Annotated in this window: 43 protein-coding genes and 1 tRNA gene (1 of these 44 only partly in view); 24 read left to right on the plus strand and 20 right to left on the minus strand. The window is 48.9% G+C overall.

All coding sequences use genetic code 11. The features are described from left to right. A protein-coding gene (locus tag ACO0K4_RS09475; protein WP_422956381.1) for an alpha/beta hydrolase family protein crosses the window boundary here: on the minus strand, positions 1–228 show its 5' portion. The gene continues 1,098 nt to the left of window position 1, outside the view; only the first 228 of its 1,326 coding nucleotides appear in the window; it begins with the start codon at positions 226–228; its stop codon lies beyond the left edge, outside the window. 384 nt (positions 229–612) lie between these two features. On the opposite strand from ACO0K4_RS09475, the gene hemN reads away from it, so the two are divergent. The 6 genes from hemN to ACO0K4_RS09505 all read left to right on the plus strand — a co-directional run bounded on the left by hemN (position 613) and on the right by ACO0K4_RS09505 (position 6,444). Beyond that, the gene (gene hemN, locus ACO0K4_RS09480; protein WP_422956382.1) at positions 613–2,010 is read left to right on the plus strand and encodes an oxygen-independent coproporphyrinogen III oxidase; all 1,398 of its coding nucleotides are present in this window, start codon (positions 613–615) and stop codon (positions 2,008–2,010) included. Positions 2,011–2,290: 280 nt separating this feature from the next. Continuing rightward, positions 2,291–2,794, plus strand: coding sequence for a TlpA family protein disulfide reductase (locus ACO0K4_RS09485; protein ID WP_422956383.1), 504 nt, complete (start codon positions 2,291–2,293; stop codon positions 2,792–2,794). Beyond that, positions 2,791–3,045, plus strand: coding sequence for a DUF4266 domain-containing protein (locus ACO0K4_RS09490; protein ID WP_422956384.1), 255 nt, complete (start codon positions 2,791–2,793; stop codon positions 3,043–3,045). The genes ACO0K4_RS09485 and ACO0K4_RS09490 overlap by 4 nt, the downstream gene beginning before the upstream one ends. A 26-nt stretch (positions 3,046–3,071) precedes the next feature. Continuing rightward, the gene (locus tag ACO0K4_RS09495) at positions 3,072–4,226 is read left to right on the plus strand and encodes a DUF3570 domain-containing protein (protein ID WP_422956385.1); all 1,155 of its coding nucleotides are present in this window, start codon (positions 3,072–3,074) and stop codon (positions 4,224–4,226) included. A 38-nt stretch (positions 4,227–4,264) separates the two neighbouring features. After that, positions 4,265–5,158: an FAD:protein FMN transferase gene (locus ACO0K4_RS09500; RefSeq protein ID WP_422956386.1), complete on the plus strand. Its 894-nt coding sequence runs from the start codon at positions 4,265–4,267 to the stop codon at positions 5,156–5,158. Positions 5,159–5,211: 53 nt separating this feature from the next. After that, positions 5,212–6,444, plus strand: coding sequence for a DUF4214 domain-containing protein (locus ACO0K4_RS09505; protein WP_422956387.1), 1,233 nt, complete (start codon positions 5,212–5,214; stop codon positions 6,442–6,444). Positions 6,445–6,550: 106 nt separating this feature from the next. On the opposite strand, the gene ACO0K4_RS09510 is transcribed toward ACO0K4_RS09505, so the two are convergent. From ACO0K4_RS09510 to ACO0K4_RS09530, 5 genes are all read right to left on the minus strand, one after another. Continuing rightward, positions 6,551–7,540, minus strand: coding sequence for an LLM class flavin-dependent oxidoreductase (locus ACO0K4_RS09510; RefSeq protein WP_422956388.1), 990 nt, complete (start codon positions 7,538–7,540; stop codon positions 6,551–6,553). 113 nt (positions 7,541–7,653) lie between these two features. Further along, on the minus strand, positions 7,654–8,265 hold the full coding sequence (gene gstA / locus ACO0K4_RS09515) for a glutathione transferase GstA (protein WP_422956389.1): 612 nt from the start codon (positions 8,263–8,265) through the stop codon (positions 7,654–7,656). Between the two features lie 160 nt (positions 8,266–8,425). Continuing rightward, positions 8,426–9,298 carry a glutamate racemase gene (gene murI, locus ACO0K4_RS09520; RefSeq protein ID WP_422956390.1) on the minus strand — a complete coding sequence of 291 codons (873 nt, stop codon included), beginning with the start codon at positions 9,296–9,298 and terminating at the stop codon, positions 8,426–8,428. 53 nt (positions 9,299–9,351) lie between these two features. Continuing rightward, positions 9,352–10,872, minus strand: coding sequence for a fumarate hydratase (locus ACO0K4_RS09525; RefSeq protein WP_422956391.1), 1,521 nt, complete (start codon positions 10,870–10,872; stop codon positions 9,352–9,354). A gap of 39 nt (positions 10,873–10,911) precedes the next feature. Continuing rightward, a complete protein-coding gene (locus ACO0K4_RS09530) occupies positions 10,912–11,511 on the minus strand; it encodes a TIGR00645 family protein (RefSeq protein WP_422956392.1) in 600 nt (199 codons plus the stop codon). A gap of 331 nt (positions 11,512–11,842) precedes the next feature. Here ACO0K4_RS09530 and acs point away from each other — a divergent pair, with 331 nt between their 5' ends. Further along, positions 11,843–13,825, plus strand: a complete 1,983-nt coding sequence (gene acs, locus ACO0K4_RS09535) for an acetate--CoA ligase (protein ID WP_422956393.1) — start codon at positions 11,843–11,845, stop codon at positions 13,823–13,825. A gap of 247 nt (positions 13,826–14,072) precedes the next feature. Continuing rightward, positions 14,073–15,251 (plus strand): hypothetical protein, encoded by a 1,179-nt coding sequence (locus tag ACO0K4_RS09540; RefSeq protein WP_422956394.1) that lies wholly within the window; start codon positions 14,073–14,075, stop codon positions 15,249–15,251. 104 nt (positions 15,252–15,355) lie between these two features. Here the strand turns inward: ACO0K4_RS09540 and ACO0K4_RS09545 are convergent, their stop codons facing one another. After that, positions 15,356–15,670 carry a protease inhibitor I42 family protein gene (locus tag ACO0K4_RS09545; RefSeq protein ID WP_422956395.1) on the minus strand — a complete coding sequence of 105 codons (315 nt, stop codon included), beginning with the start codon at positions 15,668–15,670 and terminating at the stop codon, positions 15,356–15,358. 17 nt (positions 15,671–15,687) lie between these two features. Next, positions 15,688–17,748: a C1 family peptidase gene (locus ACO0K4_RS09550; RefSeq protein WP_422956396.1), complete on the minus strand. Its 2,061-nt coding sequence runs from the start codon at positions 17,746–17,748 to the stop codon at positions 15,688–15,690. 501 nt (positions 17,749–18,249) lie between these two features. Here ACO0K4_RS09550 and ACO0K4_RS09555 point away from each other — a divergent pair. Continuing rightward, positions 18,250–20,712 carry an EAL domain-containing protein gene (locus ACO0K4_RS09555; protein WP_422956397.1) on the plus strand — a complete coding sequence of 821 codons (2,463 nt, stop codon included), beginning with the start codon at positions 18,250–18,252 and terminating at the stop codon, positions 20,710–20,712. Positions 20,713–20,806: 94 nt separating this feature from the next. Here ACO0K4_RS09555 and dbpA read toward each other — a convergent pair whose 3' ends face one another. The 3 genes from dbpA to ACO0K4_RS09570 form a co-directional block, all read right to left on the minus strand. Beyond that, positions 20,807–22,237: an ATP-dependent RNA helicase DbpA gene (gene dbpA, locus ACO0K4_RS09560; RefSeq protein WP_422956398.1), complete on the minus strand. Its 1,431-nt coding sequence runs from the start codon at positions 22,235–22,237 to the stop codon at positions 20,807–20,809. Between the two features lie 134 nt (positions 22,238–22,371). Then, on the minus strand, positions 22,372–22,608 hold the full coding sequence (locus ACO0K4_RS09565) for a hypothetical protein (protein ID WP_422956399.1): 237 nt from the start codon (positions 22,606–22,608) through the stop codon (positions 22,372–22,374). A 121-nt stretch (positions 22,609–22,729) separates the two neighbouring features. Continuing rightward, positions 22,730–22,806: transfer RNA gene (locus tag ACO0K4_RS09570), tRNA-Met, on the minus strand. 225 nt (positions 22,807–23,031) lie between these two features. Here ACO0K4_RS09570 and ACO0K4_RS09575 point away from each other — a divergent pair. The 3 genes from ACO0K4_RS09575 to ACO0K4_RS09585 all read left to right on the plus strand — a co-directional run bounded on the left by ACO0K4_RS09575 (position 23,032) and on the right by ACO0K4_RS09585 (position 28,327). Beyond that, a complete protein-coding gene (locus tag ACO0K4_RS09575; RefSeq protein WP_422956400.1) occupies positions 23,032–25,824 on the plus strand; it encodes a diguanylate cyclase domain-containing protein in 2,793 nt (930 codons plus the stop codon). A gap of 75 nt (positions 25,825–25,899) precedes the next feature. Further along, the gene (gene ppnN, locus ACO0K4_RS09580) at positions 25,900–27,270 is read left to right on the plus strand and encodes a nucleotide 5'-monophosphate nucleosidase PpnN (RefSeq protein WP_422956401.1); all 1,371 of its coding nucleotides are present in this window, start codon (positions 25,900–25,902) and stop codon (positions 27,268–27,270) included. A gap of 103 nt (positions 27,271–27,373) precedes the next feature. Beyond that, positions 27,374–28,327 (plus strand): chemotaxis protein, encoded by a 954-nt coding sequence (locus tag ACO0K4_RS09585; RefSeq protein ID WP_422956634.1) that lies wholly within the window; start codon positions 27,374–27,376, stop codon positions 28,325–28,327. A gap of 174 nt (positions 28,328–28,501) precedes the next feature. Here ACO0K4_RS09585 and ACO0K4_RS09590 read toward each other — a convergent pair whose 3' ends face one another. After that, positions 28,502–28,948 (minus strand): hypothetical protein, encoded by a 447-nt coding sequence (locus ACO0K4_RS09590; RefSeq protein WP_422956402.1) that lies wholly within the window; start codon positions 28,946–28,948, stop codon positions 28,502–28,504. A 289-nt stretch (positions 28,949–29,237) separates the two neighbouring features. On the opposite strand from ACO0K4_RS09590, the gene ACO0K4_RS09595 reads away from it, so the two are divergent. From ACO0K4_RS09595 to ACO0K4_RS09605, 3 genes are all read left to right on the plus strand, one after another. Continuing rightward, positions 29,238–29,462: a hypothetical protein gene (locus ACO0K4_RS09595; RefSeq protein WP_422956403.1), complete on the plus strand. Its 225-nt coding sequence runs from the start codon at positions 29,238–29,240 to the stop codon at positions 29,460–29,462. A 1-nt stretch (position 29,463) separates the two neighbouring features. Next, positions 29,464–30,105: a CatA-like O-acetyltransferase gene (locus ACO0K4_RS09600; protein WP_422956404.1), complete on the plus strand. Its 642-nt coding sequence runs from the start codon at positions 29,464–29,466 to the stop codon at positions 30,103–30,105. Positions 30,106–30,260: 155 nt separating this feature from the next. Next, on the plus strand, positions 30,261–31,541 hold the full coding sequence (locus ACO0K4_RS09605) for a DEAD/DEAH box helicase (protein ID WP_422956405.1): 1,281 nt from the start codon (positions 30,261–30,263) through the stop codon (positions 31,539–31,541). 46 nt (positions 31,542–31,587) lie between these two features. Here the strand turns inward: ACO0K4_RS09605 and ACO0K4_RS09610 are convergent, their stop codons facing one another. Together ACO0K4_RS09610 and ACO0K4_RS09615 are read right to left on the minus strand one after the other, a co-directional pair. After that, positions 31,588–32,112 (minus strand): hypothetical protein, encoded by a 525-nt coding sequence (locus tag ACO0K4_RS09610; RefSeq protein ID WP_422956406.1) that lies wholly within the window; start codon positions 32,110–32,112, stop codon positions 31,588–31,590. Between the two features lie 362 nt (positions 32,113–32,474). Next, positions 32,475–33,182, minus strand: coding sequence for a TetR/AcrR family transcriptional regulator (locus tag ACO0K4_RS09615; RefSeq protein WP_422956407.1), 708 nt, complete (start codon positions 33,180–33,182; stop codon positions 32,475–32,477). A 682-nt stretch (positions 33,183–33,864) separates the two neighbouring features. Between ACO0K4_RS09615 and ACO0K4_RS09620 the strand changes: the two genes are divergently transcribed. The 5 genes from ACO0K4_RS09620 (at position 33,865) to ACO0K4_RS09640 (ending at position 42,446) form a co-directional block, all read left to right on the plus strand. Continuing rightward, positions 33,865–34,533 carry a TetR/AcrR family transcriptional regulator gene (locus ACO0K4_RS09620; RefSeq protein WP_422956408.1) on the plus strand — a complete coding sequence of 223 codons (669 nt, stop codon included), beginning with the start codon at positions 33,865–33,867 and terminating at the stop codon, positions 34,531–34,533. A 383-nt stretch (positions 34,534–34,916) separates the two neighbouring features. Next, positions 34,917–36,029, plus strand: coding sequence for an efflux RND transporter periplasmic adaptor subunit (locus ACO0K4_RS09625; protein ID WP_422956409.1), 1,113 nt, complete (start codon positions 34,917–34,919; stop codon positions 36,027–36,029). Further along, positions 36,026–39,079: an efflux RND transporter permease subunit gene (locus ACO0K4_RS09630; RefSeq protein WP_422956410.1), complete on the plus strand. Its 3,054-nt coding sequence runs from the start codon at positions 36,026–36,028 to the stop codon at positions 39,077–39,079. The genes ACO0K4_RS09625 and ACO0K4_RS09630 overlap by 4 nt, the downstream gene beginning before the upstream one ends. Positions 39,080–39,106: 27 nt before the next feature. Next, positions 39,107–40,471 carry a TolC family outer membrane protein gene (locus ACO0K4_RS09635; protein ID WP_422956411.1) on the plus strand — a complete coding sequence of 455 codons (1,365 nt, stop codon included), beginning with the start codon at positions 39,107–39,109 and terminating at the stop codon, positions 40,469–40,471. A gap of 70 nt (positions 40,472–40,541) precedes the next feature. Next, positions 40,542–42,446 (plus strand): AI-2E family transporter, encoded by a 1,905-nt coding sequence (locus ACO0K4_RS09640; protein ID WP_422956412.1) that lies wholly within the window; start codon positions 40,542–40,544, stop codon positions 42,444–42,446. Between the two features lie 96 nt (positions 42,447–42,542). Here the strand turns inward: ACO0K4_RS09640 and ACO0K4_RS09645 are convergent, their stop codons facing one another. Together ACO0K4_RS09645 and pssA are read right to left on the minus strand one after the other, a co-directional pair. Then, a complete protein-coding gene (locus tag ACO0K4_RS09645; RefSeq protein ID WP_422956413.1) occupies positions 42,543–43,076 on the minus strand; it encodes a sugar O-acetyltransferase in 534 nt (177 codons plus the stop codon). Continuing rightward, positions 43,076–44,437: a CDP-diacylglycerol--serine O-phosphatidyltransferase gene (gene pssA, locus ACO0K4_RS09650; protein WP_422956414.1), complete on the minus strand. Its 1,362-nt coding sequence runs from the start codon at positions 44,435–44,437 to the stop codon at positions 43,076–43,078. Before pssA ends, ACO0K4_RS09645 begins: the two co-directional genes overlap by 1 nt. A 161-nt stretch (positions 44,438–44,598) precedes the next feature. Here pssA and ACO0K4_RS09655 point away from each other — a divergent pair, with 161 nt between their 5' ends. The 4 genes from ACO0K4_RS09655 to ACO0K4_RS09670 all read left to right on the plus strand — a co-directional run bounded on the left by ACO0K4_RS09655 (position 44,599) and on the right by ACO0K4_RS09670 (position 50,784). After that, positions 44,599–45,114, plus strand: coding sequence for an FKBP-type peptidyl-prolyl cis-trans isomerase (locus ACO0K4_RS09655; RefSeq protein ID WP_422956415.1), 516 nt, complete (start codon positions 44,599–44,601; stop codon positions 45,112–45,114). 398 nt (positions 45,115–45,512) lie between these two features. Continuing rightward, positions 45,513–46,121 (plus strand): hypothetical protein, encoded by a 609-nt coding sequence (locus ACO0K4_RS09660; RefSeq protein WP_422956416.1) that lies wholly within the window; start codon positions 45,513–45,515, stop codon positions 46,119–46,121. A gap of 523 nt (positions 46,122–46,644) precedes the next feature. After that, the gene (locus tag ACO0K4_RS09665) at positions 46,645–48,642 is read left to right on the plus strand and encodes a CocE/NonD family hydrolase (RefSeq protein ID WP_422956417.1); all 1,998 of its coding nucleotides are present in this window, start codon (positions 46,645–46,647) and stop codon (positions 48,640–48,642) included. A 54-nt stretch (positions 48,643–48,696) separates the two neighbouring features. After that, on the plus strand, positions 48,697–50,784 hold the full coding sequence (locus ACO0K4_RS09670; protein WP_422956418.1) for a M13 family metallopeptidase: 2,088 nt from the start codon (positions 48,697–48,699) through the stop codon (positions 50,782–50,784). Positions 50,785–51,003: 219 nt separating this feature from the next. Here ACO0K4_RS09670 and ACO0K4_RS09675 read toward each other — a convergent pair whose 3' ends face one another. From ACO0K4_RS09675 to cphA (ACO0K4_RS09690), 4 genes are all read right to left on the minus strand, one after another. Further along, positions 51,004–51,726, minus strand: a complete 723-nt coding sequence (locus tag ACO0K4_RS09675; RefSeq protein WP_422956419.1) for a sterol desaturase family protein — start codon at positions 51,724–51,726, stop codon at positions 51,004–51,006. Between the two features lie 183 nt (positions 51,727–51,909). Further along, on the minus strand, positions 51,910–52,176 hold the full coding sequence (locus ACO0K4_RS09680; RefSeq protein ID WP_422956420.1) for a hypothetical protein: 267 nt from the start codon (positions 52,174–52,176) through the stop codon (positions 51,910–51,912). A gap of 263 nt (positions 52,177–52,439) precedes the next feature. Beyond that, a complete protein-coding gene (gene cphA, locus ACO0K4_RS09685; RefSeq protein WP_422956421.1) occupies positions 52,440–55,010 on the minus strand; it encodes a cyanophycin synthetase in 2,571 nt (856 codons plus the stop codon). 247 nt (positions 55,011–55,257) lie between these two features. Then, positions 55,258–57,444 (minus strand): cyanophycin synthetase, encoded by a 2,187-nt coding sequence (cphA, locus tag ACO0K4_RS09690; RefSeq protein ID WP_422956422.1) that lies wholly within the window; start codon positions 57,442–57,444, stop codon positions 55,258–55,260. Between the last annotated feature and the right edge of the window lie 227 nt (positions 57,445–57,671).

Genomic DNA, 57,671 nt, shown 5'->3' on the forward strand with positions numbered 1-57,671 from the left:
TCTATCGTACACCGGCGTTGTTTCTCCAGCCTTGGATTTAATAATATCAAGTTGCTGGGGATGAACGAGCTGTACCGTCTTCACGCCGATCGCAAGCTTGCCGTATTGTGCCAGCTCCGGTGCATCTGGACGTATCGTGTCGATATGGTTGTCCTGGGCAGACGCAAATTGTGCGATTGTCAGACTGCAGCAGACTAGCAGACAAATAGAGAAAAGCTTTTTTTTCATGACACTCCTTGATCGTTTTTGTGTTTAAAAAATAATCATGCACCATAGGATATCAGTATTGAGAACGATATCAGTACATCCATTTTATGCGGCTTCATTTAATATACTCCCCCTATTTATTTATAAATATGCCCTTATCCGCATTGATTTAAAGGTGTTTTAAATAATACTAAGAGGGAGTATATTTCACTCATCGATTATAAGTGAGTTGTTATATATGTTTTTAGCGGCTTCACGTGGAGTCATGCAAGTCCTTCGACACTCAGGATGCGCTTGCTGATGTGCTCATTCCTTGATCCATATCCATATTTGATTTCAGCATGACAAATAAAATGGTGGCAACCCACCCAATAAATCCACTCAACCGTGCATTGAAAGAAGAAGATGACCACTGTCCACACCACTGACGAGATTGAGTTGTCCGAAGAGTTAATACGCAAATTCGACAAATCAGGCCCGCGCTATACCTCATACCCGACAGCAGATCGCTTCCATGAGAGGTTTGACGAACAATGTTATATCTCCTATTTAGAACAACGAGCGATCAACACCAATAAGCCACCGTTGTCACTTTACTTGCACCTGCCGTTTTGCGAATCGCTTTGTTATTTTTGTGCCTGCAATAAAATCGTTACGCAAGATCATGGCCGGACAACGGAATATCTGCGTTATCTGGAAAAAGAAATTGAATTAGTTGTCGCCAGAATTGGCCCTGATCGTCAGACCTCGCAATTACATCTGGGAGGGGGTACGCCAACTTTTTTTAGCTCTGACGAGTTGCGTCAATTGATGGCGATGCTGCGCAGGCACTTTAGCTTTACTGATGACGCGGAGCTGGGTGTGGAGATTGATCCACGTACCCTGAAATCGGAGACTCTGACGGTGTTAGCTGAGCTAGGCTTTAACCGGAATAGTTTTGGTGTGCAGGACTTTGATCCGGCGGTACAACAGGCGGTTAACCGGATACAGCCTTATGAAATGGTTGAAGCTGCGGTGATTCAAAGCCGGCAACAACATTTTCGGTCAATCAACGCCGATTTGATTTACGGCTTGCCAAAGCAAAACAAAGAGAGTTTTAGTCGTACGCTAGATCACCTGATTGCATTAGCGCCAGACCGCATCGCACTCTATAACTATGCACATTTGCCGAGCCGTTTTAAAGCGCAAAGACAGATTGTCGAAACCGACTTGCCATCGGCGGAAGACCGGTTACAAATATTTATGATGTCAACCTGGCGCCTGCTCGATGCTGGTTATGTTTATATCGGACTTGATCATTTTGCCAAACCCGACGATGAACTGAATAAAGCGCGTCAGGATCGGACGCTACACCGTAATTTTCAGGGATACACCACCCGTGCCGACTGCGATCTGATTGGTCTTGGCGTATCCGCTATCGGTAAAATCGGTCATTCATATAGTCAATCGGTACGTAGCATCAAAGCCTATTATCAGTTACTTGATGAAGGACATTTACCTGTTGAAAAAGGGATTGTCTTACATCCGGATGACTTATTGCGCCGTGAAGTTATCATGACCTTGATGTGCAGCATGCCTCTGGATATTGCGACGATCAACCGGGATTATCATATCGATTTCGCAGAGTATTTTGCTGAAGAGCTAGTGCTGCTAAAGCAATATGAAGAGACTGGCTTTATACAGGTCAGCGAGGAGCACGTGCGCGTAACGGCAAAAGGTCGCTTGTTTGTGCGGGCGATTGCGATGGTGTTTGATCGATATCTGAAGAGGCTGACTACGGCAACTTACTCTAGATTGATTTGATTGCATTGATTGCAAGTTCCATGAGCCATATCGACTGTTATCCAGTCAGGAGCCCGATTGATAAGTGTAATTTTCTCCGTATTTGCGTTAGCGAATGTAATAGCCTGTCTCTTTGATAAGACGAGTGCCTATACTTTTCTGAAATAGTTAACTTTGCAAAATCAAATTCGTTTATCTTAGGCCGTTAAGAGATTGAAAAAAGAAGGTCATTTTTTTAGACCGTCTAATTTAAAAAAATTGTAAGCGACGATATCTGACAATTTTTAAGATAGAGGTGTAAATGTCAAAATTATTAACCCCCGTGACGATATTATTTGCGTTTTTTTTGCTATGTACTCATCTGACACTCCATGCTGCTGAAATAGGGAAAACGGCTCCAGAGGCTGCACTTCAAGGTGTCTCGACGTCATCCAAGCTTAGTGACTTTAAAGGTAAGCTCGTTTATCTTGATTTTTGGGCCTCATGGTGCGGCCCTTGTAAAAAATCCTTCCCCTGGATGAATGCGATGCAATCCAAATATGAATCACAAGGATTTAAGATAATTGCTGTTAACGTCGATACGGATATTGGCGATTGGAAGAATTTTTTAGCGACAGTACCTGCAAATTTTGATATTGCCTTAGACCCTAAAGGCATAACAGCAAAACTATTCGACATAAAAGGGATGCCTACCAGTATCTTGATCGGTCGTGATGGTAAGGTGATTGCGCAGCACTCGGGATTTAATGATGAGACTCGTAACCGAATCGAAAAAGAAATCCAATTACAGTTAGAGGTGAAATGATGTCTAGTCCATTTTTATGCCGTAGAACACACTATTTGAATGTTGGCTTGCTGTTGTTATTGATGCAGTCTTTATCTGCATGCAGTTCTCTGCCCTCTGTTCAAGCCTGGGAAAAAGGGAAATTGGCGAAGCAAGAAATGAAATTTGAAGGCGATCCTTTAGAAACAAAATTTGTTGAACATGTCTACTTTAGTAAAGAGGCGGCTTCTGGTGGCGCCGGTGTCGGTGGCGGTGGATGTGGTTGTAACTGAATTTTAATTTTTCTGGACGAATAACGATGACGAGTAATCTGCAAATGAACGACGCCTCCCCTGAATCAGGCACTTTCAAATCTGTCGGGTCTGCGTTAATTTCTGCGGCACTATCTTTACCTTTTACTGGTCAGGCACTTGCCGAGAATGCACCGGATAAGGGGACGATCAGTGTGAAGTATCTAGACTATCTGGATAGTCAGCCCGGTGAAGACCGGATCAAAGTCAAAGCAACTGCCGTAAAAATCATTGCGCCAGTTTCTGGTGAATGGTCTTTAGGCGGTTCGGTAACGACAGACGGTATTTCGGGTGCCTCGCCGTCTTATCATAACGCTGGTTTAAAAAAAATGGAGGATAGACGTAATGCCGCTGATGTTGAAGTGACGCGTTATTTTCAGACGTCTGCTATTACCTTGGGGCTCAATGTTTCCAACGAATCTGATTATGTCTCAAAAGGTTTGTCGGCGCAGGCGAGTTTTTCCAGCGAAGATAGAAATACGACATGGGCAGCGGGTATCGGCATGAACAGGGATACGATTAATCCTAATAATAAGATTGTTACCGATGAAAAGAAGCGGGTGCTTGATTTGTTATTTAGTGTGACTCAAGTTTTGACGAGTAAAGATATTACTCAGTTGAGTGTTGGTATTTCCCATGGTAGCGGATATTTTTCAGATCCTTACAAGGTTTTTGATAATCGGCCAAGAGAGAGGACAAACCGTACTTTGTTGGCTCGCTGGAACCACTTTATTGACCTTACTCAAGGCACCGCCAGGTTAAGTTACAGGTACTATTCAGATACATGGTCGATCAAAGCACACACGATTGGTCTGGAATATGTTCAACCATTGATAAACGGTTGGACGATCACGCCACAACTGAGAATATATAGTCAAAGTGCTGCCAATTTTTATGTCAACGCGGATACTAGCGGATCGCCTTTTCCACCGAATCCTCCTGAGGACGTAATATATTTTTCAGAAGATCAGCGAGTATCGGCCTTTGGTGCCCGTACTTTAGGTTTAAAAGTGGCAAAGCAATTAGGGGATGACTGGCTGGTGGATATTAAAGTTGAACAATACACGCAACGTTCTGACTGGCGCTTATTTGGTAGCGGTAGCCCGGGAATGTTGCCGTTTTATGCGAGAAGTATTCAGCTAGGATTATCGAAGCAGTTTTGAGATAGTCAATTAACAGATCACGGGTACTTTTGATTTGTATGCAAATTTTTAGAATACCTTTTAAAGCAATGGCATGTAGTTGTGAGCTTGTCATTGCGGCGGCGGATGCGCAGCAGGCAGAAAGCTATTCAAAGGTAGCGATTAACGAAGTTATCCGCATTGAGCATAAGTTTTCCCGCTACCGAGCAGACAGTATCGTGTCGAAAATTAATCATTCGGCCGGACAGAATCCTGTTGAATGTGATGATGAAACCTGGGCTTTGCTGAATTATGCGGATAGCTTGTATTTGTCGAGTGACACCTTGTTTGATATTACCGCGGGCGTTCTAAGGCGTGCATGGGATTTCAGGTCTGCGAGAGTACCATCCGATGAGGAGTTATCTGAACTGTCGCCTTTAATAGGATGGCAATTTGTCGAGCGTGCAAATCATTGCATACGCCTTGAAAAACATGGAATGGAAATTGATTTCGGTGGTTTTGGCAAAGAATATGCTGCAGACAGAGCGGGTGCAAAATTGATTGAGGCTGGCGCGGTGTCTGGCTATGTGAACCTGGGTGGGGATATGCGTGTGATCGGACCTAAACCTGATCATAGTCCATGGAAAATCGGCATTCAGCATCCTCGGTTAAAAAGAGAATTGCTTGCTACCATTCCCATTGAACGAGGGGGGCTGGCAACCAGTGGCGACTATGAACGGTTTTTTGAGTTGAATGGACGACGTTACTGTCATGTGATCGATCCGCGAACGGGGCAGCCAGTTTCACACTGGCAGACTGTTAGTGTAGTTGCGCCGTATGCGGTTGTTGCGGGTAACTGTACTACTATTGCTATGCTGAAGCAATCTGAGGGAATTCGCTACCTGGAATCCTCCGGAATGAGTTTTCTGGCAATGGATCATCTGGGTATGGTCCATATGAGCCAAGCCATTTAATAATCTGGTGATGTGTTCTTATATTCATAGTTAATGAGATTTGGAGATTTGGTATGGCGACAATAAACGGAACTGCCGGAAATGATTCCTGGACGGTAGTCAACCCCGGTACGGTTGTTATTGATGGTCTGGGCGGTATAGATACTCTATATCTCGGCACATCTTTGCGATCCAGTTATACCATTACTAAAACAGGTGACGGAGCCGTGCATGTCGACTCTATCTCAAGCGCAAGTGGGGGCGAACCTTTTCATGCGACCTTATATAATTTTGAAAAATTGGTCTTTGCCAATAAAACAGATACGCTAGATATTGCGACTTATTTTGCGGATACGATCGCTCCGACTGTCAGTAGTTTTAGTCCTGCCGCGCAGGCAACGAATGTGGCGACCGATAGTAATATTGTCTTAACATTCAGCGAGGCGATTGCCAGAGGTAACGGCTTAGTTACGCTGACTACTGCAGATGGTACACAAATCGCCAGTTATGACGCCGGTACCAGTTCCAATCTGTCAATTTCTGGCAATACGTTAACCTTGAATCCCTCTGCAGATCTAAGCTACGGAATTACTTATAAAGTTGTTGTCGCAAGTGGCAGCGTGAAAGATCTTGCCGGCAATGCTTATGCAGGTATCAGCAGCTATTCTTTTACCACCGCGGTTGGCATAGTGAAGCAGGGAACTGCTGGAAAAGATACTTTCATTACTACTTCCGGTAACGATATTTTTACCGGAGGGGATGGCGTTGATACCGTAATTTATGCGGGTAAAAAAAGTGACTATGGTATCTCCGGAACAAATCCTGATTTCGTCGTAAAAGACAATGTTGGTCATGACGGCACTGATACGATTCATCAGGTGGAAAGATTGCAGTTTTCTGATACTTCGCTTGCTTTTGATATTAGTGGTATCGCTGGTCAGGCTTATCGAATTTATCAGGCAGCGTTTGACCGTAAGCCCGATATTACCGGGTTAGGGTATTGGATTAATGCGATGGATAGTGGAGCAAGTTTGACCAGTGTTGCAACGGGCTTCATGCAGTCGGCTGAATTTAAGACTATCTATGGCGCTAACCCAAGCAATACGGTTCTCGTCACTAATTTTTACCATAATGTTTTGCATAGAGAGCCGGATCAGGGAGGGTTGAATTTCTGGGTAAATGATCTTAATCTTGGGAATATCAGCCCCGCTAGTACTCTGGCGAGTTTTAGTGAAAGCCCAGAAAATCAGGCCTTAGTTTTAGGGGCGATACAAAACGGGATTGATTACAAGCTATGGATTGGTTAACGCTCACTTCGACAATATTGAGATCCTAGTCACTTCAGTGAGTCACATTTGAATGTGAATCGGTTGGAGCGTAACACTCAATTAGGCCTTAATTAAACATAGCGGGTTATTGTCGCTGTAGTTTGATGCTGGCAGTAATTTCGTATGATCTCAGCCGTGCTGCGTGATCAAAAATCTGTGACGTAATCATCAGCTCATCTGCACCGGTGCGATGAATAAATGCCTGCATTGCTTCAGTTACGCTTTCTGGTGAGCCGATCGCTGAGCATGACAAAATCTGATCGAGTAAAGCTTTTTCACCAGGATGGATTTGATCGAGAAAATTATCTACCGGAGGCGGCAGGCGTTTTGGTCTTCCGCTGCGCAAATTGATAAATGCCTGTTGAGCAGAGCTGGCGAGGTAATGTGCTTCTTTGTCGGTGTCCGCTGCAAATACGTTGAATCCCAACATGACATGAGGTTTTTGCAGTTGTGCCGAGGCTTGAAAACGTTCGCGATAAATAGCGATGGCTTGCATCATCTGTGATGGAGCGAAGTGGGAGGCAAACGCATATGGCAGCCCCAGACTGGCAGCCAGTTGTGCGCCAAAAAGGCTAGAACCCAGTATCCACACTGGCACTTGTAGACCCGTACCTGGGATGGCACGAACGGATTGTCTGGGTTCTGCTGAAAAATAATCGATGAGCTCAACCACATCCTGCGGAAATTCATCTGCATCTGAATCCAGATTTCTTCGCAATGCTCTTGCGGTTGCCTGATCGGAACCCGGTGCCCTGCCCAGACCTAAATCGATACGACCCGGAAATAATGATTCCAAGGTGCCAAATTGCTCCGCAATGACTAAGGGGGAGTGATTCGGCAGCATGATGCCTCCAGCACCAACCCTGATCCTCGAAGTGCCTGCGGCAACGTGCCCGATGAGAACAGCGGTGGCGGCGCTCGCAATGCCGGGCATACCGTGATGCTCTGCCAACCAATAACGTTGATAACCCCACTGTTCTCCGTGCTGTGCCAGGTTCAGCGTATTGCGAAATGATTGCGAGGCGTCGCTGCCTTCGGCAATGGGAGCAAGGTCGAGAATAGAAAATGGGATCATGCAATCCATATGGGCTTATTTAGCCGAAACACAAGTGTGCTGATGTATCAAGACCTGCCGATGTCTGCCCGTAATTCGACAGAGCGACTCCCGGCAGGCATCACATCTCCGTTTTAACGTATCAGCAAACCTTCAGCTTTCATTGCTGTAATGACTGCGGGACGAGCGGCAATACGCGCTCTGAATGCGAGCAGATTTGCAAAACCTGAAATATCCAAACCGACCAGATGTGCCCAGTTCGTTACATTGAACAGATAGCCATCGGCGACGGAGAAGTGATCGCCCAACAGATAATCTTTACCGGCTAATTCGCCATCGACCCAAGCCAGGCGGGATTTCAGTTGATCAGAGGCGGCTGATTTCGTTTCGGCAGGAGTTCCTGGTTTGAATAGCGGGGCAAAATTTTTGTGCAATTCTGTTCCGATAAACGTCAACCATTCCTGCAATTTATAGCGTTCAAATGTGCCGTTAGCTGGAGCTAGATTTTTCTCGGGAACCTGGTCGGCAATATATTGAACAATCGCTGGTCCTTCGTGCAGACGGCGTCCATCATCGAGTTCTAATAAGGGTACATAGCCAAGCGGATTGATGGTGTAAAAATCTGTGCCATCAGGTAACTTGTGCGTTTTTGTCGGCGCTGGAATTGCTTCGAACGTCAATCCGGCTTCGTACAATGCAATATGGGCGGAGAGCGAGCAGGCACCTTGAGAATAATAGAGTTTCATATTGTCTTTACCTTTTTTTGATTTGTGAATGTATATGTTGGCAGCTTAGGAGTAATCCGACTTGCTGCAAGCAGGCTAAAAAATACACTGGCGAGTTTAACATTGCCCAGAAAAATTGTTTTATCCAAGCAGTGTTAAGCCGCATTGTTGAGTCGCAGTATTACGCCGATATCTGTGGAGTTACTTCACCGGCGAAAAAAATCTGATAGTCCTCAGGCGCCAGTTTTAACAAGCCTTGTAGTGCCCGTTCAGCGCCTAACAGTTGTCCTGTGGTGTACATACTGAAAAAAGGCTGGTGCGCTGTAGCTTGATATGACTGTGCCGCTTTCTCAGCGGCAGATGCCGCACCCAGTAATTTCTCCAATTGACGTGCAACAGCTTCACCGGTATCGATGATCTGGACAGGCGCTGCGCCGCTATCAGTAATGATCCGCTTGATGGCATCAGTCACAAAAGGATAGTGAGTACAACCCAGAACAAGTGTGTCAATCCCTTGTGCTAGCAATGGTGTTATGTAGCGATGCAGTAGCGCTAATGTGGTCTCTGTATGCAGTTCATTTTTTTCAATTTGATCTACGAGACCTATGCAGGCTTGGGATAGAAAGCGCACATCCGTGTCAACGCTGAGCTGATTTTTTAAAGTTTGAAACTTTGTGCTTTGTAGTGTGGACTGAGTTGCCAGTACACCGATAGTATGATTTTTGCTGAGTTGTGTCGCAGGCTTTAGACCCGGCTCTACACCGACAATGATCAGGTCGGGATAGGTATCGCGCAGCGTTTTGATGGCTGCTGCTGTTGCGGTATTACAGGCGACGACGATCGCTTTGCAGTGTTTTTTGTGCAGATAATCAGCGATCAGCAGACTGCGTTCAATAATGAATGATTCTGGCTTGTCACCATAAGGCGCAAAGCCAGAATCCGCAAAATAAATCAATGATTCATCAGGAAGTCGCTGACGTATATGCTGAAGAACCGACAGGCCGCCAATACCCGAATCAAACACGCCGACTGCACCATATTCAGTTACTTGCATAGCGTGTTTGTTCTCGTCAATATTTTATTGATGTGTGCAGATATCTTGCGAACTTAGTTTGTCACGGGAATGATGCCGATCTTGGCTTGCCATTCTTTTGGACCGGTGTTGTGGACGGAAGTGCCGTTCGAATCGACTGCCACGGTGACTGGCATATCCACTACGTCAAACTCATAAATGGCTTCCATACCGAGATCCGCAAATCCAACAACTTTCGCCGTTTTAATCGCCTTAGACACCAGGTATGCGGCACCGCCGACAGCCATCAGATAAGCTGACTTATGATTCTTGATGGATTCGATCGCAGCTGGTCCACGCTCGGCTTTGCCGATCATGGAAATCAAACCGGTTTTTTCCAGCATCATGTCAGTGAATTTATCCATACGTGTTGCTGTTGTCGGTCCTGCTGGGCCAACCGCTTCATCACGTACCGGATCAACCGGGCCAACATAGTAGATAACGCGATTAGTAAAATCGATGGGTAAGCTCTCGCCTTTAGCTAACATGTCTTGAATGCGTTTATGTGCAGCATCGCGACCTGTTAGCATTTTGCCGTTTAATAGCAGCGTCTGACCTGGTGTCCATGAGGCGACTTCCTCCTTCGTCAGGGTATTCAGATCGATACGTTTGGATTTTTCTGTGTCGGCAGTCCAGTGCACATCAGGCCAGGTGGACAGCGCTGGCGGATCCATATAGACCGGCCCTGAGCCGTCCATAATGAAATGTGCGTGACGCGTTGCCGCACAGTTAGGGATCATGGCGACTGGTTTGGATGCCGCATGCGTCGGGTACATATTGATCTTCACGTCCAGTACGGTGGTCAAACCGCCCAGGCCTTGTGCACCAATACCGAGAGCATTGATCTTGTCGCACAATTCAATACGAAGTTCTTCGGTTTTGTTTTGCGGACCGCGTTGTTTGAGCTCGTACATATCGATGTCTTGCATCAGCGATTCTTTTGCCATCAGCATGGCTTTTTCTGCGGTACCGCCGATGCCGATACCCAGCATGCCAGGCGGACACCAGCCTGCGCCCATGGTCGGCACGGTTTTCATGACCCAGTCAATCAGTGAGTCGGATGGATTGAGCATCACGAATTTCGATTTGTTTTCTGAGCCGCCACCTTTTGCTGCGACCTGGATATCAATCGTATTGCCGGGTACCAATTCCATATGAATGACGGCAGGGGTGTTGTCTTTGGTATTTTTACGATCGAACAAGGGATCGGCAACGATAGAGGCGCGTAATACGTTGTCTGCATTTGCATAACCCTGACGCACACCTTCGTTGACGGCATCAGTGATCGAGCTGGTGAATCCTTCGAGCCGGACGCCCATACCGATTTTCATGAATACATTGACGATCCCGGTGTCTTGACAGATCGGTCGATGTCCTTCGGCGCACATGCGGGAATTGGTCAAAATCTGGGCGATGGCATCTTTTGCTGCCGGGCTTTGTTCGGCCTCGTATGCGCGTCCCAGATGGGCAATATAATCTGCCGGATGGTAATAACTAATGTACTGCAATGCGGCGGCGACGGATTCGATCAGGTCGTCTTGTTTAATGACTGTCATGATATGGCTCTTGGCTAAGTAATAAATCGATGGAAAAGATTAATGTTTTTGTGCTTCATTTTGCGTGCGGGTAACCAGGTTGTCACAATACGCAATCGCTAATGCTGAAAGTAAAAAAGTAATATGAATTGCAGTTTGCGCGATGAGTTCTTTCGGTTCATAGGCGGCTGCATTGATGAAGGTTTTAAGCAAATGAATAGAAGAGATACCGATGATCGCCATCGCCAGTTTGACCTTGAGTACGGTGGCGTTGACGTGCGATAGCCACTCAGGCTGATCAGGGTGTCCTTCGATACCAAGACGTGACACAAACGTTTCATAACCACCGATGATCACCATGATCAGCAGATTGGAAATCATGACGACGTCAATAAGACCCAGGACGACCAGCATGATCGTCGTTTCATTTAATCGAGTAGGGCGCGGAGCATTCGCTACTGTGACAGCGTCCAGAATGTGGTTAAGAGCAGATTCATTACCCATCGCCGCACCGATCAAATCACTCAGTTCGACCCAGAAATGGAATACATAAACTGCTTGTGCAAGTATTAAACCCAGATACAACGGTAATTGTAGCCAGCGGCTAAAGAAGATAACGCTCGCCAGTGGCGATAGTTTATGTGGGGAATTTTTTGACATGAGGCAAGTTTATCCATTGAAAAATGCTGTGACAGCCGCTATTTTACACGGGCAACGCGGGGACGGTGCAGCTCCAGTGTCGTCTAAATTGTTGTAGCGTAAGGCTTGAGTAAGTCTGCGCGCCTATGTTATTGGCTGTCGTATTTGCACTCAGTGAGATCAGCTTTTGTGGCATCATTGATAATGTTATGGACGTCATGCATGCCTGCTAAAACCTAAGTGCGGGATCGCTGCATTGGTCGTCGCGACCTGAGTGGCCATGAATTGAATCACAAGCATTGAGTCTTAAGTACTGAACACAAGCCAATTACAATAAGCCGGAGATAAAAACATGTCTGACCTCGACACTACGAAAGCAGAATCTCGTATTTTCCCACCGCCAGCCGCTTTTGCCGCAACTGCGACGATTTCCGGGATGGCAGCCTACAACGCGCTCTGTGCCGAAGCCGATAAAGATTACGAAGGTTTTTGGGGGCGACTGGCACGCGAGAATTTGCACTGGCATACACCGTTCACCAAAGTACTGGATGAGTCCCAGGCACCATTTTATAAATGGTTTGAAGACGGTTTACTCAACGTGTCGTATAACTGCCTGGACGTCAATCTGCAAAACGGTAATGCCGACAAAGTGGCTGTTATCTTCGAGTCTGATGGCGGTGATGTCACCAGAGTCACTTATAAAGAATTACACCAAAAAGTATGCCAGTTCGCGAATGGTCTCAAGTCCCTGGGTATTACCAAAGGTGACCGCGTCGTGATTTATATGCCGATGTCCGTAGAGGGTGTCGTCGCGATGCAGGCGTGCGCACGCATTGGTGCCACACACTCGGTCGTGTTTGGCGGTTTTTCTGCTAAATCCTTGCAAGAACGTATTGTCGACGTTGGTGCTGTCGCCGTGATTACTGCTGATGAGCAGGCACGAGGTGGTAAACACTTGCCTTTGAAATCGATTGTCGACGAAGCTTTAGCATTAGGTGATTGCGATAAGGTGCGCAATGTCGTGATCTATAAACGCACCGGCGGTAACATTGCGGTTGTACCAGGACGCGATCTCTGGATGCATGAATTAGTCGCTGCTCAATCTGATGTGTGCGAGCCGGAATGGGTAAGCGCAGAACATCCGCTTTTTATTCTCTATACATCAGGCTCAACAGGTAAGCCAAAAGGCGTGCAGCATTCCTCGGGCGGATACTTGCTCTGGGCAATATTGACGATGAAGTGGACCTTTGATCTGAAGCCCGATGATGTGTTCTGGTGTACTGCAGATATTGGCTGGGTTACCGGACATACATATATTACCTATGGGCCGTTGGCTGCCGGGGCAACTGAAATCGTTTTTGAGGGTATCCCGACGTTCCCGAATGCAGGGCGATTCTGGGACATGATACAAAAACACAAAGCAACGATTTTTTATACAGCGCCGACTGCTATCCGTTCCCTGATTAAAGCGGCAGATGGCGATGAAAAAATCCATCCGAAACAATATGATTTATCGTCCTTGCGACTGTTAGGCTCTGTCGGCGAACCGATTAATCCTGAAGCCTGGATGTGGTATCACAATCATGTCGGTAATCAAAATTGCCCGATTGTTGATACGTTCTGGCAAACAGAGACTGGCGGCCACATGATGACACCATTACCTGGTGCAACGCCACTCGTACCGGGCTCATGTACCTTGCCTTTGCCAGGTATTATGGCGGCAATCGTTGATGAGACCGGACACGATTTGCCGAACGGGCAGGGCGGTATTTTGGTAGTCAAACGTCCTTGGCCGTCGATGATACGCACGATCTGGGGTGATCCTGAGCGCTTTAAGAAGAGCTATTTTCCTGAAGAGTTTGGCGGGACGATGTATCTGGCAGGTGATGGTGCGATACGTAACAAGGACACCGCTTATTTTACGATTACCGGCCGTATCGATGATGTGCTGAACGTGTCTGGTCATCGCATGGGTACGATGGAAATCGAGTCGGCGTTAGTGGCGAATCCACTGGTTGCAGAAGCGGCGGTGGTTGGTAAACCAGACGACACAACCGGAGAAGCGATCTGCGCTTTCGTGGTGTTAAAACGTAGTCGCCCAACCGGCGATGAAGCCAAGCAAATAGCTACGGAACTGCGTAACTGGGTTGCCAAAGAAATTGGACCAATTGCCAAACCTAAAGAAATCCGCTTCGGTGATAACTTACCCAAAACGCGCTCAGGCAAAATCATGCGCCGTTTATTGCGTGTTTTGGCAAAAGGTGAAGAGATCACACAAGATATTTCCACTTTAGAAAATCCTGCGATTCTCGATCAGTTAAAGCAGGCTCAATAAAGATCGTATTTGACAACTAGTGTCATCTAATCAGGCGCCAGAGATGATTTTGGTGCCAATTGCCGGGGTTCTTATCCGTTCGTGATAAGAACCCCGGTTTGTTATTTGCATCTTATTGTCACTTAAATTTATTGCCCCCGAATTGATTGACCAAACATGGTCACGTCATTCATCGAGGTTATTTAAATTTGCAAACAGGATATTTTTGTTGTAATGTTTGCAATATTAACCATGATTGAGGTGAGTCATGCAAAACACTTACACCGAGTGTCCCAGCGAGGATATTGTCTTAAACGCGCTATACAGCGCAGTCAGCGGGGAATTGCATTGGGCTGATGTATTGCGGACTTTGTCGGCTTATTTTGACGCCTCGTCTGCAATGTTGAAACTATCTGACCGGCGTCAATGTGCCCACAGTTTTTTTGTCTCGAGTCAATTATCCGATCCTGTCGCCAAGGCCTATACTGATTACTGGTGGCGATATGATCCCTGGGCAAAAGCAGCGCAAAAAAATCTCAGTTTTCAACAGAGTAAAGTAGGGCGTGGTAGCGACTTGTTGGCGGTTCGCGAACTGAGGCAAACTTTATTTTATAAAGATTTTTTACTACGGATCCCAGCGGAACATTTATTGTTAAGTACGATCAGCGATCATGGTTCTGCTGATAGTCTGCAATCGCCGCCAGCAAGCTTTTGCTTCATGCGCGCGCCTGGTTGTGTCGACTTTTCTGATGCCGATGTAAAAAAACTTAAGCAACTTACACCGCATCTTCACCGTGCCTTTAAATTACACTGGCAATGGCGTAGCAGCCAGGCACAATTACTGGTATTTCAGCGTAGTCTTAACGGTCTGGATTTTGGCGTACTATTTTTTGATGCAACGGGTCGTATGCTGAGTGTGAATACGGTGGCCACAGAGATTATTGCCGACCCTGAATTTAGCCAGCATTTTTTACCTTTGCCCCATGTCATGCACATTGGTGGACAACTCGATCATCTGGTGCACGCAACAACGAGAGGTAAGGGCGGTCCGTTAAACTTATCTGGCAAAACCCAGCGCTTGCTCGCCTTCTCCTTGCCTGTCGCGTATCCGGGGCGCGTAGTGGATAAACGTAAAACGGCGAGATGTGCCGTCATGTTGATGCTAGTCGATCCGCGCAAGCAACCGGGTACTGCGATTGATTTTATGGTGCGCAGTTTTAAACTGAGTAAAGCTGAATCGAGAATTTTGCCGCTGTTATTTGATAACCATACACCGGCCGAGATGGCGGCTATGCTAGGGCTGAAAATTTCGACCATACGCAGCCAGCTTTCCTCGGTATATGCCAAGACGGGTACGGCACGTCAGCAAGAGTTAATTTTGCTACTTGGCGCCGCACCCCCGATACGGCAAGCGGATCCTGTCGTTCCCAATAGATCTGTTCATTAGCTGTGGTTGTCGTTGTGACGACGAGCTTGTCGGCAATAAAAAAGGGAGCCATTTGCACAGTTCCCTTTTTGACGATTTTCTGTAAACCTGTTTCACATCCGACGCTATGAGACCGGCTTTATTGTCAGTTGTATGAGTGCATGCCGTATCGGATTGGCTTTATCCCAGGGACGTATCAATTTTGCGCTGATCTGATAAATTCCTGCCACTCCGTTGACGCTCAACTGCTGCGCTGGCCCGCCACCGGCCTCCGTTGCGTCTTCTGCGTCCCGGCCTGTATTGACTGGTGACTTGTCAACGAAGCTGAGCCCAGCAGGCAGATCGACATCCCAATGGAAACCGGTTGCGCTACTTGTGCCAAGAGGCAGGGCAATGTCGTCGCCTTCTATTCCCTCGACGATATGATTCTCAGTAGTCATTGCCCATGCGCACATGTTCAGCCTCCTTCTGCAATGCCACCTGCAACGGGCATCCATGGCTTCCAACTTGTTAAACCAGGTTGCCAGTGCGAGTTAATCACATTATGGTCAGTGCCAACCGCAAAAATATCTAATTGATCCGGTGCTTTCGATACCGCAAAAACGGATGTGTCTGCGGCGGCGGTGCCGTTGGCAACACGCCACCAGCCATGCCATGACGTAAAGCCGGGTTCCCATGCGGCGGTGTAAATGCCGTGATCAGTGCCCACGGCAAAAATATCGAGTTTATTGGCGCTACGGGATACCCCGAACACAGAGGTGTTTGGTGCAGCAACGCCACCTTGTATCCGCCACCAGCCGTGCCATGAGGTAAAGCCGGGTTCCCATGCGGCGGTGTAAATGCCACGATCACTACCTACACAGAAAATATCGAGCTTGTCGGGGCTGCGTGATACCGCATAGACCGAGCTGTTCGGTGCAGCAACTCCGCCTTGCACACGCCACCAGCCATGCCACGAGGTAAAACCAGGTTCCCATGCGGCCGTATAAATTCCCATATCCGCACCAACGGCAAAAATGTCTAACTTGTCTTTGCTGCGCGACACGGCGAATACGGAGGTGTTTGGTGCGACTTTAAGATCGCCAATTTTCCACCAGCCACGCCATGAAGTATCGCCTGGTTGCCATGCGGCTGTGTACACATGGCCATCGGTACCTACGCAAAATATATCCAAGTGATCTGCACTGCGCGACACGGCATGGATCGAGGTGCCTGGTGCCGCAACGCCGCCCTGAATGCGCCACCAGCCGCGCCATGAGGTGTCGCCTGGTTGCCATGCGGCGGTATAGGTGCCGTGATCTGTCCCGACACAAAATAAATCTAACTTGTCTGGACTGCGAGAGACTGCATGCATAAAAGTACCTGGTGCCACGACGCCACCCTGTACCTGCCACCAGCCGCGAAAACTGGTTTCAGCTCCTTCCATTGCTGCGGTATAAGTCCCGCGGTTCGTGCCCGGAGTGAATACATCGAGTTTGTTCAGATTGCGTGATACACCCGTGACCATGGACGTAGTCGCAGGCATGATGATCCCGTGACAGCCGTAAAATGGTTCGCTGTCGATATTGCATTGACCGTAACCGATCTTAAAGAATCCAGCGCCTGTACCATCAGGGTCGGCAGTTCCGCCGAACCCGGTTCCCCATGAATTACGGCATATCCAGCAATGGTCAACATCGGAATAACCAATCACCATCACGGCATGGCCGCCACGGAATTTACCGCTGACATGGTGATAAACACCGCCGCCATAGCTATCGAAATCCTCATAAACAGCAAAACCACAAACCATAGGGCCGACGCTGGAGAGATATGCTTTGCGCGAATCACCAGTCCAGGCACTATAGTCACTAATGCTGTAGGTACGAAAAGCACGGTCCATCTCGGCGCGGTTGTGCGCTGCCCAAAGACTGTTCGGATCAGCGGGATTGGCAAGCTGTGGCGGATTATCGAATGCCGACATGTAAGGAAACGTCGATTCGGTAGCAATGCCGCGAGCCTTGATCTGGCCCAGCGCAGCATCATTGTTCCAGCCGCCGCAGTTAGGGCCATGTGAGGACGCAAAATGCTGATCCGCCTCAGATAAATTTAAATTCATCGCACCGCGTTCAATCGCTGCCATGGCCGCCGTCATGCCTGCCGTGGCAAAAGATACGCAAGAGCCGCAATAAGCCTGATCCGTGACCGGACCGATCACACCACGGTCACGCCAGTCGAAAGAGGCTGGAGGCGCTCCCGCAGATGGAGCGTTATTAGCGGCGTTTGCAGGGCTAGCCGCACTGGCAGCAGGCGATGCTGCTGTATTGGCTAAATTCGTTGGGAAATATCTGGCGAACTGTGTAGGAAAGCGCTGACGCATCAATGATTCTGCAACCAGTGAAGCTCTTTGTATTTTGCCTGCATCTGACGGTTCCCATCCGAGGCCGCGAGGGAGCTCACCTGCAGGAACAGTGCGTACCCGCCACTGATGCCCGGCTTGTGTGATCGCTTGTTTTAGTAGAGTGGTATCGAGTGCCATTTTCATTACCTTCCAAATTAAATGGTTGAGTTATTGGATTTGAAGCCAATACGGCCAGCAAGTAGATGCCTTGCAGCCTGCTATTGGCAGGGCGTTTGGACAGGCTGTTTTATTTCATCTTTTTATTCCTTCGATGAATGACAGCTTTGGCCAAAACGACCTTCCGATAATGAAAGCGTTGAATAGAAGTTTCATCCTTCAAGTGAAGGAAGAATGAAACTATTTTTCAATTAGTTTGTAAGTGGCACAGAACAGTAATGCGGGTGTGGGCTATGGGGTTCCAGGTGCGAGTAGCAGTAAAATGGGGAACCGTCGCAAGGGAATGAACTCATAAGACAGAATGAGGTAATTACAACGCTTAGCGTCATATTTTTCAAGAATAAACTTTCTCTGAGGAAATTTTTCAGACTTCAGGTTAGAATTCGGCACGTGTAATGGCATTCAGACCTACCGGTCGGGTTATGTTGCTTTGCTATCCACATCCTGATATTTACTGATCTCGTGCACAGAATACAAAGATTTTTTTACGCCTGGTTGCAAACAGGCGTTTATATCCGTTTGTACGTACCGTTGGCTTTATTAATTCTGGTCGTCGGCGGATTCCGCTACTACCTCCTGATCGATACGGAGGTGATTGACGCTCGTCAGCGTTCTGCCGCTGAGATGCGTCAGGTCGCCCATTTTTTGATGCCGACCTTGAAAGAACTCTCCGCAACACAGCAAAGTACCCAAATACGGCAGCTGATTGCTCATGAAATTCAAACCAGCGATCAGATCAGCGACATACGTTGGCAATATCTGAGAGATGCGCCTGTTCACAGTCAGAGCCAGACCCAGACCCGTCTGATTGCGGCACCACAATGGTTTGTCATGCTTCTCCAGCTAACAGAAACTTCTTCTGTCCAGCAATTAGATTCCGCTCAGGGAATTGAGGCAATACTGGAGATTCATACCTCGCCAGCGACCGCGATTAACACCATCTGGTACAAAGTGCGTACACAGGCCAAGGTGTCTGTCGCGATCATTTTCGCTATTTTCTTTTTGTTAAGTCTGATACTGCGAGCCAATGCCAAGACTCTAGCGGAATTAGCCGCAGCGACGATCCGGTTCAAGCAAGGCGAGCATGCCATCCGCATGAAAGTTGCTGGCAGCGTGGAATCCCGTGCATTGGCAAATACTTTTAATAGCATGACGGAGGAAGTACAGAAATTATTTCGTTCGTTGCAATTGAGCCGGCATGAGCTTGCCAGCGAAAAAGAGCGAGTGGAGACGACGCTCGCATCAATCGGTGAGGCGGTAATCAGTACCGATTTGGATGGGCGTATTTTAACGATGAACAAGGCGGCCGATCAGCTCACCGGCTGGCAGCGTGACGATGCGGTGTCTGTACCGATGCAGGATGTGTTTATTCTTCTGGATCTGGATGCGCAAGAAAAAATGCGTGAATTCCTGGTGCAACTTGGTACCCGGATTGATGCGTTGCAATTCAGTAATCAGACGCTGATTGACCGGAGTGGTTTGTATCATGAGGTTGATTGCACCGCGGCGCCGATCAAAAGAGACGACGGCACCGTGATCGGTTGTGTTCTGGTGTTTCGTGATGTTAGTGAAAAACGCTTGCTGATGCAGCAGATATCCTGGCAGGCAGGCCATGATAAGTTGACTGGTCTGGAGAACCGTAGCCTGTTTTCTGAACGTCTGAAGCTTGCCATCATGCAGGCAAATGTGCGTCAGCACTGGCTCGCAGTATGTCTGCTGGATATCGATCATTTTCAATTGATCAACGAACAGTATGGGCCGGAGGTCGCGGACAAATTGCTGCAACAGGTTGCCAGGCGCTTAGAAATTTTTGTCGGCGCCGGTAACTATGTGGCGCACCTTGGCGGCGATGAATTTGTCGTTTTGATGCAGATTCAAAAAGAGGCGCTAGATCTGAATCACTGTCTTGCACCTTTACTGGAGGAATTATCACGTCCTTATCAATGCGAGCAAAAGCAGATCGCCTTGACCAGTAGCCTGGGCGTAGCGATTTATCCGCGTGATGATGTCAATCCAGATACCTTGTTACGTTGTGCCGATCAGGCCATGTATCAGGCAAAACTGAGCGGGCGGAACCAATTACACCTGTTTGACGCGCAACAAGATCAGCAAGTCCGTACTCATCACAACCAGAGGACCAGGATCCGTAGTGCTTTATTGGACGGTGAGTTCCGTTTGTATTTTCAGCCTAAAGTGAATATGCGCAAAGGGCAGATTATCGGAATGGAAGCATTGTTGCGATGGCAGCATCCTGATCAGGGAATTGTCGGGCCCTTACAATTTTTACCCATGGTAGAACATACCGATTTGATTATTTCTATTGGCGAATGGGTCTTGCAACAGGCAATGGCGCAATTGCTGAAATGGTCGGTAGCGCATAAAGACTGGGTGGTCAGCGTGAATATCGCTGCCAGACATTTTCAATGCGCAGATTTTTTGAGCAGCCTGACCACGATTCTGGCGCAATATCCTGAGGTTTCTCCCTCTTCATTAGAGATCGAGATTTTGGAATCGGCGGCGATTCAGGATATGCAGCACGTACGCGAAGTGATGATCGCATGCCAGAAACTGGGTGTGCGCTTTGCGTTAGATGATTTTGGGACGGGTTATTCATCATTGGCGTATCTGAAGCGCTTGCCAGCAAATATTCTGAAAATCGATCAGAGTTTTGTGCGGAATATGCTGGGCGATCAAGAGAATCTGGCCCTGATCAGTGCGGTGATTAGTCTTGCCGATGCGTTCAGGCGTGAAGTGATTGCCGAAGGCGTTGAGAGCCCGGAACATGGTGTTGCTTTAATGGAGTTAGGCTGCGACTTTGCCCAGGGTTATGGCATCGCGCGGCCTATGCCGGCAGACGCTGTGGATGGTTGGGCAAACTCGTATGAGCCAGCCGTAGTCTGGGCTTTGCAGGGGCAGGGATTGTGATGCATATGAGTGCCAGCACAGGACGCTCAAACGGCAACTGATGATGCCATGTTAATCCGATGCTCTTCGCGCAAGTGCACTATTTGCTCATTGCTTAATAAATTGCCCGCATTCTGAACTGCCGGCCTTTGATATTACTTCGACTCAGTTTTTCTAAGGCTTTTTCCGCAATATGACGATCCAGTGCAACGTAGGTCATAAATTCGAATACATTGATTTTTCCTACCTGTTCTTTACGCAAGCCAATATCAGCAGTCAAAGCACCAAGCAAGTCACCTGGTCGTAGTTTATCTTTTTTTCCGCCCATGATGCAGATGCTGACCATCGGTGCTTGCAACGCGCTTCTGGGCGCGTCCGGATTGTGATCTAGCTCGCTGAGTTCGTGCCATCGCACGGCCTCACCCTGATATTCTTCGATTAGTTTTACCCATTTTTTTTCGCCAGGCGTTGCCAGGCTGAGCGCCAGTCCTTTTTCTCCTGCGCGGCCAGTACGGCCAATACGGTGAATATGAACTTCGGTGTCTTTGGATACGTCTACATTGATGACTGCGCCGAGAGTTTGTATATCCAGACCACGTGCAGCAACATCGGTTGCGACCAGGACAGAGCAACTTTGATTCGCGAAACGCACTAATACCTCATCACGATCTCTTTGCTCCAGGTCGCCATGCAGCGCCAGCGCGCTGATTCCTTGCGCCTGCAACTCGTCGGTCAGTTCCTTGCAATGGATTTTGGTATTGCAAAAAGCAATGGTCGATGCCGGTTGATAATGATTGAGTAATCGAGCGACCGCCGCATTACGTTCTTCGGGCGTCACCAGATAAAATAATTGCTCGATATGATTATCGTTGTGCTGTGACTCAACTTTGACCTCGGCAGGGTCACGTAAAAACTGCTTACTGGCTTTGCGAATATCGTCCGGATAGGTCGCCGAGAACAACAAGGTCTGACGACGTGGTGAACATGCCGCCACGATGCCGTAGATGTCTTCATAAAATCCCATATCGACCATGCGGTCTGCTTCATCCAGGACCAATGTCTGCACTGTGCTCAGATTAATACTGCCGCGTCCGATGTGATCCAGCAAGCGACCCGGTGTGCCGACAACGATGTGGGCTCCATGCTCAAGTGAGGCAATTTGTGGTCGCATGGCTGTGCCACCGCACAGGGTCAGTACCTTGACGTTCTCAATGGAACGGGCCAGACGGCGCAGCTCATTGGATACCTGATCCGCCAGTTCGCGGGTAGGGCAGATCACTAGGCCCTGAATCGCGAAATAGGTTGGATTTAATTTCGCTAGAATACCTAAACTGAACGCGGCTGTTTTACCGCTACCAGTTTTTGCCTGAGCGATCAGGTCACGCTGCTCTAAAATAATCGGCAGGCTGGCAGCCTGAATGGGCGTCATCTCTTTATAGCCAAGACTGTCCAGATTGGAGAGCAGAGCGTCTGATAAGGGCAGACTATTAAATGCAGTCTGATGTGCAGTCTGACTGGTGGTCTGATGTTCGGTTTGATTTGGCATAGGGCTTGATTGAACTTATATCGGTGGATTTGGCAGCGTCGGCAGGATCGGCAAAATTAGCAGAATTGACCGGATACACGCAGTCTAACATTCATCGCAGGATCATCGACCGGTGGTGCTGCGTGTAAGCTGGCTCAGCGCCAGATAGGTAAGCCACTCAGATCCTTGTTTTCATCATGCTGCCATGCCGGTAGTCCGCTGTGATCGACAGGGGAAAGTACGTGTAGCAAATCAAGTTGTACCTGCTTTGGCATTTTAGGCTTGCGTTTGCCTAGCTTATTGCCAGCTTGTTTCGTATTATCCAATTCGGCTGCCAGATTATGATGAAAACCCGGCAGTTCTAATGTCGCAGTATCTTTGGTATCTCTCATCGCATATTCGTGTTTCTCAGGGGTTACACTTTTAGAATGCGAAAATAAAATAGCGATTCGCCGAGAACGATCATCGGCATATACAAAAATGAGCTTGGAAAATGTGCGGACGCACGAAAATTGGTTGCGGGGGCAGGATTTGAACCTACGACCTTCGGGTTATGAGCCCGACGAGCTGCCAGACTGCTCCACCCCGCGTCTGAGGGGGCGAATTGTACCTTGGCATAGCGTACGGCACAATCTATTACTGAATTTATTTTATATCAGACTATTTCTAAGGACTTTTGATGTCGGGTAAAGTGCATCGACTTCGTCCAGATTCCTTTGTTTTTCGTCACAGTTGTGTATGCTCATCATAAAAGCTTCATCAAATGCATGCATAATAGCTAGCTTTGATAGCTAGACTAATTTCAACTATTTTTCATGTATTTATACGCCCTTGATCAGGAAGTGAATCGGCTGGAGACGGAACTGACGACACTGGCTGGTGCCTCACGCATCGGCCAGTTGGTACTTCTCGCCTGGTATTTGCGGCAGCGTGATAGCACCCGTGCTTTGTCTCTGGTGAGTGAGGTCGATAATCTATTGCGTAATAGTCCACTCATGCCGGATCAGCGCAGAGTTATCCGCGCCCGTATGGCAATTATTCGTGCCGAAATCGCGGCATTATTTCGTGAGTTTGAACAGGCAGAAGAGTTACTGCATAACGCCAGGACTGTGTTTCTTGCCATGAGTGATTTGATTGGTGAAGGCGATACTGCCTTGACCGAGTCTGTACTCGCATTAGAGCAGGGGCAAATGGAGCGTGCAGGTGCAGCCGCCCGCCATGCCGTGAATCGCTTTCAAATGAGTGGTGACGTTTTGCGTCATCGCCTGGCACATGCATGGGAAATTTATCTGAGTGCCTACTCAGTTGCCAATAATGCGAATGATCAACTGCAAGAGTTGATTGCTCTTAGTCCGGAACCGCGTCATCCTGCTCTTGCCGCATTAATTTCGGCGGCGCAGGGAGAAATCCTCTTCTCTCCTGAATTAACCCGTTCAGCCGTTATGTATTCGCAGGCCAGTGAATTTGCCAAACAGGCGGGTCTGGTGCGGCTGGCGATCATGGCGGCATCCAATGCAGGTGTGTGTTTGCAGAAGCTGGGTGATTTTGACGAGGCTGCCGCCAGCTATGACTGGGCGGTGTCGCGTGCAAGGCAAACTGGCTGGCCAGCGCTGATCGGTTTTAGCCTGATGCGCCTTGGCGAGTTATTGCGCCATCTGGGACAGCTCGATCAAAGTCAGATTGTGTTGCAAGAAGCGCTGGAAAGTCTGGATACGAATAAGAGTGGCATCCATAAAGCGATTGCTCAGGCAGAATTGGCTAACACCTTGTTACTGCAAGGCGATGCCGAGGAAGCAGCGCGTTATTTTGCGTCGGCAATTCGTTTGTATCGTGAGGCGGGCTCCAGAAATAATCTGGCGGAACATTTGATTTGTTATGCACGCGCTTTATCTGCGTCTCATCAGCCAGAACTCGCTCTGGCTGCAATCGCCGAGGCGCAGCAATTGATCATCGAACCCGCATTTAATGCGCTTGGTGTCGACATTAGCGAAGCGATGGCGGAAATACATGGGCTGCATGTTTTGCCTTATCCGTCTTCGATGACAGCGCCAAACATCATATTGCATTATCTGGAAGAAGCGCTGAGTTTCGGCGCGTCTTTGCAAGGCTGGATGGCGCCCTCGAAATTACTTTTGTCCCTGGCAGAGGCCTGGTCCGAGGCGGGTGACGGACAGCGAGCCTTTGATTATGCAAAACAGGCCATCGCAGCAGATCGCCGTGAGCGCACCAAGCAAGCAAGCAACTGGGCAACGCTGATGCAGGTGCGCTATGAAACTGAATGTGCCCGTGCAGAGGCCTTGCATCATCAGCAATTGGCTGCGACCCTGATAGAAACGACACAAACCCTGGATTTGTTGAGCAAAATCGGCCAGGAAATCACCGCAGATTTAAATCTCGATAGCGTTTGCAAAACCTTGCATCGCCATCTCGAAGCTTTGCTGGATGCGACAGACTTGTCGATCTGGTTGCTCGCCAGTGACGGTGTCGGTCTGAATCTTTATCATAAGGTTGAAAATGGTGCGGTTCAGGCGATTCAGACCTTGGTTCCTGACAAAAATACCCGGCATGCAGCACGTTGCGTGACAGAGGGGCAGGAGCTTTTGTTTGAAATGGATGGCGTCAGCGCAGGGGATAATGGGACGCATGCATCCAAAATCCGTACGGCCTTGTTTGGGCCTCTGGTGGTCGGAGACCGGGTATTAGGCGTCATGTTGATACAGTCACTTAATCAGTCCGCCTATGCTGAGCGTCAGCGCCTTATCTTTCGCAGCCTTTGTGCCTACGGTGCGATTGCTCTCGACAATGCGCATGCACATCACGACCTGCAAAAAACGCAAATTCAGCTCAAACAAGTACTAAAGGAATTAGAAGAAGCCAGTCTGACGGATCCGTTAACGGGTTTAAAGAATCGCCGTTTCTTGTCGCAGAATATTGAAGCAGACGTTGCATTAAGCGTCCGTAGTTACCAGGCATCATCACAATCCTCATCGCAGTCTCCGCCGCAATCTACATCAACTACTGATGAGACACCGGGACCTAAGGATACGGATTTGCTGATGTTTCTGGTCGATCTGGATCATTTTAAGCAAGTCAATGACAAGTACGGTCATGCTGCGGGGGACGCGATTCTGGTGCAGATCCGTCAACGTTTACAGCAAGTATTTCGTGATTCGGATTACCTGATACGCTGGGGAGGCGAAGAGTTTTTAATCGTCGCACGTGGCACATCCAGAGACCGTGCCGAAGAACTGGCTGAGCGGGTCAGGAATATTGTTGCTGAAATTCCTTTTCAGCTTGAGGGGGATTTATTTATCGGACAAACCTGTTCCATCGGGTTTGCATGTTTCCCCTTTGTTAAAGCCTATCCAAGAGCGATTGACTGGCAGGATGTCATTGATATCGCCGATATCGCCTTGTATTCGGCCAAGCATTCAGGGAGAAATGGCTGGGTTGGTCTGCATGCAGAAGAGCATGCCTGGCCGGAGCTGTTGCTGTGCACCTTGAAAGCCGATGCGCAAACGGCGATACTGAATAAAGAGTTACGTTTATCCACAAATAAATTACAAGAATCCGTGTTGAACGCGATGGCGAAGAAGCCCGAGGATTGACGTGGTGCTTGCCTCTGTATGACAGCAGGTCATCTCGCCGATGTAAAAATAAAATTAAAAGAAAGCATGCATTTCATGGAATACCCTGTTATTGACACCCAAATTTCACCAGATGGTCGCCTTGAAATTTTATCTAAGGCCGAGGTGCAAAAATTACTCGATACCAGCCACAGTGGCTTGTATCAACTGTTTCGCCGTTGTTCGTTGGCCGTATTAAATTGTGGTAGTGGTCTGGACGACGGTAAGGAATTACTGGAGCGTTACCAGAGCTTCGATATCAGCATTGTGCAGCGTGAACGTGGCATCAAGCTTGATGTGAAGGGGGCTCCCGCCAGCGCTTTCGTCGACGGTGTGATGATCAAAGGCATACAGGAACACCTGTTCACCGTGTTGCGCGATATATTGTTCATTCATGGCGAGATAGAAGACAGTCCGAAGTTTGACCTCGATACCACCGAAGGTATCAGCGACGCTGTATTCCATATTTTGCGCAACGCCAATGTACTGCGCCCACAGACCAATCCGAACATGGTCGTGTGCTGGGGCGGACACTCAATCTCCGGTGTCGAATATGACTACACCAAAGAGGTCGGTTACCAGATGGGTTTGCGCGCACTGGATATTTGCACAGGTTGCGGTCCCGGTGCGATGAAAGGCCCGATGAAAGGCGCAACTATAGGTCATGCAAAACAGCGCATACTAAGTGGGCGTTATCTGGGAATCACTGAGCCGGGCATTATAGCCGCCGAGGCGCCGAATCCGATTGTCAATGATTTGATTATTTTGCCGGATATCGAAAAACGTCTTGAGGCTTTTGTCCGTGTCGGACATGCTATCGTGGTATTTCCCGGCGGTGCAGGCACTGCTGAAGAGATTTTGTATATCTTAGGTATTTTGTTGCATCCAGAAAATGCGGATTTGCCTTTCCCGCTAATTTTTACCGGACCAGAGAGTGCCAGGGACTATTTCCGTCAGATTGATCAGTTTATCAGTGATACTTTGGGCGCCGACGCCCAAGCTAAGTATCAGATTATCGTAAATGATCCGGCGCTGGTCGCACAGGAAGTGCAGGCGGGAATTAAAAAGGTCAGGGAATTCAGAAAAGCCAGAGGCGATGCGTATTATTTCAATTGGCTTCTGAAAATTGATACCGAGTTTCAGAAACCTTTTGATCCTACGCACGATAATATGCGTAATCTGGAATTGCATAAAAATCAAAAAAATCATCTGCTAGCCGCTAACTTACGCAGAGCCTTCTCCGGCGTTGTGGCGGGAAATGTCAAAGATCAGGGAATCCGTGCGATTGAAAAGCACGGCCACTTCGAAATCAGAGGCGATGTTGCACTGATGGAATCGATGGATGCTTTATTAAATTCATTTGTTGCGCAAAATCGTATGAAACTTCCTGGTAAAGCGTACACACCGTGTTACCGCGTTATAAAATAAGTGCTGGCAGCACAATTTGATGTAGTCAGAGGAACTCAGTAATACTTCTCTCTGACTGTAAACATGATCGACTCCCTAACCTTTGAGGATGACAGACATGAGTATCAGTAGCGTACAACAGGAAGTTGATGAACGCACCAACCTGACTGGTTCTAATAAATTCGAGTTGCTTCTGTTTCGTCTGGGCGGCGATGTCACTGGTGATCGCTCAGAGTTATTTGGTATCAATGTGTTTAAAGTGCGTGAGATTGTCGCCATGCCCGTTATCACGGCGGTAGCAGGTTCCTTACCACATAATCTCGGTGTTGTTAATTTGCGAGGACAAATCATCCCGGTGATTGACTTGCCTTCGGTTGTCGGCTGCAAACCGAAGACTGGCCTCAATATCATGCTCGTCACTGAATATGCGCGCTCAACTCAAGGTTTTGCAGTGGAATCAGTCGAAGAAATTGTTCGCTTAGACTGGAGTCAGGTATTGTCAGCCGAGTCAAGTGCAGGCGGTGGTATGGTAACTAGTATTGCGCGGCTTGACGGAGATGTTGAGGATACCCGTTTAGCACAAGTGCTTGATGTTGAGCAAATTCTGCGTCAGATCGCTCCCAAGGGCGGAAAAGATGTTGATCCTGAAACGATAGGATCAAAAATTATTATCAAGCCAGGTACGGCTATTTTGGCCGCGGATGACTCTGCGGTTGCTCGCGGGCTGGTTGAGCAAGCGTTAAATGCCATGGGCTTGCCATTCATCATGACTAAAACCGGACGCGAAGCATGGGAACGGTTGCAGGCAATCTCTGCGGCCGCTCAGGCTGAAGGTAAGACCGTGTATGACAAGGTAGCCATGGTATTGACCGATCTGGAAATGCCGGAAATGGATGGATTTACTCTCACCCGTAATATCAAGCAGGATGACAGATTTAAATCCTTGCCGGTAGTTATTCATTCGTCCTTGTCCGGATCAACCAATGAAGATCATGTCCGCAGTGTCGGTGCGGATGCCTATGTGGCAAAATTCGTGGCAGAAGAACTGGCGGCGACGATACGTGAAGTTTTACGTTGAAACGATGATCTAACAGCATAGAGAGTCTGGATGCCGGTGGGTATTACGGCTCACTGGCATGTAAAACATAAAGGGCGCCGTCAGCGCCCTTTATGTTTAGAGCTAATCGCATTTATTTCGTCAATTTGTCATCAATTATTCGTTAATTTTATAGATAAACAATAGTCAGGCAGATTAGCGGTCTGCGGGGGCTTGTGCCGGGACCCGTTGCCAGCCAGATGGGCAGCTTTTTATTGCGGGGTAAAATCCATCCGGATTATGGCAATAGTACCAGTCGCCGTTGCCTTGCTGTGGTGCGCTGGGACTGGCATAAGTAGTCGTGCTAGTCGAAGTACTTGTGATCGCCGGACCTGAGTAGCTTTGTTCAATGTAGACAGTCTGGGGAACGGTCGTTACTACCGGTGCGACAACAACTTCTGGATAATAGCGGTAAGTAGTCGGATAATAGTAAGGGCTACCGTAGTAGTAGCTACTTCTGACGATGGGAAATGGGTTGACATAAAGTCCTACACCCCAGCGCGGACCATGATAAAAATGAGGGTGATCTGCCCAGGCGATGTTGCTGCTCGCTGCAGCAAGTAGCGCCAGCGAGCAAAGTACGGATTTTGTCCAGTTCATCATTAACCTTTTCAGTAAAATATAACTATAAGCATAGCAAGTTTAGGACGAAATGCATCGTCGTGCAGATCGAATTACAGCTTGTTACCAAATGAACCATCAATAAACAAACTCGTTACTTGAGGCAACACAGTGCCCGGTAACGTAGTATGAATACCACGAACGATTTATAGGCTTAATACGCTTAATGCGCTTAAAGTGTTTAATTTGTTTAGCACAGCGTATAAGTGATAAACAGGATGCAGAGCGAAGTCAGGCTCTCCTTCCCACACCAACAGACTAAGGAACCAGCATGACCTATGAAGAATATTTAGATGAAGTTACCACCTTAATGACCGAGATGTATGATCTCAGCGATCAGGCAGCAATTAAGTATGTGATGCGTGCTCAGGCCGCAGACTATTTCAGTTTGCACGATGATCATCCTGAGATGCGTACTCAGGAGCGTGCAGTACAAGATGCGAAAATAGTCTTCGAACAAAGGAATAAATCACGCCCGGAAATTTATCATAAATAGCATGAAGACCGTTCTGGATCTCGCTACCTGGAACCGGCGCGAGCACTTTGCCTATTTTTCGCAATTTGAAGAACCTTTTCACGGTATCGTCGCCCATGTGGATTGCACTTGGGCACGGCAATATTGTAAAGAGCAGAAGTTATCATTCTTCTTGTTTTATCTGTACCAGATAGTAAAAGCCGTCAATCAAACCGATGCTATGCGATACCGGATTGAAGACGGGAAGGTCGTCGATTACGCCAGGATTAATGCATCTGCAACGGTGCAGCGTGATGATCATACCTTCGCCTTTTGTGATTTTCCGTTTGATCCCTCGTTTTCAGTATTTGTTTCGGGTGCCGAGGCGGCAATGACGTGTGCTCGGCAAACTAGCGGCTTAGGTTTTAATGCAGAAATGGTCCGCAATGACGTCATCCATTTTTCCGCGATCCCCTGGATCAGTTTTACCGGACTTACCCATGCCAGGCAATTTAAGGAAAAAGACAGTGTGCCAAAAATCTCAGTCGGGAAATACCATGAGCAAGACGGTAAACTCATGATGCCGGTCGCTGTTTTTGCCAATCACGCTTTAGTAGATGCCTATCATGTTCATTTGTTTTTGCAAAAACTCGAATCCCTGATGGGGCAACCGCCAGAATACTGAATTTAGCCAAATCTAGCCGATCCTGGCCGATAGCATCGCCGCTGATATTGTCTATGGATGAGGCTGCGATTGAAATACACTTTGAGCTCGCTCTCACCTTGGATAATCACAGCACGCTGTGTTGCCTTACCTTACCTCTTTTGGGTACCCTTGTTATGTCATTTTCTTCACTTGGTTTATCTGCCGCACTGATCAATGCAGCGCATGAGCGGGCTTATCGCGAACCCACGCCTATTCAGACTACCGCGATTCCTGCCATTTTAGCGGGATGCGATGTGCTGGCATCGGCTCAGACCGGATCTGGCAAGACCGCAGCTTTTTGCCTGCCTTTGCTGCAAACCTTGGCGAACAAGCCACGTGGTGAGGCCAGAGCCGTTCAGACATTGATTCTGGTGCCTACCCGCGAACTGGCAACCCAAGTCGGGGAGACTTTACGCATTCTGGCGCAACATCTGCCACAGCCTGTCAAACTCGCAGTGCTGTTCGGCGGCATATCGATTAATCCGCAGATGATGCATTTACGCGGAGGCGCGGATATCGTGATTGCCACGCCGGGACGTTTGCTTGATCTGGTATCGCAGAATGCGCTGCAACTTTCTGCGGTACGCACGCTGGTCTTGGATGAAGCCGATCGCCTGCTTGAATTAGGCTTCGCAGATGAATTGAACCAGGTTGTAAGATTACTGCCAGCACAAAGACAAAATTTGTTTTTCTCCGCGACTTTTTCTCCTCAGGTTACGCTGCTGGCAACGAGTATGCTGCACGACCCTGTTCAGATTGAGATCGCAACCACAGCGGATACAGCGCCCGATATTCAGCAGCGGGCAATTGTGGTCGATGCTAAACAACGTGCGCAGTTATTGCGGCACCTGATTACCAGCGAAAAATGGCCACGTGTGCTGGTTTTTGTCGCGACTAAATATGCAGCCGATCTGATTTCGACCAAACTGCGTCGTGCCGACATCAATGCCGAAGCCTTTCATGGTGAACAAAGTCAGGGTAAGCGTAGCCAGGTACTCAGCGATTTCAAAGCATCTCGCCTCAAGGTAGTGATCGCGACCGACGTAGCAGCGCGCGGTATCGATGTCAGCCAGCTCCCGGTGGTGGTGAACTACGATTTACCGCGCTCTAGTGACGATTACACACACCGTATCGGACGTACCGGCAGAGCAGGAGAGTCGGGCCTTGCCATCAGTTTCGTCTGTGCCGACAGCGCAAATGAAGCGCATTTTCGATTGATAGAGCAACGACATAAAATCAAAGTGGCGCGCGAGCATATTCCTGGTTTCGAGCCCTCATTTGATGGCGCGGCATCCGGCCCGGCGGCATCTGGAGACACTGTCGTTGTTGCGGTCAGTGATCCGAATGGGGGTATCAAAGGAAAACGTCCGAGCAAGAAAGATAAGTTGCGCGCTCTTGCCGCTAAATCGGAGTAATTTTCGAATATTTTTATTGATCCCGAAATATTTATTTGGGGCATTTCTATTTTGACCATCGCCAAGTACAAATTAAGTAAGCGATGCCGTCATAACTTGATCCCGCCCTATCTGCCGCGATACAGTGTTCTGTCGGCTCTTGTAAGAGGTGATTGCCAAGCTCATTGTGATCAATTTGTGCTAAGCCGAATGCCATAGTGACTGAAATTTGTGTATCCTTGCTCAGTATAATCACTCGCACAACTTTCTCCGTCAGACGTTTCGCGACATTGGAGCCTGTCCTAAACTCAGTGTTAAACGCCACGGAAAAAATCACAGCACCTTCAATAACAGCAACACCACCGGCGACTAAGTCGTCGGCGCCAGCGGCTGTAATTCCAGCAGCAGATACGGCACTGTCACCAACACAGGCATAAAAGTTTGATCCATGCCTTGATGGAATTCGTACTTGAGCGCGCCTAGTGACAGGTCGTGGCCTGGTGCGACGTAGGTATGCCAGTTCGTATGCGGTTAACGGTTCGCCACGCAACCTGATGCAATCTGGCTTTTGCAACACTGTCCAGCTTGCCATGGCACATTGCGATGCCAGCAGTGATCTGCTTGAGCTGGAAGTGACCGAAGGAGCCAATGTGGTCGCCTTTGGTTGGAGCCTCTTAGCGACACTACGCAAGCATACAGGGCGCCACTACCAAATTGGGTATTGAACGTAAGGCATCGCAAAGGATGATTTGATAGCTTAAACAGTAGCTCAGGAAATATTGTCCTGGTTTATTGCCTGTGTAAGGTGCAAAGGCTGTGTATTTTTTGTTCGATTTTCACGCGACGCTAAAGAATTGCCAACTGTTTTGTAGATTTATCAGGCGAAAGATCATTAACTAAATTCAATGCGGTCGACAACATTGAGGGGGGCGCTAATCATGCTCCCTGGTTGACTCAGGACTTGCCGGATCCACCTACCTGCGTTCGTGCGCGTTCCAGTGTGCGTTGCAAAATGGATTGGTCGTCAAACACAATAGTTGGAAGCGTAGCTGCAGCGAGACGAGTGGCCACTCGCTTCTCCACACCTAGTCCGCGTAGTAAGGCTAACAGCATTGCTTCAGGGTAGTCAGGTGTTGAATTGTCTTGCACCAGTGAGTTGACCGCACCAAACGTCGCACCGACCATGAGGTCGAAGGCAACTCTTTTCGTACATAAAAACTTATCCTGAGCAACGCACATTTCTATATCTCTTGAGATAAAGGTAATTCCATGTAAGGACTTGCCCAGGGTAGGCCAATGCAGACGCGATAAAAAATTACCAAGCAAAGGATAATCACGTACCGCATGCAACAATAGCCGGCAGCCGTAAGTAATACGTACAACTGGATCTTCATATTGCAATACAACCGGATCGATTACATCCAGTAACTCGTTACTTATTTCCTCGGCTACTGCCTCCAGTAGCTCTTTGTTTGTGCGGAAATAGTTGTAAAACGAACCGCGTGACATGCCAGCCAATGCGATGACTTCATCGATGACGGCTGATTCGGGCCCTTTGTTTGCAAAGACCAGCAATGCGCTTTCGAGCAGACGTGCACGTGCTTTTTCACGACGTTCTGCGCCTACTCGTGTTCTATGATTTTCTGGTTGTTCGGATTTCATTCGCTTAAATGCTTGAAATATAATTTTTCATTATACGTTGAAACTTTAATTGACATCAACGTCAAAATGACAGTATCGATAATTAAAGAGAAGATTTTTTCTGAGTACTTGATCAGAGATGAATTATATTGATCATCAACACTGAATGAAATCTGTCCAGAGGGGGCTACTCGAAGCATCAACACTATCAGCGCTTATGTAATGTTGGCATCGCTAATTTGCGACCATGTATTTTTTTTAGAACTTACGCAAACCGATAAGTTGCCTTTCACTATACAAGTGGAAGTCGTATGCTATATGCGGCTTCCAGAGATAATTTCGTGCCAGAAGGCTCATTCTGCTTGGGTTCCATTTAATATCAAAATTCAAGGGACTGCTTGCTCCTGCTTTTACCCGTATCTCAGTGTCTCTGTGATGAGTGGTTTTAGTTTTTGCGTAAGTCTTACTTTTAGGTGTTTGCACTTTATTGGAGATAAACGATGTTACGAAAATCTTAGCGTGATGACTTTCCAATATTTTTTTGATTTCTTGAGAAAATCCAATAACGCCTTTATTTAAATTGACACTATCGTCAGTTTGGATAAAATGTCATTTATTGGTTGACTTAATATATACGCAGGAAGTGATGGGCACCATCCGGCAATGCATAGCCAATCGCTGGTTGTGACTGCCAGGACAAAATATGAGAGCTGAAGGAACACAAGATCATCGCAGCCGTGTGGCTGCCGAGCGTCGCGAGAAGACGCGCACAAAACTGCTGCAAAGCGCGCTACACGTCCTCTCAAAGAAAGGGTCGCAAGCCCTGATCGGAGATGTTATTGAGCAGGCTGGAGTCGCGCGCGGTTCCTTTTACAATTATTTTAAAACCTATGATGAACTGTTGGTCGCGCTTGCCATCGAAATAAATAATGAACTGCTGGGCGCCATTGATCCTATCGTACAGTGCTGTCCAGAGCCAATTGAACGGATCTCTTGCGGAGCGCGTTTGCTGCTGCATGCAGTGATCAGATTTCCTCAATTTGCCTCCTATATATACCGCTTGCCCGCCTCCGCAGCGAACAGTAGTTTGCTTGGGATTCGCTTTCTGACACGTGACGTTGCGCTTGGTGTCATGGTGGACCAGTTCCAGCGCGTCAGACAGAGGGCCGCCATCGACCTTGTAGTGGGCGTCATGTTCAGTGCTGCCTATTCGCTGGCCAGGGATGTGCTGGACCCCGGCTATCCAGAAGCGATCGTAAAGGCCATGCTGCAAGGGCTGGGGGGGGGGGAACTTGAGGCGGGAAAAATTGTTGGGCTGCCTCTGCCGGATCTGGTCTTGCCAGCTACATCTATCTTGCAATTTGCCAAATAGTTGCGGACATAGTTCCTGAATTCGTCGTTTTCCCTATCTGCTCGTTCCCAATTTTCTCCAGGCTCTACGCCTTCACATTTGTCAATCCATATCGCTGGATTGCCGATTGCACGACCGCGATTATTTTCTTCCAGTGACGTTGATCCAGATTGTCTTGATCGTTTAAAATAATTTCAAATTAAATTAAACGTCAACATGACAAATATGTCGTTATGATGTATATTACTCCCACCTAAGATGGCAACAGACCTGTAATCACAGGTTCAGGCGAATGATGATCTGCCTTGATCAAGCCATTGGGGAGAACCGCAATGGCTTACGCACATGCCATGAGGATGTCGTCGGCATTCGCCGATACGCAGTACCCGACAGGAGGACGGAAAATGTTTAAATACAATCGATCAGCAATACTTACAATCATGGCGGCGCATATCCTTGCAGGCTGCGCCCCCTCTCAACCACCGGAGCATGAAGATGTGCGCCCAGTGCGGACGCTCATTGCAGGCCGGACCACAGGTTCGGTAGGTGCCAACTATTCAGGTGAAATTCGTTCCCGGTACGAAAGCCAGCTTGGCTTTCGTACTGGAGGCAAGATTGTTGCGCGCCTGGTTGAAGTTGGTAGTCACGTCAAGCGTGGCCAGCCACTGCTGCAACTTGATCCATCACAGGAAATGCTGATGGTGAATGCTGCCGGTGCTGATGTCGATGCTGCACGCAGCCGTGTCGCGCAGTCGAAAATTGATGTTCAACGTGCCCAGCAATTGCTGGCAAAAAACTTTGCATCGCAGGCGGAACTTGATAACCAGCGTTTGGCACTGGACCAGGCCGAGGCGCAACTGCGTTCGGCGCAAGCCCGTCAGCAAATGAACGCCAATTTGCGGGGCTTCACAACCCTGGTAGCAGATCGCGATGGTGTCGTGAGCGCCATCAATGCAGAAGCTGGGTCGGTAGTTGCAGCGGGCCAGCCAGTCGTGACTATGGATGCCGATGGTGAGCGCGAGGTAACGATCAGTATCCCTGAGTCACGTGTGGATGAGCTACGCAAAGCCAAGTCACTGCAAGTGTCTGTCTGGGCTTATCCAGGCAAGGTCTGGAATGGCAGCTTACGTGAACTGGCTCCGGCCACCGACAGCGTGACGCGTACTTACTCGGCCCGCATCGCTATCGAGCAGCCCGATCCTGCCTTGCTGCGACTGGGTATGACCGCGTCGGTATTTGCTCCTGATATCGAAGGTAGCAGTGCAATCCGCTTGCCGCTGACGGCCATCGTCTATCACGAGGCCCAACGTCAGGTATGGATAGTCGATCCGAAAACGAAACGTGTTGCTGCCCGCAATATTCAATTGGGTGCAGCACAGAAAGACAGCGTGCTGATAGCCAGCGGACTGACTGGCGGAGAAATTGTCGTGACTGCCGGTGTGCACCAGCTGCATGCTGACCAGCAAGTCAAACTGGTCGATCAGGCACCCGTCGTCGCTTCGGGAGAGAGCAAATGAGCCGTATTAATCTCTCAGAATGGGCATTGAAGCATCAGCAGATGATTGCTTTTCTGCTGCTGCTTTTATCAGTAGCGGGTGCGTTGGCCTATAGCCGCCTGGGTCAGAAGGAAGACCCAGATTTTACGATCAAGACCATGGTGGTGCAAACCTATTGGCCGGGTAGCTCCGCACAACAAATGGCTGATCAGGTGACCGACAAGCTCGAGCGTGCTCTGCAGGGCGTGGCTGAAATTGACTATATGTCAACCTATGTCAAGCCGGGCGAAACACAGATAAAAATCAACCTGCGGGAAGATGTACCGCCGCGTGCTGTACCGGATGTCTGGTACCAGGTGCGCAAGAAGGTCAATGATATACGAGCCACCCTGCCACAGGGCGTGCAAGGGCCACTCTTCAATGACGAGTTCGGCGATACCTTTGGCAATTTGTATGCGATTACGGGCGATGGCTTCAGCTACGCCGACCTGCGCAAGATTGCCGATGATGCACGCAGCGAGATTCTGCGCGTGGATGACGTTAACAAAGTTGATCTGCTCGGCAAACAGGAAGAAAAAATTTATGTCGAGATTTCCAATGCAAAATTAGCTTCACTTGGCCTCGATCCAGCGCTGATTGCATCCACTCTGGCACAGGCGAACGCTGTAGCCGCCGCCGGGACAGTACAGACCTCGGCTGAACAGGTACGCCTGACCGTCAGTGGCGAATTCGACTCCGTTGAAGGCATACGTGCGATCGGTATTCGTGCCGGTCAACGCACCTTCAGGCTGGGTGATATCGCCGAAGTGCGACGCGGATTTGTCGAACCTGCCGTATCAAGGATGCGTTTCAATGGCAATGACGCGATCGGGCTGGCAGTGAGCATGCGCAAGGGTGGCGACGTCATTCATCTCGGTGCCAAACTGGACGAAACTGTTCGCAGAATTAAATCTAACCTTCCTGTAGGCGTGCAAATACATGCTGTCAGCGATCAGCCACATGTCGTTGAGCATTCGGTCCATGAATTCAAGAAGAGCCTGACCGAGGCGGTATTGATTGTACTTGCTGTGAGCTTCTTCTCATTAGGTTTGCGTACTGGCCTGGTGGTGGCGCTTTGTATTCCGCTGGTGCTGGCATTGACGTTCCTGGCCATGTATTTGCTCGGCATAGACTTGCAACGCATCTCCCTGGGTGCGCTGATTATCGCCCTTGGACTACTGGTCGATGACGCTATCATTGCAGTGGAAATGATGGCTTTGAAACTTGAGCAAGGTTGGGACAAATTCCGCGCTGCTACTTATGCGTACACCGCCACAGCTTTTCCTATGTTGACGGGTACACTCATCACAGCAGCCGGTTTTCTGCCGGTGGGATTTGCCAAATCTGGCACCGGCGAGTATGTGTACTCCCTGTTCCAGGTCGTGGGTATCTCACTCTTGCTGTCATGGATCGTCGCTGTCATTTTCACACCTTATATTGGCTACAAGTTGTTGAAGGAAAATGCACACGCATCACATGATGAGAATGCTGTCTATCAACGCGGTTTCTATGCGAAGTTTCGTTGGTTTGTGAATTTTTGTCTGGTGAAACGTCATTGGGTGATCGGTATCACACTGGCGGTTTTTGTTGCGTCTCTTATGTTGTTCAAAACAGTACCACAGCAGTTCTTCCCCGCATCTGATCGCCCTGAATTGATAGTAGATCTGTGGATGCCAAAGGCGGCTACCTTTGAAGCCAGCCAGAGCGAAGTGCGTGAACTGGAAAAACTCTTGAAGGATGATGCAGACATCGTTGCGGTAACCAGCTTCGTCGGCAATGGCGCTCCCCGTTTCTATTTGCCGCTGGATGCGCAAACGCCGAATATCAACCTCGGTGAAATGATGGTGATGACCAAAGGCGGTGAAGCACGTGAGCGCGCTGTGACAAAGATACAGGGGATTTTTGAAAACCGCCTGCCGAATGTCAGGGGCCGTGTCAATCGCCTGGAAAATGGGCCTCCTGTTGGCTACCCAGTGCAATTCCGTGTGTATGGCACTGACAACGCAAAGGTTCGTGCGATAGGTGAGCGTGTGGCGGCAATTGTACGCACCAACGCCTTTGTCCGTAATGTCAACAAGGACTGGGGCGAAAGTGTCAAGCGCATGCGGGTTGATGTAGACCAGGACAAGGCACGTGCACTGGGCATTAGTTCTTATCAGATCAAGGCTGCACTTGAAGCTTCGTTGTCTGGTACTCCGATTACTCAATTCCGTGAAGATGACCAAAACATTGACGTGGTTGCTCGCCTTATCGATGCGGAACGCACTGACCTCAACAATCTCAAGGATGCAAAGATTTATCTGCGCGATGGCAAATTTGTACCGGTCTCGCAAGTGGCCAGGCTCACACTCGATAGCGAAGACAGCGAGTTGTGGCGTCGTAACCGCATCCCAACGCTGACAGTGCGGGCTGACATTTCAGGCGCGCAGGCACCCGACGTAACAGCTGCATTGCAACCGAAGATAGAGGCGTTGGCGAAGGAATTGCCAATGGGCTACGGCATTGATGTTGGTGGTGCCGCTGAATCAAGCGCAAAGGCACAGCTTTCAGTAGCCGCCGTGATGCCCGCGACTATTATCGTGGTGCTGATACTGCTGATGATACAGCTGCAAGACATGAAAAAGATGGCACTGGTGCTGCTCACTGCGCCTTTGGGCCTGATAGGTGTAAGTGCCATTATGGCTGCCTTCCAAATCCCGTTCGGCTTTGTGGCGATGCTGGGAGTGATTGCTCTTGCCGGGATGATCATCCGTAACTCAGTGATCCTGGTCGTGCAGATAGATGAAGAAGTCGCAAATGGCATGCCGTTATGGACAGCTATCGTTGAATCTGCAGTGCGTCGCTTGCGCCCCATCCTGCTGACCGCGCTGGCTGCAATCCTGGCGATGGTGCCGCTGACCGAATCAGTGTTCTGGGGTCCTATGGCCTGGGCAATTATGGGTGGCCTGACGGTGGCGACTCTGCTGACCCTGGTTTTCCTGCCAGCGCTGTACGCGCTCTGTTATCGGGCGCAGCGCCCAATAGCAGCCTAATGACAAGTTAAAGGAAGAGATATTTCCATGAAAAAGATTACCCATATTTCCATGCGGGCGACGCAGGTTGCAATCTGCTTGCTGCTTGGCCTGAACGTTCCGCACGCTAGCGCCATCGATCTGGTTGCGGCTTATCGCCAGGCTTTGCAATATGATCCGGCCAGCCTGGCCGATAGTGAGGCGCTGACTGCAGGGCGCGAGAAGGCCGTGCAGGGTGATGCCCTGTTACGTCCGCGTATCAACCTCCAGGCAAACCTCAGCCGCATCCATGATCACTTCACGTCCGATGCTCCGTCAGCCATTTCGCCCTTGGTTCCAGCAGATAGCACGGGGACAGCGCGTCAGATGACGGTACAACTGGTCCAGCCACTGTACGATATGGCAGCCCGGGCAAACCGGCAGCAACTGCGGGAACAAACTGCGTTGTCACAATTCCAGTTCGATGCGTCGCGACAAGATCTTGTCTTGCGTGTGGCAGAAAACTATTTTGGCGTGTTAGTGGCGGAAGAGGCGCTCCGCGTGGTGCAGGCCGAACAGGACGCACTTCGCCATCAGCGCGATCGCGCCAAGGCGCGTATTGACATCGGCCAAGGCAAGATCACCGACGTGCAGGAAGCGCAGGCCAGGCTGGATGGTGTCAATGCACGCGCAGTCTCGGTACAGTCCGCACTGGAATTGAGACAGACCCAGTTCCGCGAGACTATTGGTGCGCAACCAGATCAACTCTCCCGACTGAATTCATCCCCACCTGTGCGGCCTGAGCCGGAAAATCTGCTCACCTGGCAGACCAAAGCGGAGAATCAAAGCAGCCTGGTAAAGAGTCGCCGTTCAGAACTAGATATTGCCAAAGCTGAAATTGACAAGTACCGCCTTGCCGGACGTCCAACTATAGATATTGTGGCCAGCTATGGTGCCAATGCACAGAGTGGCGGCCTCTCACCTCTGGTGGCACCCAATGGTGAACGGACCACCATCGTAGGCCTGCAATTGAATATCCCTTTGTATGCTGGCGGAGCACTTGATTCACGCCAGCGTGAATCAGTCGCCAAACGCTATCAGGCAGAGCACCAACTGGATGCCGCACGCCGAGACGTGCGCATCAAAGTACAAGATGGATTCCTTGCCGTGACGACCGGGGTGTCCCGTATCGCTGCCCTGGAGCAGGCCTTGGTATCGGCACGTAGCGCCCTTGAAGCAACCGTACTTGGCCGCGACGTTGGCACACGTACGCAGCTTGACGTTCTGGATGCGCAGCAGAGGTTATTTACGGCAGAGCTGGACCTGGTCCAGGCCCGTGCCGATTATCTTTTGGCACGCTTGCGTCTGGCCGCTGCAGCCGGCGAGTTGACCGAGGATAGTTTGCGCGCGCTGAGTGCCTGGCTGGCATCTTGAAGTAGCGATGTGGGTGGCTACGTAGTTACAGATGTCGTCGCCACGCACTATCCTTAAATTGGAGCAGTACATGAGCACCCAGGCAATATCTCAAGAGAGCACCAGTCAACTAAGCAAGATTATCGGCGCGGCACTGGTATTGGCACTACTTTACTTTGGCCGGGAGATGCTTATCCCCATTGCGCTGGCCATCCTGCTGAGTTTTTTGGTAGCACCAATGGTGCGCAGGCTAACGCGATTTGGAATGGGGAAGACAGGATCCGTTGCGACCAGCGTTCTTGTACTCACATTGGTAATTCTCACAACCGGCTCGCTAATCACCTCCCAATTAATACAAATGGGGTCCAGCCTCCCTCAATATGAAAGTACGATACATCATAAACTGGTGATGCTGGATCAGCTTACTCTGGGCAAGCTTGGTGATATTACCAAGCATTCAGATCGTGTATTTAATCAACTTTCAAGTAGTCAAAAGACGGATCACCTCTCAACTAGGACAGAGACTTTTCCAGAGGCTGCTGATGTCAGTAAACCAGTTTCCGTGGAGTTGCATGAGCCAACCTCTTCGCCCTTGCAAATTCTCACACGTATCGCCACCTCTGTCTGGGGACCAATAGAGACTGCTGGTATCGTGTTTGTTGTCCTGGTATTTGTATTGTTGGAACGTGAAGATCTGCGGGACCGGTTCATCAGACTGATCGGTAAGAATAACCTGCGAGCGACTACAGTCGCAGTCAATGACGCTGGCAACCGTCTGTCCCGATTTTTTGTGTCTCAACTCGGCCTGAATTTCCTGGTCGGCATGCTAATTTGTCTCGGGCTTACCATCATCGGTGTTCCGCAAGCCTTGCTATGGGGGATACTCACTGCATCACTACGATTCGTTCCCTACATAGGTGCATGGATTGCCGCTGCGTGCGCTACGTTACTGGCAGCTGCGATTTCACCGGACTGGACATTGGCAATCATGAGCTTTGCCTGGTTTGCTTGCGTCGAAGTGGTTATTTCGCAGCTTGTGGAACCCCGGCTTTATGGCCACGCAACTGGGTTATCACCACTCTCGGTAGTCATATCCGCCGTTTTCTGGAGTTGGATATGGGGACCCGTTGGCCTCATCCTGTCAACTCCGCTGACGCTTTGCCTGCTTGTGGCCGGGCACTATGTTGATGCGCTCAAATTCCTGGAAATTCTGCTCGGCGAAATTCCGGCATTGACCATGCCTGAGAACTTTTATCAACGTGCATTGGCGGGCGACGCGCAGGAAATCACTGGAAGTGCAAAACGTTTTCTCAAACGCAGGTCATTCAGCAGTTATTGTGATGTGGTGTTAACACCCGCTCTATACCTGGCACAAATGGACTTCATGAAGAGTGCTATCACCAGAGAAGAGGAATCAAGGGTTACAAATGTAGTCACCTCATTGCTGATCTCTATCGAAGAAAATAAAAAATGGTGGAAGAGAAATTCAAGTGTCACTTTGCTGGAAGGCGTTAACGCAGCACGGCATTTGCGGGCAAAACGCGAGCGCGATTTTGGTCAATGGCAGGGGTCATTGAATGTGCCCGCAGGTTCCATCATACTAATTATTGGCCTTGGTTCAGTAGCAAACGAATTTGCAGCAGAAATTCTGGTCAGAGTTCTCCGCGCGCAAAACCTGGACAGCAGACATCTTTCCCTGGAAGACCTGGAAGCCCCTCCGGAAGGTGAGATACCCTCCGACCTTATCGCCATGGTTTGCTTTGTTTCCGTCGATCCTCAAAAAGAGCAGCATCTCCTCGAAGCTTCAGTTTTAAAAAACTGTCAGCGCATGCCTCATGCAATAACGTTCGCGGTATGCCTGAATAACCCTTACCAAGAATTGAGTCAGGTCTCGCAGTTTATTCCCAGCACTCATCTAATTTTGCATTCATATGAGGACACGGTACAGGCTTGTATTGCAAATCTGCATAGGCATTCGAAAACTGAGACTGAATAGCATTTTGTATCCAGAGCTAGATCTTGAATAAAGAATTTTTATACATTTCCTGGAAGAAGAGTTTCCGATTCAGTCGCACTAAGTCCTGCGTTACTTCTACAGTGATCGGATAACTCGGCATGGGTTACCCGCCGCAACGACATCAGGCGGGACATCCTGAGTAACGACACTGCCAGCGCCGATGACTGAGCGCGCGCCGATACTGATTCCTGGCATGATGATGCTATTGCCGCCTATCCAGCAATCATCTCCCAAATGAATAGACGCGGCTAATTGCAATCCAGCCGCACGTTCAGCGGCATTAACGGGGTGTGTAGTGGTATATAAATGCACCGCAGGGCCGAGTAATACGCGGGCACCGATATGAATCGCGGCGGCGTCCAGCATGACACAATGATGATTCGCAAAAAAATCCTCACCGAGGAAGATATTTTTCCCGTAATCACAATAAAAATCCGGTTCGATAAACGCCGATGAAACAGCCCCAAATAGCTGCTGAAACAAGGGTTGCCGTTGCTTCATTTGTTGCACCGGAATGGCATTGATTTGCCTGCAAAGCTGTTTTGCCTGTTTGCGCGCAGAGAGATGCGATGGCAGTCGCGGGTTGAATGGTTCTAAAGCCTTTGTCATCACAGTACCCGGTACGCGAGTCTATCCATCCGGGTCCGGCTTAGACGTCCTAGCAGACGACGGACGGCGGGAGGGTAATCCAGCGTTTTTTCTATTTCACTGTAATGAGCGATCGCCTTGGTATGCTGAAAAATACTACGTAATTCGTCTTGTCTTTGCTCGGCTAATTCTTGTTCTGGGTCCCGTATTAATAAGGCGTTTTCCAGATCAAGCCGGAAGGCACGAGGATTCAGGTTGTTCCCGGTGACCAGCATGATGTGCTGGTCAATCCACATGCCTTTCAGATGGTAGGTATTGTCACCGTCTTTCCATAAATGCAGATGTAATTGTCTGCCTAATTCGGCCTGATGTGCTTTGGCAAAACGGCGTAAATTAGTTTCATACAAATAGGGTAGTGCACCTATCACTTTAAAGCGTTGCTCTGGTGGAATGTAGAAATCATTCGCCGTTTTGTCACCGACGATGATGTCGATGTTGACACCACGTTTCAGCGCACGATTGATCTCACGGGTCACAGCGAGAGGGAAATTGAAGTAGGGCGTACAAATCGTAATCTGTTCCCGGCTAGCTGCCAGCAACTGGCAGATGACCCGGTTTAAGGGGTTATTTTTTCCGACACCAACGAGCGGCGTTACTGTCAATTGCGGTATAGCAGGCGTGCTTGAGGGAGCGTAAGGTACATAGTAGCGGGCGCGCTTCAGTTGCTCCCTGAATTCGTGAATCTCGCGCCGGATGCTGCGGGTTGAGGGGATCTGCGGCGTATCTAATTTATGTACCGCTGCCGCAGCCAGAATATGTTCGCGTATGAACTGCACCATGCTATCGGCAAGATTTTTATTCTGTATCAGCAGATAGCGGTCATGGCGGTATTTATCCTGTTTATGCAAGTACACATTATTCAAACTTGCGCCGCTATAGATTACAACATCATCAATGACAAAACCTTTGAGATGCAGGACGCCGAATAGCTCGCGCGTTTGCACCGGGACGCCGTAGATCGGGACGTCGGTGGATTGCAGTAAGGCTTGATCCTGATACCAACCCGCATTGCCTGCTTGTTTATTCGCTTGTCTTGCCTCGCCGATTAAGCCGCGCTGCGCTCTGTGCCAATCAACCAGCACGCGGATATCCAGCGCCGGACGCAGGGCTTTTGCCGCATGCAGTGCGGCCAGAATTTCAGCACCGGCTTCATCATGCTGGAGATAAAGACTGCACAGATAAATGCGATGTCTGGCTCCCGCAATCTGTTGAAGAAGTTCCGCTCGATATGCCGCAGCGCTATGCAAGGTAGTGACCGAACTTGCTCTCAAAGGTATCAGCGGCAATTGATCCAGTGAATCACGTGAGTTGAACAAGGCCATGTAAATTAAACGCAAAATAGGGAAGGCATGATGGTAACACCGGAGTTTGTCAGAATGATTTCAACTTCTTGCCAATTTGCCACATCCATGGAAAATCCCGGATAATCTTAGATTATGATTTAGCCCATCGTAATTTTCATTTTAATGACAAGGTAAAGCACATGAAGTGTCGTCCGAATAAAGCGGGTGTCGCACTCGCCCTGCTGGTCGCCTCTCTATCAAGCGTAATGAGTAGCAGTGTTTATGCACAGTTCCGCAATGCACTACCTGACGCCACCAATGCCACCAACGCAGTCGATGGCCCGGTCATTGTGCCTGATGCGCCGGAGCAGGTAACGGCATTGATCAAGCACGATAGCCAGATTGGCAGTGGCGCTGAAGCGGTGTATGGCTCGTTGGTTGAGGTTCATTACACTGGCTGGCTGTATAAGCCGAAATCTCCCAGCCAGCGCGGCAGCAAATTTGACAGCTCACGCGACGCCGGACAAGTATTCCCTTTTCAGCTAGGCGCACGTCAGGTCATCAAGGGCTGGGACATGGGCGTCACGGGAATGAAAGTCGGCGGTAAACGTACCCTGATCATTCCGGGCTATCTGGGCTACAGCACAACTGGCTCGGGCTCCATTCCGCCGAATGCAGCATTGATTTTTGATATTGAGTTAGTGAGCGTGAAGTAATCGGGGCGGTTGTAAAGCCTAAAGCATAGAGTGGTGGACTGATAGCCGTTGATTCGTTGCGATACGCAGGCTGGATGCGGCTTTCAGAGGTATTTCGTGCCAGCAGGCGCATCTAGCCTGCGGGTTCTATGTCGGGAGCTTATAAACGCTCTTTCATCGATATTTCATGAAGTTAATTACTCCTTTACTTCTGCCTTTTCTCTGTGTGTCTGTGTGGTGAGGTGTATTGGTTTTTTGTTCCAATTCTATCGATACGATTTTTCAATTTGGAGGTTTTTAGAACCTATTCGAGATCCTTTTGCCAAAGCGCGATTAGGCTATCCAAAAGCGTATTTTTATTTTCAAGCCAATGATGATAAGTTTAATTTTTTCAACGATTTCTTCGTCATGCAAAATTTATGAAAATTGAAAAAACAACTGACTCACTCATTAAAAGCGCAGATAAAAAGATGGGGAAATTTATCATTCGCCTCATGATTCTTTTTGGTATTTCAGGAATGTTGTTCCCAAATAATTGGCGTCAGATATTCGGTGTGTTCGGCGAACCTATTGCATGGTGTGCAGAAACAATCCCATCAATTAAAAAAATCGCAACGGTATCGCCCATCAGTGAGTTGGTGCAGGGTTTCTTCGGAACTAGTTTTTTATTAATACCAATGCTTTACATTGTTTTTATCAGATTGGAAGTTGTAGGTTTGCGGTTTAGCCAAATGAAGAAGGAAAAACTATCAAAACCGTTATCTGTGCTGATAGTCTATTTTTTAGCTATCCCAATGTCTATTGGATTACTTTATGTAATTTACGCCTTACCAGGTGATGTTAATCTCGGCAATACCTACACCAGAGGGCAGTCTATGCTTAAGCTAATGATTTCGAACCGAATAACCATGTCATTAATTGGCGCATTTCTAATTGCAGGCGTCATATCTGTATTGTGGATATTAACAATTTACATATTCGGACCAATTTTATATTTAATCTCAAAGCCAAACCATGATAGCAACTAATCGAAAATTGATAGGGAAAAATGAAAAATTCGGTGTTATTTGTGACCTGCGTATGTTTGGTACTTTTGATTGTTATCGCTGGATGGGGAATTTATCTTTATATTCGGTCGAATAAAAAAAATCCTGAAAATAAAGAATTGCAAAATGAAACGAACCGCTTGGATTTAATATCTCGGTGGATTGTTGTCATTGGGCTAGTTGCTATTGGTATGTATACTTTTTTGAAATAAAGATAAAAGATGACAAACAAAGTAGGCGTTATTCTCGCAATTATTGGTGGCAGTGATTTAGTAAAGCGCTAAGAAGTGTCCTTTTATTGATAATCCACGGATTCAGTTTTTTCGTCTCTAAAGAAGAAACTCGAACCGGAAATAAAAATGAAGGCTCCGGCACTTTTTGCGATATTAACTGTCAAAAAGCTGGCCTCAAAAAACAATGCTGTTAAAAAACAGGCAGGCTAACCGCCCCGTAGAGGTAGACCGTGTCCTGCCTCTGAATTTACTCATCGTATTTGAAAGTGTTTATGTCAGCTTTACGCCCCTTATTGAAAGCCATCTGCTTCGCCTTTCCGCTGTCCTTTAGCATGCTGCCAATCTCTGCTTTTGCCGACAGCCTCAACAACCTGCAAGAGATGGACAAGGCAGACACAGACACCGCTAAGCCGAGTTTTCGCGAGAATTACACCAAGCACGAATATCGTATCCCCATGCGTGATGGCGTGAAGTTATTCACTGTTGTCTATGTTCCTAAAGATGCCAGCAAATCGTACCCATTTCTGATGAATCGCACGCCGTATAGCGCGGGGGTGCACGATCAGGGGGAATTGCATTACGGTGTTGATTTTTATCCGGCCTCTTTAGGGCCATCTAAAGACTTTGAGACGAGCGGTTATATTTTTGTGAACCAGGATGTGCGCGGGCGTTATATGTCTGAGGGGAAGTGGCAAGAGATGACGCCGCATCAAAAGGCTGCACGCGTCGCGGGGGAGGGTGTTGAGAGTCAGGATATGCATGATACGGTTGAGTGGCTGCTCAAAAATATCCCGGGCAATAATGGCAAGGTCGGCATCTGGGGCATCTCTTATCCGGGTTTCTATACGTCAGCCAGTGTGATTGATTCACATCCTGCGATCAAGGCCGCATCGCCGCAGGCACCTGTCACAGATTTGTTTATGGGGGATGATTCTTACCATGGCGGCGCCTTTATGCTGGCAGCGAATTTTGGTTTCTACGCGAGTTTTACGAATGAACAAAATCCGACAAATCTGCCGAAGCGCTGGGAGCAATTCGATTATGGAACTGAGAATGGCTATGACTATTTTTTATCGCATCTGACTTTAAAAAATATCACGAACCAGCTCAGTGACAAACAGCGTGAATTGCTGATGCCAACTATCTTGCATACGACCTATGATGATTTTTGGAAGCCATTGAATATCGCTCCTCACCTCAAAAATATTCATGCGGCTGTATTGACCGTTGGTGGCTGGTATGACGCCGAAGATCCGCAAGGGCCACTGACGACTTATCGCAGCATCAAGAAAAATAATAAAGGCATTTTTAATGGCATCGTCATGGGGCCGTGGGCGCATGGTGGTTGGGGGCGCGCCGATGGCAAGAGTCTGGGCAACGTGAATTTTGACGTTAAAACAGGGGACTACTATCGTAAAAATATTGTGTTCCCTTTCTTTGAACAGCATCTGAAAGGCGTGTCCGGTAAAGCGATTCCAGAAGCGCAGGTATTTGAAACCGGTACCAACGTCTGGCGCAGTTATGCAAGCTGGCCGCCGCAACAGGCACAGGCACGTACGCTATATCTTGGCGCAAACGGGCGCCTATCCTGGACTCAGCCAAAGGTGGATGGTAGCGATGTAGCATCCCAGTTTGACGAATATGTCAGTGATCCAAAAAAACCAGTTCCTTTCGTCGGCTACACGACCATCGGCGTGCCACAAGAATATCCGGTCGCTGATCAGCGTTTTGCCTCGACTCGTCCCGATGTACTGGTATACAAAACCGAACCGCTTGAAGAAGACGTCACGGTACTTGGTGAGATTTCACCCCGACTCTTCGTCTCGACTACGGGCACCGATGCTGACTGGGTGGTGAAGCTGATTGATGTTTATCCGAATGAGTATCCATCGGCTGCTACGTCAAGGAACCGCGTCAATGACGTGCCGCCACCGTCTGTGACCATGGCGGGTTATCAACAGCTGGTGCGTGGTGAACCGATGCGCGGCAAATTCCGTCAAAGTTTTGAGAAGCCAGTGCCTTTTGTTCCAGGACAAGTTGAGAGCCTGAACTACACGATGCCGGACATCAATCATACCTTCCGTCGCAGACACCGTATCATGGTGCAGATACAAAGCTCATGGTTTCCTCTGGTCGATTTAAACCCACAAAAATTTATGGAAATTCCAGAAGCAAAACCTGAAGATTTTCAAAAGGCGACACAGCGGGTATATCATGCACCCGGACAGTTTTCCGGGATCGCAGTGCAGGTATTGCCAGGTACAAAGTAGTAACGACATTGCGCTATCACAGAGACCTTATTTTAAAAAATCAGAGAGACCCATATGAAAAAAATCATGCACCACAATGCTCAATTACTGACGCTGCAACTGCGTCGTAGTGTGTTAGCCGTATCCTTGTGTGTATCCGCGATGTCCGGAGCGCATGCTCAGACTGCTGCGACCAACAGCCTAGTTTTAGAAGCGCAGACTATGGATAAAAAAATGGATCCTTGCACTAACTTTTTTGAATATTCGAACGGTACCTGGTTGGCGAATAATGCGATCCCTTCGGACCGCGCGCGCTATACCGCGTATGACGAAGTAACCGAGCGCAACCTGCTGGCGTTGAAGGCACTCGCAGAAGCAGCGGCATCTGCAAATCTTGATGGCAAGATAAAAAATCCAGTGACGCAACTGGTCGGTGCTTATTACCAGAGCGGCATGGACGAAGCACGTATCGAAGCCGAGGGTGCAAAGTCTCTGGCGGCTGAATTGGCTCAGATCGACGCGATTTCGGATCGCACTCAATTACTGGCGGTTATCGCCAGGCACCATCAGATCGGTGTCGGATCATTGTTTAATTTTTATGTCGATCAGGATGCCAAAAATACTAAACGCTATATTCCGCAAATTGTTCAGGGTGGCCTTGGTTTGCCAGATCGTGATTATTATTTAAAGACAGATGCCAAAACGCTGGAGATACGCAAACAGTATCAGAAGCATGTAGAGCATACGTTCACGTTGCTTGGCGATAGCGCCGAGGTCGCGAAACAAAACGCGGCTGCGGTCTTGGCACTCGAAACGCGACTCGCAAAAGCCTCAATGACCAAAGTCGCTCTGCGCGACCCGCAAGCGTCTTACCATTTGCTGACTGTAGCCGGACTGGCCAAACTTGATAGCAGCACTAAATGGGCAAACTATTTCAAAGACATCGGCCTCGCTGAACCAGCTGAATTCAATGTCGGTCAACCCAAGTTCATCGCTGAAGCAGGCCAGATGTTAAATACCTTGCCACTACCGCAATGGAAAACCTATCTGCGCTGGCAACTGGTGAACGCCCGTTCCAAAGATTTGTCTTCCGCATTTGTGAACGCAAATTTTGATTTCTATGGCCGTACGCTAGCCGGAACCAAAGAATTACAACCACGCTGGAAGCGTGTCCTGAGCACTTTGGATGTGAATGTTGGCGAAGCCTTAGGCGAGTTATACGTAGCCCAGTTCTTCGGTCCCGAAGCGAAAGCCGGTGTGCTGGAAATGGTCGATAACATCAAGCTGGCGATGCGTGACAGTATCAGTAAGCTTGAATGGATGTCGCCGGAGACCAAGAAGCAGGCTTACCGCAAGCTTGATACGATCGTCGTCAAGATTGGTTATCCCGATCAGTGGCGCGATTACAGCCAGCTCAAAGTCGACGCTACGTCGTACGCGGGCAATAACATGCGAGCCGCCGAGTTTGAATTTAAACGCAATCTCGCTAAACTAGGTAAGCCGATTGACCGCAACGAGTGGGGCATGACGCCACAAACGGTGAATGCGTATTACAACCCGACCATGAATGAAATGGTTTTTCCGGCAGGCATCCTGCAACCGCCTCTCTATCATGTCAAAGCAGATCTGGCGGCGAATTACGGCAATACCGGTGCGACGATCGGACATGAGCTGACCCATGCGTTTGATGATGAAGGTCGTCAATACGATGCCGATGGTAACTTGAAAAGCTGGTGGACCAAGGCTGACGAAAAAGCTTTCCTGAAGCGTGTCGTCGGCATTGAAAAACAATTCGATGAATTTAATCCTATCGACAAACTGCATATCAACGGCAAGCTGACCGCTGGTGAAAATATTGCCGATCTGGGCGGCGACAAAATCGCATTGCAAGCATTGCGCAATGCACTGAAAGTCAAACCGCAGGCAGCAGAAATTGATGGACTGACACCGGAACAGCGTTATTTTGTCGCGAACGCCCAAAGTTTCCGCGGCAAGATGCGTGATGAAAGCTTACGTTTGCAAATCGCGACCAACCCTCACTCGCCAGAAAAATACCGCGTGATCGGACCGATTGCCAATATGCCTGAATTCGCCGAAGCTTTTTCCTGCAGTCCGAGTAAGTCTCCATTACGCCCGGAAGCCAAGCGCGTAACGATCTGGTAATTATTTTTGTATTGAAAATATCAGTGATGCGCCAGTTCTGTTCACAGAGCTGGCGTGGGGTATTGCTGTTGGCGGCTGGTTGGTAAAGTCGTATGGTGGTTGATTTGGTGGAGTACTTTATGCATAGCAGCTGAGTTTTACGTCAAGTTTGTTACTGATTTATGTGTCAAATCTATGTGATTCCGGTACACACTCGAAGCAACAGATGAAAAAAATTGGTCAGGCGTTGACATCTTTTCCCATGAGCATTTCATAGACAAATTCGCCTTTGCCGTCAGCGAAGCCACAATTTTCAATGAATTCGTCGGGATTATGCCATGTGCCGAAAATGAGATCCCAAATTGGCAAACCATAATTCTGTGCGCGGTGATCAAGCTGGTGGTGAACACGATGCATTTCGGGACGTTGAATAAAATAAGCTAGCCAACGGGGAGATGCCGTATCTGAATGGATATATAGATTGAAAAGGCTAACATACAGAAGAGCCCAAGCCACAGATACAGCGCTTACGCCAAAAATTAAATAAGCTACTGCGCACGTAATAAAAGTAGCGGCTATGGAATCAAAGGGATGTGCATAGAAGGCTGTCAATGATTCTATTCTGCTTGGGCTATGGTGTAGCTGATGAAATATTCTCCATAAAAGGTCGCTTTTGTGCATTGCTCTGTGCCACCAATAAGCGATGAAGCTTGCAACAAAAAAAGTAAGCAAGCCGCTCAAACTAGGATGCATCGCTGATATGTTGATCAACGAATGCCCAGACAACCACGTCCGAAAAAAGTATCCGGCCCCAATCGCAGCGCTCATTTGGGTTAAATTTATGGCACCTGCCATGATTAGCCAGCGATTATCGCACTGTGCTTTCGATGCCGGGGCCATAACCTCTCTTACGAACAGTGCGACGAATGCGACACCAATAAGTACATATACGGCGAGATTCATTGATTTATACCCAACTGGTTATGTTTGCTAATCTGGTGTTTTAACGAAACTTTACATTTCAAGAGACCGTTTCCAATATTTTTCTGCTGCTTAGCATTTTAGTGATGTAGCAGATATTTATAGATAGCTCGTGATTGCCTACTCAATTGCAATTTAGTGTTATGAAAAACAAACACTTAAGAATCACATCTTTTCCATCTCTTCAGGATCCAGTGCAATCACATGTGTTTGCGGTAATCCTTTTTCATCGTGCCATTCTCGTACGACACACGCCTGACCGTATTCGTCTACGTCGACGATTTTAAAAAAATTGCCGATCATTGATTCGAACAAGATCCGCTCATCGGCTGGGAAGTTGTTAATAAAATCCTGGCTCAGACTGACGATGCGTACGATGTCGCCGATTGCAACGGCCTGGTTTTTGCAATCATGCAGGTTGGGATTGCTCATAAGAATTCCTGTTAGTTATTGTATTGCGACAGCAATTCTGATGTATTTAGCGCGTCAGAATTTGTGTATTTAAATACGTAATCCGCAAGCGGCATGCGCCTTGTGGCACGAAAATGGCCTGAGAGGCGCATACTGCTTGCGGATTATAATTTCGATTTCTGGCAATTCCTGTTTCTGCTTAGTGCAATGTTGCGTGTGTCGCTCAAGGAGTTTTTAGAAATCGCGATATGAGCCGCGGTATTACAGATATTTAAAATAAGGTATTAAGCTTCTGCAATACGCTTAGCAATATGTGCCAGAGCTTCTTCTACCTGATCGATCAGAATCAGACATAAGTCGCCTTCGCCCAGACGTGCCATCGCTGTGTCTATCGCTAAAAATTCACCATTAATTTCATCGATGACTTTGGTGCGGTTGGCGTTCGCTAAACCAGCCCGCAGCAAAGCGACTACTTCGCCATCGGCACGACCGCGCTGACATTGATCCTGATACAGCACTACGTCGTCAAATGCGTTACCGAGGATCTCTGTTTGTTGACGGATATCCTGGTCTCGACGGTCGCCGGCACCGCTGATTACTACCGAGCGGCGTTTGGCAGGCATGCTTTCCACTGCGCGAACCAAGGCCAAAATAGCATCCGGGTTATGGCCGTAATCGGCAATCAGCGTCGCGCCACGATAATTGAATAAATTAAAGCGGCCAGGTGCATTGTCGCTTTCGTTCGCAAAAGATTGTAGTCCTGCGTGAATCGCGTCCCAAGCAATGTTGACGCCCCAGGCCGCAGCCACAGAAGCCATGACGTTTTCGACCTGAAAGCCGATACTGCCGTTGCGTGTAATGGGAATATTGGCGAGTGGGATTTCGTGACGTTTTTTGCCTTCTACAGCGACTAAATTACTGCCTTCCACATAGACCACGCGACGCCCCTGGGCGCGATGTGTCGCCATAATCGGGTGTTGTCCATCGGCGGCAAAGAAGGTGATCGAACCATGGCAATTGCTCGCCATGCCAGCTACGATAGGGTCCGCCGCGTTCAATACTGCGACGCCATTGTCGGCAACATTTTGCACGATGACGCGTTTTAGAACCGCCAGATCTTCTACGGTGGTAATGTAGTTTAATCCAAGGTGATCACCCGAGCCGATATTCGTAACCACGGCAACCTGGCAGCGGTCAAATGCCAGGCCCTCGCGGAGGACACCACCACGGGCAGTCTCAAATACTGCCGCGTCGACGTCAGGATGCAAAAGCACATTACGGGCACTGCGAGGGCCGCTACAATCGCCACTATCGATGCGGCGACCTTCGATGTACACGCCGTCAGTATTGGTCATGCCGGTACGTAGTCCGCTCGCAGTCAGCAAATGCGCGATTAGACGCACAGTCGTGGTCTTGCCATTGGTACCAGTGACGGCAACGATAGGGATGCGACCATCATTGCCGTCTTCAAACATTGACGACACAATAGCTTCGCCAACCGCGCGGCCTTTGCCAAAAGAGGGTGAGAGATGCATGCGCAGACCCGGCGCTGCGTTGACTTCAACGATGCCGCCGTTCTGGTCTTCAATTGGCTTGAGCACACTGTCGCAGACCAGATCAACGCCGCAAATATCCAGGCCGACCATTTGTGCCGCAACTACTGCACGAGCCGCGACTTCTGGATGTACGTCATCCGTGACGTCGGTAGCAGCGCCGCCTGTGGAGAGGTTCGCGTTGTTACGCAAAATGACGCGTTGACCTTTGGCTGGGATGGAATCTGCGACCAGATCTTGTTTTGCCAGACTCGCCAGAGCGATGTCATCAAAGCGGATTTTTGTCAGCGAGGTCGCGTGACCTGTGCCTCGGCGTGGATCTTTATTGACCTGTTCTACGAGTTCGCGCACGGAGTGCACGCCATCTCCGACCACTTGTGGCGGATCGCGGCGAGCGGCGGCGATGAGTTTGTTGCCAACGACCAGCAGGCGGAAATCATTGCCGGGTAAGTAGCGCTCAACCAGAATATCGTCCCGGAATTCTGCTGCGGCATGATAGCCGGCTTCTAGCTGCTCACGTGTGGTGACATTCACCGTGACGCCTTTACCTTGATTGCCGTCTTTGGGTTTGACTACGACAGGCAGGCCAATTTCACAGGCGACTTTCCATGCATCATCAATATCGAGCACGGTACGGCCAAGCGGTACGGGCACGCCCGCAGCGTCTAACAATTTTTTGGTCAGTTCTTTGTCCTGTGCAATGGCTTCGGCGATTGCACTGGTGCCGTCCATTTCGGCGGCTTGTATCTTGCGCTGACGGCTGCCCCAGCCAAACATGACCAGACTGCCTTCGGTGAGGCGACGATAAGGGATGTTCCGGTCTACTGCCGCTTGCACGATGGAGCCAGTGGACGGTCCGAGCCTGACATCTTCATCAAGTTCCCTGAGCTGAGACAGCGCAGCAGCGAGATCAAATGCGGTGTCGCTGATTGCGCTTTGCACTAAATTTTCTGCCAGTTCGAGAGCCAGGCGACCGACGGCTTCTTCCGAATATTCCACCACGACCTGGAACGTGCCTGCTTCCAGGGTCTGCGTGGTGCGGCTGAATGTGACCGGACAGCCTGCTTGTGCCTGCAAACCAAGTGCTGCTAGTTCCAGCACGTGCGCCATGGGAATAGGTTCCTTATGACCAGTTGGTTGCAGGGGGCTTATTTCCGGGAAGCGGGCACGCAAGCGTACTTCGAATCCATTCATGTCGCCTACTGAGAGCTCTGCATTGCTACAACTGACAATCGCTTCAACAGCGGTGTGATGGCTCCAGAGATTGGGGCCGCGTAGCGCTCGTATGCGTGATACTTCCATAAACCTTCATCCTATCTTGATGGCTTTGCCAATGGTTTGTTTGCAAGGTAATCAATTTTGTCCGCCATTTCTGCGCAGTATTTTGCGCTAGCTTATATCGCCGGATTGACTACCTTTGTTTTTCGTCTGAGTTCGTCTGAATCTCGTTTATATATTGTTCGTTGCTTATTCAACGTTTGTTCGATTTCTGCTCGGCTCTAGACTTTTTACCAGTAATTTTCTACATTAATTTCTGCATTATTTTGCATTAATACGGAGATTTCTTTGGGCTGGAATCAAATGTTCGCAAGCCAGCAACGATAAAATCAGGTGAAATATCCAATGCCCAGGCGGCTGCAACGGCGGCCATGATGACTTCTGGCTGCGCTGCTTTACTTGGTTTTAATGTCGATAAAGCGAGTATTGCTGCTTCTTCTTGGCCGGTTGCCAGAATAATTTGCCCGTCGCGCAAGAATACAGCCCGCTCATTATTTGCACGGTGCTGAACAATGGCGTCTAATTCTGAATTGAGTCCGTAAAAAATTACTTTGCCATCGCAGAGCTCGGCCAGTTCAACCACCTGTGGCTGTGCTGCGTTCAGGACAGCGACGCCATCGGGCAACACCACATCGACCTGTGTGCGCATGACTTTGAACATCTGATCTGCGGCATCGATATAGAATTCACCGAGATCCGCATGTCCGTCCATGTCGGTCACAACCGCAACCTGACATTTATCGTAGGCTAGGCCTTCGCTCAGTATCATGTTGGCGTTTGTCTCAAATACTGCGGCTTCGACAGAACGGTTCAGTAACAGGCGTTGACTTGCTTCCCATTGCGTGCAATCAGTTTTGGCAACTTGGCGCTGATCCAGGAACAGACCTTGATTGCAGGCGACACCGGTGTGTTTGCCCGTCACATGGATCAGACTGGCGATCAGGCGTGCGATCAGGCTGGTGCCTTGTGTTTTTGAACCGGCGACACCGATGACCGGGATGCGGCCGCTTTCTTCTTCTGCAAACAGGTGCGCAATAATCGCGGTGCCGACAGGGCGCGGCTTGCCTTCTGCAGGTTTAAGATGTGCCAGTAAACCGGGGCTGGCATTGACTTCAATGATGGCGCCGCGTTGTTCTTCCAATGGTCGGGAAATATCCTCAGCAACCAGATCAATACCAGCAATATCCAAACCGACAACGCGGGCAGCTAAGGCCGCCGCTTCAGCGATGGAGGGATGCACATCGTCTGTGACGTCAAAGGCGACATTGCCGTTAGGCTGTATCAAGACTTTTTGTCCGGCTAGTGGGATGGAATATGCGGTAAAGCCCTGACGTTCCAGTTCCAGAATAATTTCAGCCCCTTTTTCTGGCGCCAGAGCATTCAGCGGGGAGTCTTCATTCGTGCCGCGACGCGGATCGGTGTTGATCTGGTCGTCGACTAATTTGATGATATTGGAACTGCCATCACCAGTCACCCATAAGGCTTCGCCTTTTGCAGCAGCAACCAGGCGTTTTCCGACGACTAATAAGCGATGTTCGTTACCCGTAATAAAGCGTTCAACAATCACGCTCTTGCTATCACCTTTGCGTGCTGCCAGATGATAGGCGGCATGCACATCGGCTTCTGTCATCAGGTTTAGCGAGACGCCGCGACCATGGTTGCCGTCATAGGGTTTTACTACGACCGGTACGCCAATGTCTTCGGCAGCTTCCCAGGCTGCTTCGGCACTTTTGACTAGGCTGCCCTCCGGCACCGGTACGCCACAGGATTGCAATAAGGATTTTGTTAAATCTTTGTCGCTGGCGATGCTCTCGGCAATCGCACTGGTGCGGTCAGTTTCTGCGGTCCAGATGCGGCGCTGTGCCGCGCCATAACCTAATTGCACCAGATTACCTTCAGTTAAGCGGATCGATGGTATTTTGCGATCGGTCGCTGCATCAACAATATGTGCGGTTGATGGGCCTAGGCAGAGCGAGTCAACCATGTCACGCAGCTCAACCAGCTTCGCCTCCAGATCGAAAGGTGTATCTTCAATCGCCGCCATTAACAAGTCACGGGCAACCGCCAGAGCGGCTTTGCCGACTTGTTCTTGCCGGGTACGGAACGCCATTTTGTACACGCCAGTCTCAGACGTAGAGCGAGTCTGGCCGAAGCCGGTGCGCATACCTGAGAGATTTTGCAATTCAAGAACGACGTGCTCCAGAATGTGTCCGGCCCAGGTACCTTCTTTCAATCGTTCCAGAAAGCCACCGCGTTTGGCCTCGCTGCAACGATGCTCAACCAGACCTGGCAACCAGGCAGTCAGTCGCTCATACAGACCGGGGAGGGTATTCGAGGGAAAATCTTCCAGCGTTCCTATATCTAGCCAGGCTTCGATCACAGGGCGATAAGTCCAGATATTAGGTCCGCGTAAGTGGGTCACACGGAGAAATTCTATGTCTTTCTTCTTCGTTGTCATGTATTTAATTTCTTGATAGCAGAACGTTTTTTTCGTTCTTAAATCTCTCAGAGGCTTGCACTTGCGACTGAAACTTATATTGAGTGAATCCAGATCATGACATCTTAGCTGGCTTGATCTATTTCTCCAGCGAACTTGTCGCTACGGCTACTAATATTGGTAACCAGTATTAGTAATATATCAGGAGCCATTTTAGCGAATCTGCATTTTAACGTTGAATATCGTTG

This window comes from Undibacterium sp. RuTC16W, from assembly GCF_049339445.1.
Lineage (GTDB): Bacteria > Pseudomonadota > Gammaproteobacteria > Burkholderiales > Burkholderiaceae_D > Undibacterium.

Excerpts from the sequence above, each read along its gene's own strand:
- hemN (WP_422956382.1), top strand. The coding sequence starts at position 613 with ATGACCACTGTCCACACCACTGACGAGATTGAGTTGTCCGAAGAGTTA.
- ACO0K4_RS09485 (WP_422956383.1), top strand. The coding sequence starts at position 2,291 with ATGTCAAAATTATTAACCCCCGTGACGATATTATTTGCGTTTTTTTTG.
- ACO0K4_RS09490 (WP_422956384.1), top strand. The coding sequence starts at position 2,791 with ATGATGTCTAGTCCATTTTTATGCCGTAGAACACACTATTTGAATGTT.
- ACO0K4_RS09495 (WP_422956385.1), top strand. The coding sequence starts at position 3,072 with ATGACGAGTAATCTGCAAATGAACGACGCCTCCCCTGAATCAGGCACT.
- ACO0K4_RS09500 (WP_422956386.1), top strand. The coding sequence starts at position 4,265 with ATGCAAATTTTTAGAATACCTTTTAAAGCAATGGCATGTAGTTGTGAG.
- ACO0K4_RS09505 (WP_422956387.1), top strand. The coding sequence starts at position 5,212 with ATGGCGACAATAAACGGAACTGCCGGAAATGATTCCTGGACGGTAGTC.
- ACO0K4_RS09510 (WP_422956388.1), bottom strand. The coding sequence starts at position 7,540 with ATGATCCCATTTTCTATTCTCGACCTTGCTCCCATTGCCGAAGGCAGC.
- gstA (WP_422956389.1), bottom strand. The coding sequence starts at position 8,265 with ATGAAACTCTATTATTCTCAAGGTGCCTGCTCGCTCTCCGCCCATATT.
- murI (WP_422956390.1), bottom strand. The coding sequence starts at position 9,298 with ATGCAAGTAACTGAATATGGTGCAGTCGGCGTGTTTGATTCGGGTATT.
- ACO0K4_RS09525 (WP_422956391.1), bottom strand. The coding sequence starts at position 10,872 with ATGACAGTCATTAAACAAGACGACCTGATCGAATCCGTCGCCGCCGCA.
- ACO0K4_RS09530 (WP_422956392.1), bottom strand. The coding sequence starts at position 11,511 with ATGTCAAAAAATTCCCCACATAAACTATCGCCACTGGCGAGCGTTATC.
- acs (WP_422956393.1), top strand. The coding sequence starts at position 11,843 with ATGTCTGACCTCGACACTACGAAAGCAGAATCTCGTATTTTCCCACCG.
- ACO0K4_RS09540 (WP_422956394.1), top strand. The coding sequence starts at position 14,073 with ATGCAAAACACTTACACCGAGTGTCCCAGCGAGGATATTGTCTTAAAC.
- ACO0K4_RS09545 (WP_422956395.1), bottom strand. The coding sequence starts at position 15,670 with ATGACTACTGAGAATCATATCGTCGAGGGAATAGAAGGCGACGACATT.
- ACO0K4_RS09550 (WP_422956396.1), bottom strand. The coding sequence starts at position 17,748 with ATGGCACTCGATACCACTCTACTAAAACAAGCGATCACACAAGCCGGG.
- dbpA (WP_422956398.1), bottom strand. The coding sequence starts at position 22,237 with ATGCCAAATCAAACCGAACATCAGACCACCAGTCAGACTGCACATCAG.
- ACO0K4_RS09565 (WP_422956399.1), bottom strand. The coding sequence starts at position 22,608 with ATGAGAGATACCAAAGATACTGCGACATTAGAACTGCCGGGTTTTCAT.
- ACO0K4_RS09575 (WP_422956400.1), top strand. The coding sequence starts at position 23,032 with ATGTATTTATACGCCCTTGATCAGGAAGTGAATCGGCTGGAGACGGAA.
- ppnN (WP_422956401.1), top strand. The coding sequence starts at position 25,900 with ATGGAATACCCTGTTATTGACACCCAAATTTCACCAGATGGTCGCCTT.
- ACO0K4_RS09590 (WP_422956402.1), bottom strand. The coding sequence starts at position 28,948 with ATGATGAACTGGACAAAATCCGTACTTTGCTCGCTGGCGCTACTTGCT.
- ACO0K4_RS09595 (WP_422956403.1), top strand. The coding sequence starts at position 29,238 with ATGACCTATGAAGAATATTTAGATGAAGTTACCACCTTAATGACCGAG.
- ACO0K4_RS09600 (WP_422956404.1), top strand. The coding sequence starts at position 29,464 with ATGAAGACCGTTCTGGATCTCGCTACCTGGAACCGGCGCGAGCACTTT.
- ACO0K4_RS09605 (WP_422956405.1), top strand. The coding sequence starts at position 30,261 with ATGTCATTTTCTTCACTTGGTTTATCTGCCGCACTGATCAATGCAGCG.
- ACO0K4_RS09610 (WP_422956406.1), bottom strand. The coding sequence starts at position 32,112 with ATGGCAAGCTGGACAGTGTTGCAAAAGCCAGATTGCATCAGGTTGCGT.
- ACO0K4_RS09615 (WP_422956407.1), bottom strand. The coding sequence starts at position 33,182 with ATGAAATCCGAACAACCAGAAAATCATAGAACACGAGTAGGCGCAGAA.
- ACO0K4_RS09620 (WP_422956408.1), top strand. The coding sequence starts at position 33,865 with ATGAGAGCTGAAGGAACACAAGATCATCGCAGCCGTGTGGCTGCCGAG.
- ACO0K4_RS09625 (WP_422956409.1), top strand. The coding sequence starts at position 34,917 with ATGTTTAAATACAATCGATCAGCAATACTTACAATCATGGCGGCGCAT.
- ACO0K4_RS09630 (WP_422956410.1), top strand. The coding sequence starts at position 36,026 with ATGAGCCGTATTAATCTCTCAGAATGGGCATTGAAGCATCAGCAGATG.
- ACO0K4_RS09635 (WP_422956411.1), top strand. The coding sequence starts at position 39,107 with ATGAAAAAGATTACCCATATTTCCATGCGGGCGACGCAGGTTGCAATC.
- ACO0K4_RS09640 (WP_422956412.1), top strand. The coding sequence starts at position 40,542 with ATGAGCACCCAGGCAATATCTCAAGAGAGCACCAGTCAACTAAGCAAG.
- ACO0K4_RS09645 (WP_422956413.1), bottom strand. The coding sequence starts at position 43,076 with ATGACAAAGGCTTTAGAACCATTCAACCCGCGACTGCCATCGCATCTC.
- pssA (WP_422956414.1), bottom strand. The coding sequence starts at position 44,437 with ATGGCCTTGTTCAACTCACGTGATTCACTGGATCAATTGCCGCTGATA.
- ACO0K4_RS09655 (WP_422956415.1), top strand. The coding sequence starts at position 44,599 with ATGAAGTGTCGTCCGAATAAAGCGGGTGTCGCACTCGCCCTGCTGGTC.
- ACO0K4_RS09660 (WP_422956416.1), top strand. The coding sequence starts at position 45,513 with ATGAAAATTGAAAAAACAACTGACTCACTCATTAAAAGCGCAGATAAA.
- ACO0K4_RS09665 (WP_422956417.1), top strand. The coding sequence starts at position 46,645 with ATGTCAGCTTTACGCCCCTTATTGAAAGCCATCTGCTTCGCCTTTCCG.
- ACO0K4_RS09670 (WP_422956418.1), top strand. The coding sequence starts at position 48,697 with ATGAAAAAAATCATGCACCACAATGCTCAATTACTGACGCTGCAACTG.
- ACO0K4_RS09675 (WP_422956419.1), bottom strand. The coding sequence starts at position 51,726 with ATGAATCTCGCCGTATATGTACTTATTGGTGTCGCATTCGTCGCACTG.
- ACO0K4_RS09680 (WP_422956420.1), bottom strand. The coding sequence starts at position 52,176 with ATGAGCAATCCCAACCTGCATGATTGCAAAAACCAGGCCGTTGCAATC.
- cphA (WP_422956421.1), bottom strand. The coding sequence starts at position 55,010 with ATGGAAGTATCACGCATACGAGCGCTACGCGGCCCCAATCTCTGGAGC.
- cphA (WP_422956422.1), bottom strand. The coding sequence starts at position 57,444 with ATGACAACGAAGAAGAAAGACATAGAATTTCTCCGTGTGACCCACTTA.